This is a genomic window from Cellulomonas sp. PhB143 (genome assembly GCF_003752595.1).
Lineage (GTDB): Bacteria > Actinomycetota > Actinomycetes > Actinomycetales > Cellulomonadaceae > Paraoerskovia.
Genome location: NZ_RKIJ01000012.1, coordinates 227070 through 282011, shown reverse-complemented (window position 1 = coordinate 282011; position 54942 = coordinate 227070). Strand labels below are relative to the sequence as shown.

Annotated in this window: 54 protein-coding genes (2 of these 54 running past the window's edge); 24 read left to right on the top strand and 30 right to left on the bottom strand. The window is 74.1% G+C overall.

The features are described from left to right. The 4 genes in view from EDF32_RS09545 to EDF32_RS09530 are tightly spaced (at most 17 nt apart) and all read right to left on the bottom strand, a layout consistent with a single transcriptional unit that may run on beyond the window. A protein-coding gene (locus EDF32_RS09545; RefSeq protein WP_123308293.1) for an ABC-F family ATP-binding cassette domain-containing protein crosses the window boundary here: on the bottom strand, window positions 1-1465 show its 5' portion. 134 nt of this gene lie to the left of the window's left edge; only the first 1465 of its 1599 coding nucleotides appear in the window; the start codon lies at window positions 1463-1465; its stop codon lies beyond the left edge, outside the window. Between the two features lie 17 nt (window positions 1466-1482). Further along, the gene (locus tag EDF32_RS09540; protein ID WP_123308292.1) at window positions 1483-1911 is read right to left on the bottom strand and encodes a hypothetical protein; all 429 of its coding nucleotides are present in this window, start codon (window positions 1909-1911) and stop codon (window positions 1483-1485) included. A 9-nt stretch (window positions 1912-1920) separates the two neighbouring features. After that, window positions 1921-3738 (bottom strand): Na+/H+ antiporter NhaA, encoded by a 1818-nt coding sequence (nhaA, locus tag EDF32_RS09535; protein WP_123308291.1) that lies wholly within the window; start codon window positions 3736-3738, stop codon window positions 1921-1923. Beyond that, window positions 3735-4697 carry a universal stress protein gene (locus EDF32_RS09530; protein ID WP_158614083.1) on the bottom strand — a complete coding sequence of 321 codons (963 nt, stop codon included), beginning with the start codon at window positions 4695-4697 and terminating at the stop codon, window positions 3735-3737. Before EDF32_RS09530 ends, nhaA begins: the two co-directional genes overlap by 4 nt. A 274-nt stretch (window positions 4698-4971) precedes the next feature. On the opposite strand from EDF32_RS09530, the gene EDF32_RS09525 reads away from it, so the two are divergent. From EDF32_RS09525 to EDF32_RS09515, 3 genes are all read left to right on the top strand, one after another. Next, window positions 4972-5475 (top strand): VOC family protein, encoded by a 504-nt coding sequence (locus tag EDF32_RS09525; RefSeq protein ID WP_123308289.1) that lies wholly within the window; start codon window positions 4972-4974, stop codon window positions 5473-5475. A gap of 67 nt (window positions 5476-5542) precedes the next feature. Continuing rightward, complete coding sequence (locus tag EDF32_RS09520; protein ID WP_123308288.1) at window positions 5543-7216, top strand: tannase/feruloyl esterase family alpha/beta hydrolase; 1674 nt, start codon at window positions 5543-5545, stop codon at window positions 7214-7216. A 49-nt stretch (window positions 7217-7265) separates the two neighbouring features. After that, window positions 7266-8003 (top strand): alpha/beta fold hydrolase, encoded by a 738-nt coding sequence (locus EDF32_RS09515; RefSeq protein WP_233565837.1) that lies wholly within the window; start codon window positions 7266-7268, stop codon window positions 8001-8003. 105 nt (window positions 8004-8108) lie between these two features. Here EDF32_RS09515 and EDF32_RS09510 read toward each other — a convergent pair whose 3' ends face one another. From EDF32_RS09510 to EDF32_RS09500, 3 genes are read right to left on the bottom strand one after another with little or no spacing between them, the layout of a single operon-like run. Continuing rightward, window positions 8109-8846, bottom strand: a complete 738-nt coding sequence (locus EDF32_RS09510; protein ID WP_123308418.1) for an SDR family NAD(P)-dependent oxidoreductase — start codon at window positions 8844-8846, stop codon at window positions 8109-8111. An 8-nt stretch (window positions 8847-8854) separates the two neighbouring features. Then, the gene (locus tag EDF32_RS09505) at window positions 8855-9721 is read right to left on the bottom strand and encodes an SDR family NAD(P)-dependent oxidoreductase (protein WP_123308286.1); all 867 of its coding nucleotides are present in this window, start codon (window positions 9719-9721) and stop codon (window positions 8855-8857) included. After that, window positions 9718-10590: an SDR family NAD(P)-dependent oxidoreductase gene (locus EDF32_RS09500; protein ID WP_123308285.1), complete on the bottom strand. Its 873-nt coding sequence runs from the start codon at window positions 10588-10590 to the stop codon at window positions 9718-9720. Before EDF32_RS09500 ends, EDF32_RS09505 begins: the two co-directional genes overlap by 4 nt. 256 nt (window positions 10591-10846) lie before the next feature. Here EDF32_RS09500 and EDF32_RS09495 point away from each other — a divergent pair, with 256 nt between their 5' ends. Then, window positions 10847-13651, top strand: a complete 2805-nt coding sequence (locus tag EDF32_RS09495) for an AAA family ATPase (protein WP_123308284.1) — start codon at window positions 10847-10849, stop codon at window positions 13649-13651. Here EDF32_RS09495 and EDF32_RS09490 read toward each other — a convergent pair whose 3' ends face one another. Next, window positions 13652-14233, bottom strand: coding sequence for a TetR/AcrR family transcriptional regulator (locus EDF32_RS09490; RefSeq protein WP_123308283.1), 582 nt, complete (start codon window positions 14231-14233; stop codon window positions 13652-13654). A gap of 120 nt (window positions 14234-14353) precedes the next feature. Here EDF32_RS09490 and EDF32_RS09485 point away from each other — a divergent pair, with 120 nt between their 5' ends. After that, complete coding sequence (locus EDF32_RS09485) at window positions 14354-15580, top strand: alpha/beta hydrolase (RefSeq protein ID WP_233565836.1); 1227 nt, start codon at window positions 14354-14356, stop codon at window positions 15578-15580. Here EDF32_RS09485 and EDF32_RS14585 read toward each other — a convergent pair. The 4 genes from EDF32_RS14585 to EDF32_RS09470 form a co-directional block, all read right to left on the bottom strand. Then, on the bottom strand, window positions 15543-15710 hold the full coding sequence (locus EDF32_RS14585) for a hypothetical protein (protein WP_158614082.1): 168 nt from the start codon (window positions 15708-15710) through the stop codon (window positions 15543-15545). The genes EDF32_RS09485 and EDF32_RS14585 overlap by 38 nt on opposite strands. A 291-nt stretch (window positions 15711-16001) precedes the next feature. Next, window positions 16002-16433 (bottom strand): GntR family transcriptional regulator, encoded by a 432-nt coding sequence (locus tag EDF32_RS09480; RefSeq protein WP_123308282.1) that lies wholly within the window; start codon window positions 16431-16433, stop codon window positions 16002-16004. After that, window positions 16430-17368 carry a hypothetical protein gene (locus EDF32_RS09475; RefSeq protein ID WP_148061588.1) on the bottom strand — a complete coding sequence of 313 codons (939 nt, stop codon included), beginning with the start codon at window positions 17366-17368 and terminating at the stop codon, window positions 16430-16432. Before EDF32_RS09475 ends, EDF32_RS09480 begins: the two co-directional genes overlap by 4 nt. A gap of 160 nt (window positions 17369-17528) precedes the next feature. Next, complete coding sequence (locus tag EDF32_RS09470; RefSeq protein ID WP_158614081.1) at window positions 17529-18080, bottom strand: cyclopropane-fatty-acyl-phospholipid synthase family protein; 552 nt, start codon at window positions 18078-18080, stop codon at window positions 17529-17531. A 104-nt stretch (window positions 18081-18184) separates the two neighbouring features. Between EDF32_RS09470 and EDF32_RS09465 the strand changes: the two genes are divergently transcribed. Continuing rightward, window positions 18185-19012, top strand: a complete 828-nt coding sequence (locus EDF32_RS09465; protein ID WP_123308279.1) for a class I SAM-dependent methyltransferase — start codon at window positions 18185-18187, stop codon at window positions 19010-19012. An 82-nt stretch (window positions 19013-19094) separates the two neighbouring features. Beyond that, entirely contained in the window at window positions 19095-20390 is a 1296-nt protein-coding gene (locus EDF32_RS09460) for a cytochrome P450 (protein WP_123308278.1), read from the top strand. A 30-nt stretch (window positions 20391-20420) separates the two neighbouring features. On the opposite strand, the gene EDF32_RS09455 is transcribed toward EDF32_RS09460, so the two are convergent. Both EDF32_RS09455 and EDF32_RS09450 read right to left on the bottom strand, forming a co-directional pair. Continuing rightward, window positions 20421-21278, bottom strand: coding sequence for an oxidoreductase (locus EDF32_RS09455; RefSeq protein WP_123308277.1), 858 nt, complete (start codon window positions 21276-21278; stop codon window positions 20421-20423). Beyond that, window positions 21275-21550, bottom strand: coding sequence for an Atu4866 domain-containing protein (locus EDF32_RS09450; RefSeq protein WP_233565835.1), 276 nt, complete (start codon window positions 21548-21550; stop codon window positions 21275-21277). Before EDF32_RS09450 ends, EDF32_RS09455 begins: the two co-directional genes overlap by 4 nt. A 129-nt stretch (window positions 21551-21679) precedes the next feature. Here EDF32_RS09450 and EDF32_RS09445 point away from each other — a divergent pair, with 129 nt between their 5' ends. Beyond that, on the top strand, window positions 21680-22522 hold the full coding sequence (locus EDF32_RS09445) for a helix-turn-helix transcriptional regulator (RefSeq protein WP_123308275.1): 843 nt from the start codon (window positions 21680-21682) through the stop codon (window positions 22520-22522). A 49-nt stretch (window positions 22523-22571) separates the two neighbouring features. Here EDF32_RS09445 and EDF32_RS09440 read toward each other — a convergent pair whose 3' ends face one another. The 5 genes from EDF32_RS09440 to EDF32_RS09420 all read right to left on the bottom strand — a co-directional run bounded on the left by EDF32_RS09440 (window position 22572) and on the right by EDF32_RS09420 (window position 27739). After that, window positions 22572-24020: an MATE family efflux transporter gene (locus EDF32_RS09440; RefSeq protein WP_123308274.1), complete on the bottom strand. Its 1449-nt coding sequence runs from the start codon at window positions 24018-24020 to the stop codon at window positions 22572-22574. A gap of 100 nt (window positions 24021-24120) precedes the next feature. Beyond that, on the bottom strand, window positions 24121-24567 hold the full coding sequence (locus tag EDF32_RS09435) for a MarR family winged helix-turn-helix transcriptional regulator (RefSeq protein ID WP_199734885.1): 447 nt from the start codon (window positions 24565-24567) through the stop codon (window positions 24121-24123). Between the two features lie 271 nt (window positions 24568-24838). Beyond that, window positions 24839-25681: a hypothetical protein gene (locus EDF32_RS09430; RefSeq protein WP_148061587.1), complete on the bottom strand. Its 843-nt coding sequence runs from the start codon at window positions 25679-25681 to the stop codon at window positions 24839-24841. A 257-nt stretch (window positions 25682-25938) separates the two neighbouring features. Next, window positions 25939-26451: a GNAT family N-acetyltransferase gene (locus EDF32_RS09425; RefSeq protein ID WP_199734905.1), complete on the bottom strand. Its 513-nt coding sequence runs from the start codon at window positions 26449-26451 to the stop codon at window positions 25939-25941. A 10-nt stretch (window positions 26452-26461) separates the two neighbouring features. Continuing rightward, complete coding sequence (locus EDF32_RS09420; protein ID WP_123308271.1) at window positions 26462-27739, bottom strand: MFS transporter; 1278 nt, start codon at window positions 27737-27739, stop codon at window positions 26462-26464. A gap of 35 nt (window positions 27740-27774) precedes the next feature. Here EDF32_RS09420 and EDF32_RS09415 point away from each other — a divergent pair, with 35 nt between their 5' ends. The 5 genes from EDF32_RS09415 to EDF32_RS09395 all read left to right on the top strand — a co-directional run bounded on the left by EDF32_RS09415 (window position 27775) and on the right by EDF32_RS09395 (window position 31439). Continuing rightward, window positions 27775-28362: a sugar O-acetyltransferase gene (locus EDF32_RS09415; RefSeq protein ID WP_123308270.1), complete on the top strand. Its 588-nt coding sequence runs from the start codon at window positions 27775-27777 to the stop codon at window positions 28360-28362. Between the two features lie 9 nt (window positions 28363-28371). After that, window positions 28372-28959 carry a TetR/AcrR family transcriptional regulator gene (locus EDF32_RS09410; RefSeq protein ID WP_233565834.1) on the top strand — a complete coding sequence of 196 codons (588 nt, stop codon included), beginning with the start codon at window positions 28372-28374 and terminating at the stop codon, window positions 28957-28959. A gap of 38 nt (window positions 28960-28997) precedes the next feature. Next, the gene (locus tag EDF32_RS09405) at window positions 28998-29891 is read left to right on the top strand and encodes a VOC family protein (protein ID WP_233565833.1); all 894 of its coding nucleotides are present in this window, start codon (window positions 28998-29000) and stop codon (window positions 29889-29891) included. A 54-nt stretch (window positions 29892-29945) separates the two neighbouring features. Then, window positions 29946-30737 (top strand): SDR family NAD(P)-dependent oxidoreductase, encoded by a 792-nt coding sequence (locus tag EDF32_RS09400; RefSeq protein ID WP_123308268.1) that lies wholly within the window; start codon window positions 29946-29948, stop codon window positions 30735-30737. Between the two features lie 144 nt (window positions 30738-30881). Beyond that, window positions 30882-31439 (top strand): dihydrofolate reductase family protein, encoded by a 558-nt coding sequence (locus EDF32_RS09395; protein ID WP_123308267.1) that lies wholly within the window; start codon window positions 30882-30884, stop codon window positions 31437-31439. 18 nt (window positions 31440-31457) lie between these two features. Here EDF32_RS09395 and EDF32_RS09390 read toward each other — a convergent pair whose 3' ends face one another. From EDF32_RS09390 to EDF32_RS09375, 4 genes are read right to left on the bottom strand one after another with little or no spacing between them, the layout of a single operon-like run. Then, complete coding sequence (locus EDF32_RS09390; RefSeq protein ID WP_123308266.1) at window positions 31458-33332, bottom strand: glycogen debranching N-terminal domain-containing protein; 1875 nt, start codon at window positions 33330-33332, stop codon at window positions 31458-31460. Continuing rightward, complete coding sequence (locus EDF32_RS09385) at window positions 33329-34660, bottom strand: hypothetical protein (protein ID WP_199734884.1); 1332 nt, start codon at window positions 34658-34660, stop codon at window positions 33329-33331. Before EDF32_RS09385 ends, EDF32_RS09390 begins: the two co-directional genes overlap by 4 nt. Then, window positions 34657-35481 carry a sugar phosphate isomerase/epimerase family protein gene (locus EDF32_RS09380; RefSeq protein ID WP_123308265.1) on the bottom strand — a complete coding sequence of 275 codons (825 nt, stop codon included), beginning with the start codon at window positions 35479-35481 and terminating at the stop codon, window positions 34657-34659. Before EDF32_RS09380 ends, EDF32_RS09385 begins: the two co-directional genes overlap by 4 nt. After that, window positions 35478-36533, bottom strand: coding sequence for a zinc-binding alcohol dehydrogenase (locus EDF32_RS09375; protein ID WP_123308264.1), 1056 nt, complete (start codon window positions 36531-36533; stop codon window positions 35478-35480). Before EDF32_RS09375 ends, EDF32_RS09380 begins: the two co-directional genes overlap by 4 nt. A gap of 135 nt (window positions 36534-36668) precedes the next feature. Here EDF32_RS09375 and EDF32_RS09370 point away from each other — a divergent pair, with 135 nt between their 5' ends. The 5 genes from EDF32_RS09370 to EDF32_RS09350 all read left to right on the top strand — a co-directional run bounded on the left by EDF32_RS09370 (window position 36669) and on the right by EDF32_RS09350 (window position 41972). Next, entirely contained in the window at window positions 36669-38078 is a 1410-nt protein-coding gene (locus EDF32_RS09370) for an ABC transporter substrate-binding protein (RefSeq protein WP_233565832.1), read from the top strand. A 71-nt stretch (window positions 38079-38149) separates the two neighbouring features. Beyond that, the gene (locus EDF32_RS09365; RefSeq protein ID WP_233565831.1) at window positions 38150-39001 is read left to right on the top strand and encodes a carbohydrate ABC transporter permease; all 852 of its coding nucleotides are present in this window, start codon (window positions 38150-38152) and stop codon (window positions 38999-39001) included. Next, the gene (locus EDF32_RS09360) at window positions 38998-39864 is read left to right on the top strand and encodes a carbohydrate ABC transporter permease (protein WP_123308262.1); all 867 of its coding nucleotides are present in this window, start codon (window positions 38998-39000) and stop codon (window positions 39862-39864) included. The genes EDF32_RS09365 and EDF32_RS09360 overlap by 4 nt, the downstream gene beginning before the upstream one ends. A gap of 15 nt (window positions 39865-39879) precedes the next feature. Next, window positions 39880-41031: an ROK family transcriptional regulator gene (locus EDF32_RS09355; RefSeq protein ID WP_123308261.1), complete on the top strand. Its 1152-nt coding sequence runs from the start codon at window positions 39880-39882 to the stop codon at window positions 41029-41031. Beyond that, window positions 41028-41972, top strand: coding sequence for a Gfo/Idh/MocA family protein (locus tag EDF32_RS09350; protein WP_123308260.1), 945 nt, complete (start codon window positions 41028-41030; stop codon window positions 41970-41972). The genes EDF32_RS09355 and EDF32_RS09350 overlap by 4 nt, the downstream gene beginning before the upstream one ends. Before the next feature lie 18 nt (window positions 41973-41990). Here EDF32_RS09350 and EDF32_RS09345 read toward each other — a convergent pair whose 3' ends face one another. Further along, entirely contained in the window at window positions 41991-42758 is a 768-nt protein-coding gene (locus tag EDF32_RS09345; protein WP_123308259.1) for an SDR family oxidoreductase, read from the bottom strand. An 86-nt stretch (window positions 42759-42844) separates the two neighbouring features. Between EDF32_RS09345 and EDF32_RS09340 the strand changes: the two genes are divergently transcribed. Next, a complete protein-coding gene (locus EDF32_RS09340; RefSeq protein ID WP_123308258.1) occupies window positions 42845-43393 on the top strand; it encodes a universal stress protein in 549 nt (182 codons plus the stop codon). Between the two features lie 47 nt (window positions 43394-43440). On the opposite strand, the gene EDF32_RS09335 is transcribed toward EDF32_RS09340, so the two are convergent. Further along, window positions 43441-44460: an FUSC family protein gene (locus tag EDF32_RS09335; RefSeq protein ID WP_123308257.1), complete on the bottom strand. Its 1020-nt coding sequence runs from the start codon at window positions 44458-44460 to the stop codon at window positions 43441-43443. A 118-nt stretch (window positions 44461-44578) separates the two neighbouring features. Here EDF32_RS09335 and EDF32_RS09330 point away from each other — a divergent pair, with 118 nt between their 5' ends. Further along, a complete protein-coding gene (locus EDF32_RS09330; protein WP_123308256.1) occupies window positions 44579-44908 on the top strand; it encodes an STAS domain-containing protein in 330 nt (109 codons plus the stop codon). Between the two features lie 15 nt (window positions 44909-44923). Further along, a complete protein-coding gene (locus EDF32_RS09325; RefSeq protein WP_199734883.1) occupies window positions 44924-45370 on the top strand; it encodes an ATP-binding protein in 447 nt (148 codons plus the stop codon). Between the two features lie 40 nt (window positions 45371-45410). Here the strand turns inward: EDF32_RS09325 and EDF32_RS09320 are convergent, their stop codons facing one another. Beyond that, entirely contained in the window at window positions 45411-47672 is a 2262-nt protein-coding gene (locus EDF32_RS09320; protein ID WP_123308255.1) for a SpoIIE family protein phosphatase, read from the bottom strand. Between the two features lie 64 nt (window positions 47673-47736). Beyond that, window positions 47737-48276, bottom strand: a complete 540-nt coding sequence (locus tag EDF32_RS09315) for a MarR family winged helix-turn-helix transcriptional regulator (protein WP_123308254.1) — start codon at window positions 48274-48276, stop codon at window positions 47737-47739. A 101-nt stretch (window positions 48277-48377) separates the two neighbouring features. On the opposite strand from EDF32_RS09315, the gene EDF32_RS09310 reads away from it, so the two are divergent. From EDF32_RS09310 to EDF32_RS09300, 3 genes are all read left to right on the top strand, one after another. Then, the gene (locus EDF32_RS09310; protein ID WP_123308253.1) at window positions 48378-49010 is read left to right on the top strand and encodes an FMN-dependent NADH-azoreductase; all 633 of its coding nucleotides are present in this window, start codon (window positions 48378-48380) and stop codon (window positions 49008-49010) included. A gap of 158 nt (window positions 49011-49168) precedes the next feature. Beyond that, complete coding sequence (locus EDF32_RS09305; protein ID WP_148061586.1) at window positions 49169-52003, top strand: hypothetical protein; 2835 nt, start codon at window positions 49169-49171, stop codon at window positions 52001-52003. Window positions 52004-52015: 12 nt separating this feature from the next. After that, a complete protein-coding gene (locus EDF32_RS09300; RefSeq protein WP_123308251.1) occupies window positions 52016-53101 on the top strand; it encodes a hypothetical protein in 1086 nt (361 codons plus the stop codon). Between the two features lie 28 nt (window positions 53102-53129). Here the strand turns inward: EDF32_RS09300 and EDF32_RS09295 are convergent, their stop codons facing one another. The 3 genes from EDF32_RS09295 to EDF32_RS09285 form a co-directional block, all read right to left on the bottom strand. Further along, the gene (locus EDF32_RS09295; RefSeq protein WP_123308250.1) at window positions 53130-54386 is read right to left on the bottom strand and encodes a PP2C family protein-serine/threonine phosphatase; all 1257 of its coding nucleotides are present in this window, start codon (window positions 54384-54386) and stop codon (window positions 53130-53132) included. A 22-nt stretch (window positions 54387-54408) separates the two neighbouring features. Further along, the gene (locus tag EDF32_RS09290; RefSeq protein ID WP_123308249.1) at window positions 54409-54774 is read right to left on the bottom strand and encodes a DUF2255 family protein; all 366 of its coding nucleotides are present in this window, start codon (window positions 54772-54774) and stop codon (window positions 54409-54411) included. Window positions 54775-54857: 83 nt separating this feature from the next. Then, a protein-coding gene (locus EDF32_RS09285; RefSeq protein WP_123308248.1) for an aldo/keto reductase crosses the window boundary here: on the bottom strand, window positions 54858-54942 show its 3' portion. Its footprint extends 809 nt past the window's final position; the window shows 85 of its 894 coding nt (coding positions 810-894); its start codon lies off the right edge, out of view — the gene reads right to left on this strand; the stop codon is at window positions 54858-54860.

Below are 54942 nucleotides of genomic sequence, written 5' to 3'. Positions count from 1 at the left end.
CGTCGAGGTTGTTCGTCGGTTCGTCGAGCACGAGCAGCTGCGCCGGCGGGTCGGCCAGCAGCAGCCGGGCCAGGCTCACGCGGAAGCGCTCGCCACCGGACAGCGTCGCGACCGGGCGGTCGACGCTCGCGCCCCGCAGCAGCAGGCGGGCGAGCTGGTTGCGGATCTCGCCGGGCGTGGCCGACGGCGCCACGTCGCGGACGTTGTCGAGCGCCGAGCGCGCGTCGTCCAGGCCGTCCAGGCGCTGGGGCAGGTAGCCGACGCGGTCGGTGAGCAGCGCCCCGTGGGCGCCCGACGACTCCCCGTCCGACGGTTCCTCCTGCCCGCCGCCGCGCACGAGCCGCTCGAGCAACGTCGTCTTGCCCGAGCCGTTGGGGCCCACGAGCGCGACGCGCTCGGGGCCCTGGATCACCACGTTCGTCCCGGCGCCGTCGGACAGCTCGGCCAGCCGCCGCCCGCGCGGCACGTCGGGATCCGGCAGCGTCAGGTGGATGTGCTCGTCGTCGCGTACCCGGGCGTCGGCCGCGTCGACCGCCGCCTGCGCGGCCCGCACCTTCTGGTCGAGCGTCGTGCGCATCGCGCCGGCCGAGCCCTGCGCCCGGTCCGCCCGGGCACCGGCGAGGATCTTCGGGATCCCGCCGTCCTTCTGGGTCGAGCGGGCGGTGCGGTCGCGGCGCGCGAGCTTCGTCCCGGCCTCGACGCGCTGCCGCTTCTCCACCTTGAGCGCCTGCTGCGCGGTGCGCGCCGCCTGGACGGCCGACGCCTGGGTCTGCTCCCGGTGCTCGGACCACGCGCTGTACGGTCCACCGAACACGTCGAGCGAGCCGGCGTGCAGCTCGGCCGTGGCGTCCATGCGCTCGAGCAGCTCGAGGTCGTGGCTGACGACGACGAGCGTGCCGGGCCAGGTGTCGACGAGCCCGGCGAGCCGCGCGCGCGTCGGCCGGTCGAGATTGTTCGTCGGCTCGTCGAGCAGGGTGACCGGCGTGCGCCGTACCCGCTGCCCGGTGACGGCGACGAGCATCGCCTCGCCACCGGACAGCTCGCCGACGCGGCGGTCGAGCCCGACGCCGGCCAGGCCGATCTCGTGCAGCGCCTCCTCGGCGCGGGACTCGATGTCCCAGTCGTCGCCGACGGCGTCGAAGTGCCGCACGTCGACGTCGCCCGACTCGATCGCGCGCAGCGCCGCGACGATGCCGCCGACGCCGAGCAGCTCGGCGACCGTCGTGGCGTGGCCGAGCGTGAGCGTCTGCGGCAGGTACCCGACGTCACCGATGGTGTCGATGCGGCCGGCCGTCGGCGTGAGCAGCCCGGCGACCAGCCGCAGGAGCGTCGACTTGCCGGCGCCGTTGCGGCCGACCAGGCCGGTCCGGCCGGTCGTGAAGGTGCCGCTGACGCCGTCGAGCGCCAGGGCGCCGTCGGGCCACTCGAAGACGAGGTCGTGCAGGGTGATGGCGGAGGTCGCCATAGGAAAGAGCTCCGATCTCAGGCGGCCTGCAGGGGCCGGGCGAAGGACTTGCGCAGCGACGCGGGCGCGACGAGCGGCAGCAGCGACGCCAGGAGCGTGCGCCGCAGGCCTTGGGGCGAGCGGGTGAGCTCGACGTCGACGCGGGTGCCGCCGTCGACCGGGGTCAGCTGGAACACCCAGCCGCCGCCGGGCCCGAAGACCTTGGAGTCGTGCGTCGTGATGCTCACACGGCCCCGGGCGGCGTCCCACTCGTAGCGGGCGCGCTCCCAGGCGGAGGCGGTGCCCTCGGTGACCTCGGCCCAGTCCTCCCCGCGCTCGTGCACGACGAGGTGCTCGGCGTCGATGGACGGCCAGGCCTCCGCACGGGCGGGGCTGAAGTCGGTCAGGACCCGCATGAGCTCGGGGACGGAGAGCGTGGACGTGAGGGCGAAGCGGACGACGGGCATGGTGGCTCCTCAGGGGCGGGACGGGGCGGGCGACCGGTCGGACGACCGGTCGAGAGGGTGGGACGCCGTCGCCTCGAGGGCGAGGACGAGGGTGCGCGCGTCGTACGGCCCGGTGTGCCGGTGGCCGTTGACGAAGAACGTGGGGACGTCGTCGATGTCCATCTCCGCCGCGTCGCGGGCGTCGTCGCGCACGCGTGCGGCGACCTCCGGCGAGCCCAGGTCGGACTCGAATCGCTCGGGGTCGAGGCCCAGCTCGGCGGCGCGGCGCAGCAGGTCGGTCTGCTCGTGGTGCGCCTGCTCCGCGAACATGACGCGCAGGAACGGGAAGAACGCGCCCTGCCTCGCCGCGGCCTCCGCCGCCTCCGCGGAGGCGACCGCGCGCGGGTGGATCGGGTGCGGAGCGTGCCGCCACACGTACCGGAGCCGGTCGCCGAGAGCCCTGGTGACCTCGTCGATCGCGCCGGACGCCTTGCCGCAGAACTCGCACTCGAAGTCGCCGTACTCGACGAGGGTCAGCGGCGCGTCGTCGCGCCCGGCGACGTGGTCGCGCACCGGGTCGACGGGCCGGTCGAGAGTGCGCCCCCGCTCCGCGCTCGGGCGCACCCGCTCCGCGACGCGGAAGACGACGAACCCGAGGAGCGTGGCGACCAGCGACGCGGCGAGCACCCCGACGCGGGCCTCGTTCTGCAGCATCGGGTCGTCGATCGCCAGCTCGGTGATGAACAGCGCGATGGTGAAGCCGATCCCGCACAGCGCCGCGCCGCCCGCGAGCCGGTCGAGGGTGACCCCCCGCCCGAGGTCCCCGAGCCGCAGCGCCCGCACGAGCGCGCCGGAGCCGAGGACGCCGACGAGCTTGCCGAGGACGAGGGCGACGACGACGCCCCAGGTCACCCGCGAGTGCAGGGCGTCGGTCAGGATCGGCCCGCTGAGCCGCACCCCGGCGTTGGAGAGCGCGAACAACGGCAGGATGACGAACGCGACGTAGGGCGCCCAGGTGTGCTGCAGGCGCTCGTTGATCGAGATCGACTCGCGCAGCCCGTTGGCCGCCGCCTGCGCGTACGCCGTGCTGGGCGACTGGCGGAAGGTGCGCACCAGGCCGAGGGCCTGCTCGACGGCGCGGCGGCTCGGCCGGTAGACGGGCACGAGCATCGCGATGGCGACGCCCGCGAGCGTCGGGTGCACGCCGGACTGGAGGAACCCGAGCCAGACCACCACCGCGAGGACGGCGTACAACGGGCCCTTGGCTACTGGTACGTAGCGCACGAGCCAGACGCCGAGCAGCGCCACGGCTGCGACCAGCAGCGGCCCCGGGTCGAACCCCTGGGTGTACAGCAGCGCGATCACCGCCAGTGCCCCGATGTCGTCGACGACGGCGAGCGCGAGCACGAATGTGCGCAGCCGTCCGGGGCGGCGCGGGCCGACGAGGGCGAGGACGCCGACGAGGAACGCGGTGTCGGTCGAGATGACGACACCCCAGGCGCGCTCCACGCCGGTTCCGCGCGCCACGAGCATGAACAGGAGCGCCGGGACGACGAGGCCGGCGACCGCGACCACCACCGGTGCGAGCGCGCGCCGAAAGCTCGTCAGCTCGCCGATGGTCAGCTCGCGGCGCACCTCGAGCCCGACGGTAAAGAAGAACACCGCCATGAGCGCCTCGTTGACCACGTCGTGCAGCGTGAGGTCGAGCCGCAGGTCGCCGGCACCGAGGCTCAGCGTGGTCGCCCAGAACGCCTCGTACGTGCCGGGGGAGAGGTTCACCCAGGCGATCGCCAGCGCGGTGCTCAGCACGAGCAGGAGGGCGCCGGAGCGCTGCGCGTCGAGCCTCACGGGCGCACCGCCCTCGCGGCGGCGCGGGGGCCCGGGCGCGCAGGGGAGACCGGGACCAGGGTGACGGGCCCGCGCGCCGCGCGGACGAGCCGGCGGGCGCGGGAGCGGCCCCCGAGGTCCCCGCCGCCGGTCGGCGCGGCGACGACGGTCATGGCCACCCCGCGGGTCTCCGCGGCGACGGCCTCCGCCAGCAGCGCGACCTGGCGGTGGCGGACGCCGACTCCGGCGAACGCGTCGCGGTAGGCGCCGAGCAGCGCGTCCACGTGCTCGTCGCTGCCGGCCCCGGGGCTCGCTCCCGTACCGGTCCCGCCGCCGGCGCGCGAGGGCCAGGCGTGCAGCAGCGTCAGGCCTGCGCCGCGGCGCGCGGCGGCACGGAACGCGACGTCGAGCACCGGGGAGGGATCGTGCGTGCCGTCGAGCGCGACCAGCACCCGGCCGGTGGACGGGCCGCGCTCGCGCGCGTCGGCGAGGTCGACGACGACGGCGGGGCGCCCGGCCCGGCGCAGCGCCCCCCACGCGACGGCCGGGGCGAGCGCCCGCGGGCGCGCCGCCCCGCGCCGCCGTCGGCCGACGACCACGAGCGCGTCGTCGCCGCGGACGCAGGCGAGCAGGCCCGGCCCGGGCGGACCGTGCAGCAGCTCGGTGGAGACTTCGAGCCCGGGATCGATCGCGTGCGCGTGCCCGACGGCGTCCGCCAGCTCGGCGCGGGCGACGTCGTACGCCACCAGGCCGAGGCCCGGCGCGAACGCCCACTGCCAGGGGTCGGCGGGGAACAGCGGCAGGGCGATCGTGTGCACGATCCGCAGCGCGCTGCCACGGACGGCGGCCTCGCCGGCGGCCCACTCCAGGGCGCGCCGTCCGGCGCGGGAACCGCCGAGGGACACGACCACGGGGCCGCGCGGCTCGTCCCGCACCGGGCGGCGCGCGGCCCGGGTCGGGCGCGGGTCGGACGTGGGCACGGTGTCCCTCCTTCTCGGGTGTCGTGGACGGCCGGTCGGCCGACGGCCGTCGGCCGGTGGGCGGCCGGCCCTCCTGGCTCGACGCTCCCGCGGGTCGCCGAGTCCTCGCGCCCGTGGCGGGCACTGGTCGTGGCCAGGGTGTCCCTGGGGGCCCGGTACCCACCGGCGGGTGCCGGTGGGTACCCGCGTCGGGACCCGGGGAACCCACGGGCGCGACGGTGCGGGGCCGGGGCGAGCGTGGACCGCGTATCGATCCCCACCGAGGAGGCACATCATGACCACCACCCAGCCGGCCCCCGGCACCACCGTCGCGACCCCGCCCCCGGCGGCCGCCGAGCTGCGGCTCGAGGTCGTCGTCGTCCCCGTGTCCGACGTCGCGGAGGCGACGAGCTTCTACGCCGACACCCTCGGCTGGCGCCTGGACGCCGACTTCACGGCCGCCGACGGCCTGACCGTCGTCCAGGTCACGCCGCCCGGGTCGCCCGCCGCCGTCATCTTCGGCACCGGGATCACCGCGACCGCGCCCGGCAGCATCGACGGGCTGCTGCTCGCGGTGCACGACGTCGCCCGGGCGCGCGAGGAGCTCCTCGCCCGGGGCGTCCGCGTGAGCGAGGTCTTCCACGACGCCGGCGGCGTGTTCCACCACTCCGGTGGTGAGCGGCGCATCTCCGGAGCGGACCCGCAGGGCCGCAGCTACTCGTCCTGGGCCTCGTTCGAGGACCCGGACGGCAACCGCTGGTACCTGCAGGAGGTCCGCGAGCGCCAGCCCGGACGGTGATCGCCCGGCCCGCCCCCGAACAGCACGAACCACGTCCCGAACAACCCGTCCCACCACCGGAGAGACCATGAGACGCACGCCAGCCCTGCTGTCCCTCGCCGTGTCCGTGCTCGTGTCGCTGACGCTCGGGTACGCGCCCGCCGGCAGCGCCGCCCCGCGCACGACCACGGCGTCGGCCACCACCGCAGTACCCACCGCATCAGCCGCCACCACCCCACGTCCCTCGTCGGCGGGCTGCGCGGGCCTGACGGTCCGGCCGCCCGCCGGGGCGAGCCTCGTCAGCGTCCGCACCGAGCGCGACCCCGGCGGCACGGTCACCTTCCCGGTGCAGCCGGGCTACGAGGCGGCGCCGCCCCCCGTGACGGGGGTCCCCGCGTTCTGCAAGGTCGACGTCACGCTGACGCACGGCTCGGCGGGCGACCGTGAGCTCGTCGAGGTCTGGCTGCCCGAGTCCGGGTGGTCCGGCCGGTTCCAGGCCCTCGGGGGCTCCGGCTACGCGGCCGGGAACTTCGGGCCCGACCTCGCCGCGGCGGTCAAGGCGGGCTACGCCGTCGGCTCGACCGACGCCGGCGCCACGCCCGTCACGGGCTGGACGAGCCCGTGGGCGCTGACCGGCTCCGGGCACGTGAACGTGACCGTGCTGGAGAACTTCGCCGAGCGCGCCCCGCACGAGCTCGCCCTGGTCGGCAAGGCCGTCACCCGGGCGTACTACGGCTCGTCCGCGACGTACGCGTACTGGAACGGCTGCTCGACGGGCGGCCGCCAGGGCTACATGGAGGCCCAGCGCCACCCGGACGACTTCGACGGCATCCTCGCCGGCTCGCCCGCGGTCTCCTGGGACCGGTTCGCGGTGGCCGCGCTGTGGCCGAACGTCGTGATGAACCAGGAGCACGACGTCCTGGCCCCGTGCGAGCTCACGGCGTTCACGAACGCCGCGATCAAGGCCTGCGACCCGCTCGACGGCGTCACCGACGGCGTCATCGACGACCCGCTGCACTGCGCGTTCGACCCGCGCACCCTCGTGGGGCGCACGATCGACTGCGACGGGACGCCCGTGACGATCACGGCGAAGGACGCCACGGTGCTCCGCAAGATCTGGCAGGGCCCGACGACGACCGGCGGCTTCCCGCTCTGGTACGGGCTGCCGAAGGGCGCCGAGCTGCGCAACCTCGCCGGCGAGTCGCCGTTCCCGGTCGCGGCGTCGTGGGTGCAGGACTTCGTGGCGCGGGACCGGAGCCTCGACCTGTCGACGGTGACGTACGCGCAGTACACCCGCCTGTTCGCGCAGTCGGTGCTCTTCTACCACGGCATCATCGGCAGCGACCAGAGCGACCTGTCGGACTTCCGCCGCTCCGGCGGTAAGCTGCTCAGCTGGCACGGCCTGGCCGACCAGCTCGTCCCGGTCGGCGGCACGATCCGCTACTACGACCAGGTCGCGGACCGCTCCCGCGGCCCGGTGGACGACTACTACCGGCTCTTCCTCGCCCCCGGCGCGGCGCACTGCGCGAGCGGTGCCGGCCCGGCCCCGACCGACCCGCTCGGCGCCCTCGTGCGCTGGGTCGAGCGCGGCGACGCGCCGGCGACCCTGGCCGCCGACACCACCCGCGAGGACGGGACGCCGGTGCACCGCGACCTGTGCCCGTACCCCGCCGTCCCGCAGCGCACCGTCACCTCGGCGGGTCACTCCGCCGGGACCGTCACGCGCGACCGCTGCGTCTCCCCGGCACCGCACCGTGCCTGACCGCACCGTGCCTGACCGCCCCGCCTCGCCCGCACGAAGGAGCAGCACCATGCCCGCACCCATGTCCGCACCCACCGTCGTCCTCGTCCACGGCGCGTTCGCCGGCTCGTCCAGCTGGGACGGCGTCGTCGAGCGCCTGCACCGGCACGACGTCCCGGTCGTCGCCGTCGCCAATCCGCTGCGCTCCCTGAGCGGCGACGCGCAGTACGTGCGCGACGTCGTCGCCTCGATCGAGGGCCCCGTCGTCCTGGTCGGCCACTCCTACGGTGGCGGCGTCGTGACCGAGGCCGCCTCCGGGAACGACGACGTGGTCGGGCTCGTGTTCGTCGCCGCGTTCGCTCCCGACCACACCGAGAGCGCCCTGGAGCTCTCGGGCCGGTTCCCCGGCAGCACCCTGGGGGACACGCTGACCTCCTACCCGGTCGGCGACGGCACCGAGCTGGCGATCCGGCAGGACCGGTTCCCGGAGCAGTTCGCCGCCGACGTCGACCCCGGCACCGCCGCGCTGATGGCCGCCACCCAGCGGCCCGTCCTCGAGGCGGCGCTGACCGAGGGGCTGGCGACGCAGGAGCCGGCGTGGCAGCACGTGCCGTCGTGGTTCGTCCTCGCCGAGGAGGACCGCAACATCCCCGCCGAGGCGGTGCGGTGGATGGCGGGGCGCGCGCAGGCCCGCGGGCTCGTCGAGATCCCCGGCGCCTCGCACGCGGTGGCCGTCTCGCACCCGGGCGAGGTGGCCGACGTCGTCCTGGCCGCCGTCGCCGCGCACCTGGCGGTCCCGGCGAGCTGAGCGGTCCGCAAGAACGAGCGCAGGCCGTGCGGGCACCCCTCGGGGTGTCCGCACGGCCTGCGCTCACCGGGAGCCCGTCACCGGGAGCCCGTCACCGGGAGCCCGTCACCAGGGAACGGGGCCGGCGTCGTCGTAGAAGCCGCCGGAGGGCGCGCCCGGCCCCACGGTGGCCCAGCGCACGATCGCCCGGGCGCCCTCCTCCGTGCTCTTCGCCCCGCGGAAGCCGTTGAGGTCCGTGGCGGTGTAGCCGGGCGTCACCGCGTTGACGAGCACGTGGCGCAGCTCCGGGTCGGCCCGGAACGCCTGGGCGTACTTCACGGTGAGCATGTTCACCGCGGCCTTCGCGGCGGAGTACACGAACGACTCGTGCGACGCGGCGAACATCGATCCTTCCTGCGTCGTGGCCGCGAAGCTCGCCGAGTCGCTCGAGACGTTGACGACGCGCGGCGCCTCCGCCCGGCGCAGCAGCGGGAGCATCGCGTGCACCACCCGCACGAGCCCGACGACGTTCGTCTCGAGCTCGGCGCGCGCGTCGTCGGCCGCGACGTCGAGCGCGTGCCGGCGCACCAGGACGCCGGCGTTGTTCACCAGCACGTCGAGGTGGCCGTGCTCGGCGTCGAGGCGTGCCGCCGCGGCGGCGACCGACGCGTCGTCGGTGATGTCGAGGACGAGCAGGCGGGCGTCGAGCCCGTCGGCCTGGAGCCGCAGGACGGCGTCGGCGCCCCGCCAGGGGTCCCGGCTGCCGACCAGCACGGTCATGCCGCGCTCGGCGAGCCGGCGGGCCGTGGCCAGGCCGATGCCCTTGTTCGCGCCCGTGACCAGCGCGACCGGCCTCGTGGTCATGGTCCCGCTCACAGGACGGCGGGCCCGGCGCCCGGGTAGTCGGTCGACTCCGCCAGCTCCGCGCCGTCGTCGAGCGCGGCCTGCAGCTCGGCGAGCCGGGCGCCGATGCGGCGCCGGGCGTCGCTGCCGAGGATCAGGCGGTGGCGCGGCTCGGCCGCCCGCACGTTGCGGGCGATCGCCTCGGCGGCCCGGGCGGGGTCGCCGGGGAACATCTCGGGCCGTACCGCGGCGACGGCACGGACGAAGGCGCCCGACGTCGCGTCGTAGTCGGGGATCGGTGTGCCGGAGACGTGGGTGCGCCGCTCGATGCCCGTGCGGAACGAGCCTGGCTCGACGAGGAACGCGCGCAGCCCGATCGGCTCGATCTCCTGCCACAGCGCCTCGGTCAGCCCTTCGAGGGCGAACTTGCTCGCGGAGTAGAAGCCGTTGGCCGCGAGGCTCGCGATGCCGTCCATCGACGAGATGTTGACGATGGTGCCGCTCCGCCGGGCGCGCATGCCCGGGAGCACGAGCCGGACGAGCTCGACGGCAGCGAAGAAGTTCACCTCGAGCTGCGCCCGGTAGTCCTCCTCCCGCTGCTCCTCGATCGCGCCGAGGAAGTCGATGCCGGCGTTGTTGACGAGCACGTCGACCCCGCCGGCCCAGGTGGTCGCCCGGTCGACGGCGGCGCGACGGCGGGCGGCGTCGGTCACGTCGAGATCGACGACCAGCGCGGTCTCGGGGTAGCGGCTCGCCAGGTCGGACGGACCGTCGTGGTCCGGGCGGACGCCCAGGACGACCAGGTCGCCCAGGGCGAGGGCGTGCGCGGCGACCGCCTCGCCGAGCCCGCTGCCGGCGCCGGTGACGAGCCAGGCGAGCGGCTCCGTACCCGTCACGCGGAGGCTCCGGGGAAGTCGGCCGACCGGCTCAGCGCCGCCCAGGCGGTGGTCTCCTCGCTGCGGCGCTGCTCCTCGGCGAGGACCATGTCGACGGCTCCGGCGCCGAGCGGCAGCCGCAGCGGAAGCTCCTCGCGGTCGAGCAGGTCGACGAGCAGCCGGGCGGCGCGCACGGGATCGCCCGGCTGGGTGCCCTGGCTGCCGCGCCGGAAGTCGTGGACGGCACCGACGGTCGCCTCGTAGTCCGGCCCGGCCGGGTACATGACCATGGAGCTGCCCTGCCAGTCGGTGCGGAACGCGCCCGGTTCGACGATCACGACGCGGACCCCGAACGGGCGCACCTCGGCGGCGAGGACCGTCGAGAAGCCCTCGACGGCGAACTTGGCGGCCTGGTACGCGCCCATCCCGGGCGTCCCGCCCACGCGGCCGCCGACGGAGGAGAACTGCAGGAACGTCCCGGATCGTTGCGCGCGCAGCACGGGCAGCGCCGCGCGGGTCACGGTGACGACGCCGAACAGGTTGGTCTCGATCTGCGCGCGGAAGTCGTCCTCCGGCATCTCCTCGACGGACGCGCTGTGGGCGTAGCCGGCGTTGTTCACCACCACGTCGAGGCGGCCGAAGCGCCCGGTCGTCTCGGCCACGACGCGGCGCGCATCGTCCGCGCGCGTGACGTCGAGGGCGGTGGTGAGCAGATGGTCGGTGCCGAACCGGTCCGCCAGCGGTTCCAGCGCGGCGGTGCTGCGGGCGGTGGCGACGACGAGGTCGCCGTGCTCGAGGGCGGCGGTCGCGATCTCCCGACCGAAGCCTCGCGAGCTGCCGGTGATCAGCCAGACGCGTGTCGTGCGGTCCGGCGCTGTGGTCTCAGACATGGAACTCCTCTTCTCCGTCGGCACGTGATGGCCGACCCGCTCTCCACGGTGCTGCGGCACCCCGGCGCGTCGCGCCCGGGTGCGACCCCGGGGGGCCACGGGTGAGAGGGCCCGCGAGCCCCGCGAGCCCCGCGAGCCGCCGTCGTCCGCGCGTGCCGAGGCGGCATGAGAGCGCTACCATTCCCCCGCGGAGCGCGCGGGCCCGGCAGGTGGCGGCGGCGGATCACGGGCGGTGCTGGTTCGAAGGAGACGCACGATGAGCACGTCGACGACGGGGGCGCTGGTCGGTCGCGTCGCCGAGTGCGGCCAGCTGGACGAGCTTCTCGCGGACGTCCGGGCGGGCCGCAGCCGCACGCTCGCGCTGCGCGGCGACCCCGGGGCGGGCAAGACCGCCCTCCTGCGCCACGTCGGCCGGGCCGCTCTCGGGTGCACGGTGCTCCGGGCCACGGGGGTCGAGTCGGAGATGGAGCTCGCTTATGCGGGTCTGCACCAGCTGTGCCTGCCTTTGCTGGACCGGCTCGAGCGGCTGCCGGAACCGCAGCGCGAGGCGCTGGCCACGGCGTTCGGGCTGAGCGGCGGCACCGCGCCCGACCGGTTCATGGTGGGTCTCGCCGTCACGGGGCTGCTCTCCGCCGCGGCGCGGGAGGGCCCCGTGGTCTGCCTGGTCGACGACGCGCAGTGGCTCGACCGTGCGTCCGCCGAGACGGTCGCGTTCGTGGCCCGGCGGCTCGGCGCCCAGCCCGTCGCGCTCGTCGCCACGTTCCGGGGCGTCGTCGAGGGCGAGCCCGACTGGGGCCTGCCGGAGATGACCGTCGGCCGCCTGCCGGACCGCGCGGCCCGGATCCTGCTGCAGTCCGTCCTTCCGGGGCCGATCGACGCCGAGGTGCTGCGCCGGCTCCTCGACGAGGCCGACGGCAACCCCTTGGCGCTGACGGAGCTGCCGCACGGGCTCTCCGTCGTGGCGCTCGCGGGCGGGTTCGGGATGCCCGACGCCGGCACGCTGCGCAGCCGCATCGAGCTCAGCTACGCCCGCCGCGTCGAGGCGCTGCCCGAGCCCACCCGGCGGCTCCTGCTCGTCGCTGCGGCCGAGCCGCGCCAGGACCCGGTCCTGATCTGGCGGGCCGCCGCGACGCTGCGGATCCCGGTCGCCGCCGCCGCGCCGGCCGTGACCGACGAGCTCGTCGACTTCGGCGGCGAGGTGCGGTTCCGGCACCCGCTCGTCCGCTCGGCCGTCTACCGGACCGCGTCCGCCGTCGACCGCCGCCTCGTGCACCGCGCGCTCGCCGAGGCGACCGACCGCGACGCCGATCCGGACCGCCGCGCCTGGCACCGGGCGCACGCGACGGCCGGGCTCGACGAGTCCGTGGCGTCCGAGCTCGAACGCTCCGCCGACCGGGCGAAGGCACGCGGGGGATTCGCTGCGGCCGCCGCGTTCCACGAACGAGCCACGGCGCTGACCCCGGACCCGGCCCGACGCGTGGGGCGCGCGCTCGCGGCCGCGCTGTGCACGTTCCACGCCGGCGCGCCGCAGCGGGCCCTGCGGATCCTCGCGGCGGCGGACGCCGGCGCGGCCGACGAGCTCACCGCCGCCCGGATGCAGCTCCTGCGGGCCCAGATCTGCGCCGCGACCGGCCACGGCGACGAGCACCGGCTGCTCGACGCCGCCGAGCTGCTCGAGCCGCTGGACAAGGACCTGGCCCGCGAGACGTACCGCGACGCGTCCTACGCGGCGCTGAACGCCGGTCGCCTCGCGCACGGCGACGGGATGCGCGAGGTGGCCGAGGCGGTCCAGGCGGCGGTGGCGCGGGCGACGACGCCGGTCGACCAGCGCCCGGCGATGGCCCGGCTCGTGGAGGGGCTCGCGTCGATCGTGGTGGACGGGTACGCCGTCGGCGCCCCTGTGGTGCAGAGCTCCCTCGCCGTGGTGCGGCGCGAGACGCTGCCCACGGAGGTGGCGATGCGCTGGCTGCCGCTCGCGGTGCGCATGTGCCACGACGTCTGGGACGACGACGCGTGGGCCGAGCTCGCGGACCGCGCCACCACCCAGGCGCGCGACAGCGGCCAGCTCCGGGTGCTGCCGGTGGCCCTCATCTCCGGGGTCGCGCTGCGGTTGTTCGAGGGCGACCTCGCCGCGGCGACGGCCCTGGCGGAGGAGGTCGAGGTGGTGGCGGCCGTCACCGACCGCCCGGCGCCGCCGTACGCGCCGCTCGTCCTGGCGGCGTGGCGCGGGTCGGACCACGAGACCGAGGCGCTGCTCGCCGACGAGGCCGTCGAGGCGGCGACGCACCGCGAGGGGCAGTGGATCACGACGTGCGCGTGGGCGGGCGCCGTGCTGCACAGCGGGCGCGGCCGGTACGACGAGGCGCTCACCGCGGCGCAGCGGGGCGCGGCCCACCCGGAGGAGCTCGGGATCGCGAGCTGGAGCATGGTCGAGCTGGTCGAGGCTGCCGCCCGGGCCGGGGTGCCCGAGCGCGGGCGTGCCGCGGCCGCGCGGCTGACGGAGATCGGCGAGGCGTGCGGCACGGACTGGGCGCTCGGCACCGCCGCCCGCAGCCGCGCGCTCCTGACCGAGGGGCCGGAGGCCGAGGCCGGCTATCGGGAGGCCGTCGAGCGGCTCGCCCGCACCCGGATCCGCTGGATGCTGGCCCGGACGCAGCTCGTCTACGGCGAGTGGCTGCGCCGCGAGGGGCGGCGCACCGACGCGCGCGAGCAGCTCACGGCGGCGCACGACCTGCTCGCCGACATGGGCGCCGCGGGCTTCGCCGAGCGGGCGCGCCGCGAGATCGCCGCCACCGGTGCGACGGCCCGGCGCCGCTCGGTCGAGACCGCCGTCGACCTCACGGAGCAGGAGGCGCAGATCGCACGCCTGGCGGCCGAGGGCCGGACGAACCCCGAGGTCGCCGGCGTCCTGTACATCAGCCCGCGGACCGTCGAGTGGCACCTGCGCAAGGTCTACTCGAAGCTCGGCATCACCTCGCGCAAGGAGCTGGCCGGCGCGCTGGCCGCGACCCCCGCCCGCGCCGCGGGCGCCCGACCCGCGGCCCCCGAGGAACTCCACTGATCAGGACGAGGCGAGCGCCCGCAGGACGTGAGCAACGAGCGACGCGAGGTAGCCGGCGTCCGGCATGTCGAGGTGGAAGGCCAGGCGGTGGTAGAGCGGGCCGTAGAGCAGGTCCAGCGCGACGTCGAGGTCGGCGTCGGCCGGGAGGTCGCCGGCGTCCTGCGCTCGACGGAGCCGGTCCTTGAACGCCGCGATGCGCGGTTCGATGAGGCGGTCGCGCAGCTCGCGGCCGAGGGCCGGGTCCTGCAGCGCCTCCGCGATCAGCCCGACGGCGGGTGACGTCAGCGGCGGGGTGAGCAGCCGGACGACCTCGGTGAGCAGGGCGTGCAGGTCGGCGGCCAGATCGCCCGTGTCCGGGGGGGCGACGGCGGTCGTCGCGGTCGCGTCGAGCAGCTCGAGGACGACGGCGCCCTTGGACGTCCACCACCGGTAGATGGTCGTCTTGCCGACCCCGGCGCGGGCGGCGATGGCCTCGATCGTCAGGCGGCGGTAGCCGCTCTCGCGGCAAAGCGCTTCCGTGGCGGCGAGGATCGCCTGCCGGCTGGCCTCGCTGCGGCGCGTCGCGCCCGGTCCCGTGGACATGCCCCCATCGTAGCGATACGGAACGTCTCGTCTTGACACTCGGGCGGACGCTCCGCATGCTGGAGCGCAACGCTACGTATCGTCCCAAAGCCGGGGCGTCGTCCGACGGAGGGATCGATCATGACGTTGCCCTGGGGTTACCTGGTGACGGTCGGGCTCGTCGGCTGGTGCACCTTCTTCGCCGTCGTCGCGCCGCGCAGGCCCCACCCGGTGGCGATGATGAGCTGGTGGTTCGGCCTGGTGGTCAACGAGGTGCCGTTCCTGGCCATCGTGCTCCTGGTGGCGTCCACCGTTCTGGCCGCCGCCGAGGGCGACCTCGACCCGGTGGGCGCCAGGGTGGCGGCGGCGGTCGCCGCCGTGGTCGTCCTCGGGCTCGCCGTCGCCGCCTGGCGGGGCGTGCGGAGCGACCGCGCCGTCGGACGGGCGCTCGCACAGGGGCTGGGACCCGGGTGGCGCGACCAGGTGCGCGTGCCCCTGCGTCGCCACCGGCCCTGGGTCCGTATCCTGCTGCTCCCCTTCGTGCAGTGGCAGCACGACGTAGAGCGCATCCGCAACCTTCGCTACGGGGACGGCGGCCGTCAGAACCTCCTCGACGTGTACCGCCGTCGCGACGCGCCGCAGGGCGCACCGGTCCTGGTCCACCTCCACGGCGGCGGCTTCACCACGGGGAAGAAGAGCCGTGAGGCGCGACCTCTCCTGAACCACCTCGCGAGCCGGGGGTGGGTGTGCGTCAGCGCCAACTACCGGCTGAGGCCCCAGACGACCTTCCCCGGTCACCAGATCGACGCCAAGAAGGTCATCGCCTGGGTGCGCGAGCGCGGCGCGGCGTATGGCGCCGACCCGTCGAGACTGTTCGTGGCGGGCAGCTCGGCCGGCGCGAACATCGCCGGCGTGTGCGCCCTGACGCCGAACGACCCGATGTTCCAGCCCGGGTTCGAGTCGGCTGACACCACGGTGACGGGTGCGGTCCTCCTCTACGGCTACTACGGCCACTACTTCGGCGAGGAACCCGACGGGGCGCCACCCCTGCTCGAGCCGCAGGGGTACGTCCACGCCGGCGCCCCACCGTTCTTCGTCGCCCACGGGACCGCGGACGGCTGGGGAACCGTCGAGGGCGCCCGGCACTTCGCGACCCGCCTGCGCGCCGCGGGCGGCACCGTCGTCTACGCCGAGCTGCCCGGGGGCCAGCATTCGTTCGACGTCTACCACTCCCCGCGCTTCGAGGCCGTCGTGGACGGCGTCGAGGCGTTCGCCGCCCACGTCATGGCCCGGCCGGCGCCCGCGGCCCCAGGGGTCGCGGGGCCGCGCGTCAGGACCCCTCCGGCCAGCTCGGGGCGGGCCGGTTGAACACCATCGGCCCGTAGAACGCCACGTCGGCGGCCTCGATGCCGTCCCCGACGCTGCGGGGGCCCCGGTAGGCGGTCGAGCCGCCCCGTGGCGTGCGGTCGGCCCGGAGGATCTCTTCGAGGAAGCTCATGAGGTGTCCCTTCTCGTGGGTGGCCGGTTCGGCCCGTTCACGAGGACGACGAACGCCGTCGGGCGAGATCGACACGTCCCGCGGGACGTCTTTCGGCGCTCATGCCGGCGACGCGCGACCGGCCGCGTGGTCGGCCAGCACGGCGTCGACGACGCGCCGGTCCCACGCCGGGTTGCCCCAGGCACAGGTGCCGAAGTCGTATCGGCGTAGGGCTCGACGGCACGTGCCCGGAGCATCGACCGCGTCGGGCGGTGCCGCGCTGGGCCTCGTTGCCCGATTGGCTGGGCGGGTTCATCCCACGTGTTCCGGCGCGCTCGGGAGTGCGGAGGTGCCGCGAGGCTGGGTGGGAGAACGTGCCGAATTGAGGATCGCCGCGGAAACCAGGTCACGGATCTCGACGTCGGTGAGGTTGTGGTCACGCGCGATCGTGACGAATCTCTGCGCGGCTTCCGTGACGGCGGCACGGTCGAGCATGGCTGGAGGTGCGGTGACAAGGGTGCCGATGCGTCGCCGGGTCGTGACCAGGCCCGCGGCCTCGAGGTCGCGGTACGTGCGGGCTATGGTGCCCGGCGCGATGCCGAGGTCGTTCGCCAAGGCTCGTACCGTGGGCAGTCTTTGCCCGTCCGTGAGCTCACCAGCGGTGATCAGCGCCGCGATCTGCGAACGGACCTGCTCATAGTGCGGTGTCGTGGACGTGAGGTCGATCGTGATGGCGAGGCTCATGCCCGTGCTTCCGCGGGCTCGGATCCGGCCGACGCTGGGGCAGGATCGCGGGCGGGCCACAGCGCGAGCACGAGCGCGGCGACGGCTGTCGCCAGCGCGAGGACGAGCACCATGTTCCCGACGGTGATGTATCCCTGGCTCACCGGCGCAGGCGCTCCTCCTCCGCTCCCCAGGCCGAGCCACCGGAGGGCGAGACCCGCGAGGGCGACGAGACCGGTGAGAGTTAGCCCTAGCATCAGCTGCACCGTGCGCAGGATGCTCCGAGCGGCCCGACGCCGGAGCCACATGTCCCATTCTTCCCCGACATCTTCGACCGCCGGTCGCGACGCGATCAGGCGAAGCACCAGCTCGGTGACTACTAGCACTGCTGCGGCGGCGACGAGAATCGGAACGGTCCACAGCCAGCCGGGGAAGGGCCCGACGGTGTGGGCCCGGTAGCCGTCGATCACGCGGGAGAGTGAGCGTGGTCCGGAGGCCATGACGCCGAAGAGCAGCGACACCGCGGCGAGGGCAGCGAACCAGACGATGGGCGCGTGGTACAGCCGACCTGTGGTGATGTCGCTCGTGGTGCGCGCGACCAGCCGGGCGTGGCGTTCGGCGCCACGGGGCTTCGGCCATGTCAGCTCGCCGATGGCGTGAAGCGCGAGGAAGCCGAGCAGCGACGCGGTGGGGAGCAGTGCAGCCACGCGTCCCACGAGTCCCGGCAGGACGCCGCCGTAGCGGTTCAGCACCGGGATCGCGACGGTGCCGAAGACCAGCAGGAGCGTCGCGACCACGCGCGTCAGTGCTGCATGCCGCAGAGCCCTTCGTCCGACGGTCGTAGGCGCGACCGCGCGCTGCCCGTCCCACCACAGTGCCGCCCCGGCGGCGAGGCCGACGACGCCAAGAATGATGACCAACGCGACGGCGCGGGGGAGGCCGAACATCGGATCCATGATCACTCTCCTAGAGTATTGATCATGAACTATGAACTATCGGCCAAGAGGCGTCAACCCATCATGAAGATCCGTCGGAGGTTTGACGGCGACGTGCCCTGGCAACTCCATTGAGCAGACCTTGTCGACGAGCGCCGCGCGGACTGCCCGCCGGAGCCGGTCAGGGCAGTGCCGCGAAGAGCCCCGCGTTGAGGAAGTCGGCACCGAAGGTTCCCTCGACGTCGTCGCGCACGCCGCGCAGCTCCATGGGCTGCAGGCCGGAGAAGATCCGCCGCAGGTCCTCGAGCAGGAACGCCGACCCGCCCGCGGTGTCGCCGCTGGTGAGGATCTCGGTGTCCGACGGCGCCGGCTGCCGCTCCTGGGAGAACGCGACGATGCCGTAGCGGCCGCCCGCGGCGAGCAGCGGCAGGACCCGCTCGAGGTAGGTGGGGCGGCGGTGCGGTGCGACGTGGTGGAAGCAGCCCGAGTCGTAGACCAGGTGGAACGGGCCCGGCGGCAGCGGGTCGCGCAGCACGTCCAGGGCGCGCACGCTCATGGACGGCGGCAGGGTGGGGCGGACGTCGTCGAGCACGGCCGCGGCCAGGTCGACGCCGACGACGTCCGCCCCGCGCTCGGCGAGCCACCGGCCGTTGCGCCCGTTGCCGCAGCCGACGTCGAGCACGCGCGCCCCGGCGACCTCGCCCAGCAGCCCGTCGATGGTTCCGATGCGCACGGGTGGGGATCCTCTCCGTCGGGCGCGGCCAGACGCGGCCACGGCCCCAGTCTGACTCGGTGCCACCTCTTGTCGCCCCCGCGCTCGCGTGCCACCGTGGACGGATGACACACCCCGAGGGCCCGGCAGGAGTGTTCGACCGGGTGGCCGACACCTACGACGCCGTCGGAGTCCCGTGGTTCGGGCCCATCGCCGCCGGACTGGTCGCCGAGCTCGACGTCCGCCCGGGCGAGCGCGTGCTCGACATCGGCTGCGGGCGCGGCGCCGCCCTGCGCCCCCTCGCGCTCGCGACCGGGCCGGCCGGGCGGGCCGTGGGCATCGACCTCGCCCCCCGGATGGTCGAGCTGACCGCCCGCGACCTCTCCGATCTCCCGCAGGTCACGGTCGCGGTGGACGACGCGCGGGCACCCCGGCTCCCGGCGTCGTCGTTCGACGTGGTCTCGGCGTCGCTCGTCCTGTTCTTCCTGCCCGACCCGGCGGCCGCGCTCCGTGCATGGGCCGGGCTGCTGGTCCCGGGCGGGCGGCTGGGGATCAGCACGTTCGGCGCGCAGGACGAACGCTGGCGGCGGCTCGACGAGCTGTTCGTCCCCTACCTCCCGCAGGCGCTGCTCGACGCGCGGACCAGCGGCCGCAGCGGCCCCTTCGCGTCCGACGCCGGCGTGGCGGCACTGCTCGAGGGTGCGGGCCTCGAGGGCGTGCGGACCGTCGGCCGGACGGTCGAGGCGGTCTTCCGCGACCCCGACCAGCTCGTCGAGTTCTTCTGGTCGCACGGCCAGCGGGCCATGTGGGAGGCGGTCCCGCCGGAGGAGCGCGACAACCTCCGCGACCGGATCGTCGACCTCGCCCGCTCGATCGCCGACGCCTCCGGGCGCCTCGCCCTCGGGCAGGAGGTCCGCTGGACGCTGGGCGCCCGGCCCGCCGCCCGCTCCTGAGGGCGGCCGCGCCCGGGGCGCCCCGCCGGGCGAGTCCCGCAAGGGTGTGCGGACACTGGCGTACCCGCTCGAGGAGGTCCCCGTGCCCGACACCCGCATCGACTCCGCCACCCGCGCCGACGCTCGCTCCGACGACCCTGCCGCGCACGAGCCGATCCCGCGCCTGCCGGTGGTCGACAGCTCGCTGGCGCTCGCGGCCGACGGATACCGCTTCGTGTCCCGCCGGGCGGACCGCCTCGGGGTCGACGCCTTCCGCACGCGGCTGCTGCTGCGGGACGTCGTCTGCATGCGTGGTCCGGACGCCGCGCGCCTCGTCTACGAGGGCGGCCGGTTCGACCGGTCCGGGTCGATGCCGACGTCGGTCAAGCACCTGCTCCAGGACGACGGGAGCGTGCAAGCGCTCGAGGACGTGGCGCACCGGCACCGCAAGGAGGGGTTCGTCCGGCTCCTGCAGGGCGGCCCCGAGCAGGACCTCGCGCTGCTGCTGCGCGAGGAGCTGGGGACTGCCGTCCGCCGCTGGCGCGGCACGGGGGACGTCCGGCTGCACGACGTGCTGCCCGACGTGCTCGGCCGGGTCGCGCTGCGCTGGGCGGGCATCCCGGTCGAGGGGACCGGCGGGCGCAGGGCCGAGCTGTGGTCCATGGTCGAGGGCGCCGGGGCGTTCGGTCCCGCGAACTGGGTCGCCCGGGCGCGGCGGCGACGCACCGAGGCGTGGGCCCGCGAGCTCCTCACGGGCGCCCGCACCTCGGGCGGCACGGGCACCCCGCTGGCCGACGTCGCGGCATGGACCGACGACGCGGGCCGCCCCCTGCCGCTCGAGGTCGCCGCCGTCGAGCTGCTGAACCTGCTGCGGCCCATCGTGGCGGTGGCGCTGTTCGTCGAGCTCGCCGTGCTGGCCCTCCTGCGCGAACCGGGTGCGCGCGCGGAGCTGACGTCGTCGTCCCCGCCGGACGACGACGCCGTCCGCGACTTCGCCGCGGAGGTGCGCCGGCACGCGCCGTTCTTCCCGGTCATCGGCGCGCGGGCGCGCAAGGACGTCGAGTGGCGGGGAGAGGTGCTGGCGGCCGGGACGTGGGTCGTGCTCGACCTGTACGGGACGAACCACGACGCCCGGCTGTGGCCGCACCCGACCCGCTTCGACCCGGGCCGGTACGCCCGCGGCCAGGGCGACCGCCGGGCGATCGTCGCCCAGGGCTTCGGCTCGTACGACGACGACCACCGCTGCCCGGGGGAGCCGGCGACGGCCCGGATGGTCGAGGAGGCCGTGCGGGTCTTCCTCGAGCTGGACTGGGAGCCGGTCGTCGGCCAGGACCTGAGCGTGCCGCCCGGGCGGATGCCCGCGCGGGTCGCGGACGGGGTGCTGATCCGCCTCGCCTGACGCGCGCGCCGTCGGGCGAGGCGGTCACCCTCAGCGGGTCCCTTCGCGCTCCGGGAAGTCGGTCGAGAGAGTGAGTGCCTCCCAGGCGTCGAGGTCCAGGCCGACGGCGTCGCGCCCGGCGCGCACCACGCGCAGGGCGTCGGAGCCGAGGACGAGGTGGGCTGGCGGGCTCGGCTCGTCGATGATGCGCAGGACGGCTGCGGCGGCTCGCGCCGGGTCGCCGGGCTGGCGGCCGTCCGCCTGCTGGCGTGCGGCGCGGAGCGGTGCGAAGAGGTCGTCGTAGTCGGGGATCGACCGTGGGGCGCGGACCATCGAGCGCCCGGCCCAGTCGGTGCGGAAGGAGCCGGGCTCCACGGCGGTGACGTGGATGCCGAAGGCGGCGACCTCCTTGCCGACGGCCTCGAGGATCCCTTCGAGAGCGTACTTGCTGCCGCAGTACGCGGAGACCCCGGGAAAGCTCGCCAGCCCGCCCATGGAGGTGACGGCCAGGACGTGCCCGCGGCGGCGCCCGCGCATGAAGGGCAGGACCCCCCGCACGGTGGCCGCCGCGCCGAAGACGTTGACGTCGAACTGGGCGCGCAGGTCCGCCAGGGACGTCTCCTCGAAGGTGCCCTCCAGGCCGTAGCCGGCATTGGCGATCAGCACGTCGATCGGGCCGACGCCCTGCTCCACCTCCTCCGTCACGGCGGTCACGGCGTCGTCGTCCGTGACGTCGAGGAGTCGCGCGTGGGCGCGCTCCGGGTGCAGGGCCGTGAACGCCTCCGCGTCGGCGTCCTTGCGGACGGTACCGACGACGGTGTGTCCGGCCTCCAGAGCGGCGGTGGCGAAGGCGCGGCCCAGGCCGCTGCTGGCCCCGGTGATGAGCAAGGTCTTGGTCGTGCGGGTCATGCCTGATCCTCCCTGTAGAGGACGAGGTGCTCGTGGAAGAGCACGCCGTCGCGGATGTCGCCGGTGGCGGTGAAGCCGGTGTCGTCGACGTAGTCGATGTGCGGGCCGCTCGTCGTGTAGCGGCCGGTGTAGGCGCTGCGGCGCGTGCCGCGAGCCTCGTCGTAGCGGCCGTCGGCGCGGAGCTCTTGCCGGATGTGACCGTCGGCCGTCACCCACATCCCGACGACGTCTGCCGCCTCGTCCGTCCTTGCTCCTGGCTGTCGATGTCGCACGGGGCCTTCTCTCGTCTCGCGGGGGGTCTCCGACAGCCTGCGCGGCCTCGGCCGCGCGAACCAGGACAGGCGCTGCCTGGGTGCGGTGCACCCAGGCATGCGCAGGGCGGGCGGCCCTACCCTGGGCCGGTGACCACCAACGCACTCGGAGACTTCCTGCGCGCGCACCACGCTCGTCTGCAGCCCGCCGACGTCGGCCTCGCCTCCTACGGCGTGCGCCGGGTCGCCGGGCTGCGCCGCGAGGAGGTCGCCGTGCTGGCGGGGATGAACGGCGACTATCTGGCTCGCCTCGAGCAGGGTCGCGAGCGTCGTCCGTCCCCGCAGATCCTGGACGCTGTCAGCCGGGCGCTGATGATGGACGACGACGCGCGGGCGCACCTGTTCCGGCTGGCGGGCACGACGCCGCAGGCCGAGCGGCCGCAGCCCCGGGATGCGGTCAGCCCCGAGCTGCGCCAGCTCTTGGACGGGTACCCGAGCGCCGCAGCGTTCGTCCTGAACCCGGCGACGGACTTCCTGGCGACGAACGCTCTGGCGGACGCGCTCTTCTCGCCGTTCCGGACCGTGGACAACCTCGCCCGCATGACCTTCCTCGATCCCGCCGCTCGAAGCTTCTTCTCGCCCTGGGGGCGAGCGGCCGGGGCTGTCGTGGCGGAGCTGCGGCATGCCCTGGGCATCGACCCCCACTACGCCCGGCTGCACGACCTCGCGAGGTCGCTGGCCGGGGCGAGCGAGGAGTTCGCGACGCTGTGGAGCTCGCACGACGTCCACGGCAAGACCCGCGACGGCAAAGAGCTCCTTCACCCCGACGTCGGCCACCTGGCCGTCACGTTCCAGACCTTCGACGTCCGGGGCGCCACCGGCCAGCAGCTGGTGGTCTACCAGGCCGAGCCGGGGAGCCCGAGCGCCCACGCCCTCGCCCTGCTGGGCAGCCTCCACGCCACGCGCCACGCCGAACCCGCGGCGGAGCGTTGACCCGCGGCTCCTCGCAGCGAGCGGCGCCGCCGACCCGTGACGCGCGGGATCAGGCGGCCTCGAGGACCTCTTCGGCGCGCTGCGCGCTGCCCTCGTCGAGACCGCGGTCGATCGCGCGCCGCGAGGCGAGCCACAGCACGAGGCCGACGAGGAGCACGGCGGCCTCGGTCACGGTCAGCGCCCAGATGATGCCGGGCAGGCCGAACCAGAGGTTGCCGAGGATCACGACCGGGATGAACAGGATGCCCTGCGTCGCGGACATCACGGTCGCCGCGCCCGCGCGCCCGGTGGCCTGGAACAGCGAGGTGATCAGGCCGGTGAAGCCGTTCGCGATCATCGCGACGAGCTGCGCCGTGAGGATCGTGGCGCCGATCGTCAGGACCGACGGGTCGGCGACGAACGCGGAGAACACCTGGTCGCGCAGGACGAACAGCACCGTGGCGGAGACCAGCGTGATCGCGCCGACGGCGATCGCGGACCCGCGCAGGGCCGCCGTCAGACGCGCCCGGTCGCCCTTGCCGAACGAGTAGGCGAGCAGCGGCAGCACGCCGAGCGTGATGCCCATGACGAGGAACTCGGGGACCTGGGCGAGGCGGACGGCGACGCCCATGGCGGCGAGCGGGCCGTCGCCGTACGCCGCGGCGAGGTTGTTGAGCACGAGCGAGGTGACGATGAGGAACCCGGCCTGCAGCAGCTCGCCGACGCCGACGCCGAAGACCGGCTTCAGCACGGCGGGGGACAGGGTGAACCACCGCGGCGCGAGGCTCATGTGCTCGCTGTGGCGGTGCAGCCAGGTGGCGAAGTAGACGATGGTGACGAAGTTCGACAGCCCGATCGCCAGCGCAGCGCCCGCGACGCCCCAGGGCAGGACGAGGATGAACAGGACGTCGAAGAGGAGGTTCGCGACGGTCGAGGCGACGAGTCCGATCATCACCTGACGGGCGGCGCCCTCGGCGCGGACGAGCTGCTCGAGGCAGAACGCCGCGGCGAGCACGGGCACGAAGGCGAGCATGACGCCGACGAAAGCCGTCGTCGCCGGCACCGCGGCGGGGGTCGCGCCGAGGAGCGCGACGAGCGGGTCGAGGAAGACCAGCCCGAGGCCGCCCAGGACTGCGCCGACGATCACCGAGCCCCACACGGCGAACGACGAGACGTGCTTGATCTGGCCGGCCTTGCCCGGATCGTTCTCGGCGGCGCCGAGCAGGCGGGAGACCAGCGCGCCGCCGCCGACGCCGAACACGCCGCCGACCGCCATGACGAGCGCGAGGATCGGGGCCCCGAACGTGACGGCTGCGAGCAGCGCGGTGTCGTGCAGCGAGCCGATGAAGCCGCTGTTGATGACGTTGTAGACGGCGCTGACGATCATCGCGGCGGCCATGGGGACGCAGAGGTGGATCAGCGCACGGGTGATCGGTGCGGCGGACAGGTACCAGCGGTTGGTGCCGACGCCGTCGGACGGTGCGACGGGTGCGGAGGCTTCGGGGGTCGTGGTGCTCATGGCTGCTCCTTTTCGGGCAGGCTCCCGCCCACGCCGGAGGGTGCCGGCGCGGCGGGGAGAGGTGCTGGGGGGGTGCGCGGTCGGGCCGCGCGGTGGCGGGTCAGTCCCGGCTGGGCTGGGGGATCTCCGCGGTGATCGTGGTCAGGAGGGCGTGCAGGGTGGCGCGCTCGGCCTCGTCCAGCGGGGCGAGGATCGTCTCGTCGGCGGAGGTCATGGCGGTCTCGAAGCCGGCGATGAGCTCGGTGCCGGCCGGCGTCGCGTGGACGAGCTTGGTCCGCGCGTTGCTGGTCGGCGTGCGGCGCTCGATCAGACCGCGGCGCTCGAGCCCCTGCAGGAGGCTCGAGACGCTCGCCGGGCTCGTCCGGCTGACCTGCGCGATGTCGCGCTGGATCGCTCCCGGATTCTGGACCAGGTAGCCGAGCACGAACGCCTGCTCGTGGCTGAGGTCGCGCTCGCGGATCCAGTCCTCGCCGACCTTGCGCTGGGCCCATCCGATCCAGCGCATCAGCTCGAGGCTGCTGACGGTCCTGTCCTCGTTCACGTCCATACTGAGAACTCTAACCATTTGATCTCGAACAGTCAACCATCGAACATCTGCCTGAGGGACCAGGCTCCGCAGCCGTTCAGAGATCGACGCGCGTTGAGAGGGTCGTCGATCACGGACGCAGCTACGGGAGCGTGTGAGCGGCAAGCACCAGTCGGCTCAGCCAGTCCGCGAAGCGTCGTTCCGATGACGCCGCGCGTTCCACGTGGCCGCTCTGCATGCCCGACAGGACGGCCGGCATCGCCAGCCGTCCTGTCGGGTTCGTCGAGCTGGGTCAGCTCACCTTCTTGATCTCCTTGAACCCGTCGAACGAGACGACCGAGCCCTCGACATCCTTGACCGTGAGGTTCACGTTGCCGGCGTCCCCGTTGTTGATACCGATGACGTCGTCATTGCCCTTGGTCTGGGTGATCGTGCCGAGCACCATGATGGCGTCCGTGTCGACGGTGCCGACGTACTTGCCGGGGTCGATCTGCGGGCCGACGAGATAGTCACCGTTCTTGATCGTGTCGACCTTCTCGCCCGGAACATCGGCGGTGTTCACGATGTCCTCGCACCCGGAGAATGACACGTCAGTACCTGGCTTGTCGGTGACCGTGAAGATCACGTCGCCCTCGCTGCCGTTGTTGATGCCGATGACGTCGTCGTTGTCGGCCGTCTGCGAGATGGTGCACAGTGCGATCACGCCTTCGGTGGTGTGCGCGCGGTACTGGCCCGGTTCGATATCGGTGCCCACGATGTAGTCGCCGTCCGACAGTTCCGGTTCTGCGTCCTCGGCGGGAGCGTCCTTCTTCGAGGCGTCCTCGTCCTTCGCATCCTCGTCCTTCGCGTCGTCGGCCGCGACGTCGTCGGCTGCCGGCTCCGACGCCGTGGTCCCCGCCGGCGTGTCGGCCGCAGGAGTCTTGTCGTCCCCTCCGCCCGAAGTGGCAACGGAAATCACAATGATCAGAACGACGACTGCGCCGACGAACGTGAGGAACTTGTGGCGTGCGAACCAGTTGCGGTTCGCCTTCTTCACGGCCTTGGCCTCTCGGGCGGCTCGCTTCGCCTCGGCTTTCGACTGCGGAGCGGGCTGACCAGTCGGCCTCTGAATGTCGCCAGGGGTGTTGTCGCTCATGCGTGTGACGCTCCAGAAAGTCGTGTAGCTCGGCAGGGCGCTGCCGGGACGAGTGCGATCCTCTCGTTGTCTGTGCCAGAGCCTGAGACTTCGACGGTGGCCCGAGAGAACTAAAAAGTACCAATTAATGAAACCGGGCACCAAGGTGAGGAGTGAATTTCACCCGCTGCATGAATCCAAAGATCTCACCCGGGCGAATTATCGAACCGGCACGCTCGGGTCCCGTTCGTCCGGCTTGACGAGCCGGGCGGTCGCGGTCACAGCTGGCGGTGCATGACGTGCAGCCCGACGAGCCCCAGCACCGGGTGGTCGAACGCCCTCGGCACGGTCGCGATCACCTCGAACCCCAGCGACCGCCACAGGCGCACCGCGCGCTCGTTGGTCTCGACGACGGCGTTGAACTGCATGGCGAGGTAGCCGTCGGCCCGCGCGCCGTCGAGCACCGCGGCGGCGAGCGCCCGCCCGACGCCGCGCCCGGCGGCGTCCTGCCCGACGACGAAGCTCGCGTTGGCGACGTGGGACCCCGCCCCGGGGTGGTTGGGCAGGTACTTGGCGGTGCCGAGCACGGTGCCCCGGTCCTCGGCCCGGGAGCTCACCGCGACGAGGACGCGGGCGCGCTCGGCGGACATCCACGCCGCGAGGGCCTCGGGCTCGCTGATGTCGCGGGGGTAGGTGTAGGTCTCGCCGGCCTGGAAGACGGGCTCGAGCACGCGCCAGATCTGGGTCCAGTCCTCGACGGCGGCTGCACGGACCTCCACGTCGGCGCTCACGGACCCGACCCTAGGCGCCGCGGCTCGTAAGATCGTCGCGGACGTCCTCGAGGACCGTCGCGTCCGCGTCCGCGTCCGCGTCCGCGTCCGCGTCGGCACCCGGTGCTCCGCCTCCGCCGGGACGGGGCCGCGCGGCGCCCGCCGCGAACGTCGCGACCACGAGCAGCGCCACGACGACGAGCATCGCCTCGCGCAGCCCGGCATGCTGGCCGACGAAGCCCAGCAGGGGCGGCCCGACGAGGAACGCGAGGTAGCCGCTGGTCGCGACGGCGCTCACCCGCTCGGACGCGCGGTCCGGGTCGTCGCCCGCGGCGGAGATCGCGACGGGGAAGCCGAGCGAGGCGCCGAGGCCCCACAGGGCGACGGCGATGCCGGTGACGACGGCGTCCGACGCGAGCACGACGGTGAGGATGCCGACGACGGCGAGCACGGCGCTCGTGCGCAGCACGGGCGCGCGGCCGAACCGGACGACCACGGGGCCGCCGAGGAAGCGCCCGACGGTCATCGCCGCGGCGAACCCGGCGTAGACGAGTGAGCCGGTCGTCGCGGACACGTCGTGGCCGTCGACCATGAGCAGCGGGAGCCAGTCGTTCGCGGCGCCCTCGGCGAACGCCATCGCGAGGACGACGGCACCGATGAGCACCAGACGGCGGTCGCGCCACACGCTCGGGCGTCGCCCGCCCCGCCCGTGCGACGTCGTCGCCGCGGGGGCCGCCGCGCGCCCCGTCCCGGCGGGGATGCCGGGCAGCGCGACGAGGGCGAGAGCCGTCATCGTCCCCGCGGCCACGAGGAGGTGGGCCGCCGGCGGGACCGCCGCGGCCGTGAGCGCGATCCCCGCCAGCGCGCCGACGACGGTGCCCAGGCTGAAGCTGCCGTGCAGCATCGGCAGGACGGGCCGCCCGGTGACCCGTTCGACGTCGGCGCCCTCGATGTTCAGGCCGATCTCCCCGAGGCCGCCGCCGATGCCGAAGCAGAGCAGGCCGGCGAAGACGCCGGTACCCGAGGACCCGGCCGCACCGAGGCCGACGAGCGCGGTGCCGCTCAGCACGGCGACGGTGCCGACGACGAGGACGGGACGCGCTCCCCACCGGCGCACCAGCGGCCCGGAGGCGAGCACGCCCGCCATCGAGCCGACGGAGAGGCCGAAGAGGATCAGGCCCATCTCGGCGGTGGACGCGCCGAGCGCGTCGCGCACTGCCGGGGTGCGGGTCACCCACGAGGACATGCCGAGCCCGACGACGAGGGAGAGGGCGAACAGCGAGAGGCGGCGTCGGCGTTGGGCAGGCATGTGTACGATCGTACGCTAGGTGTACGATCGTCCACATGACGAGCACCGACTACTTCGCCGACGACCCGCGTACCAACCGTGAGCGCATGCTCGCCGGCGACCTGTACATCGCCGACGACCCGGACAACGAGCGGATCACCCAGCGCGCCGTGACCCGGCTCGAGGACTACCGCGTCGCCGTCGCGGCAGCCGAGCCCGACGCCGTGCGGATCCTCGCCGACGTCCTGGGGGAGCTCGGCGAGGACGCGTTCATCCGCCCGCCGCTGTACGTCGACTACGGCGAGAACATCCGGGTGGGGGCGCGCACGTTCGCCAACTACAACCTCATGGCGCTCGACGTCGCCCCGATCACCATCGGCGAGGACTGCCAGATCGGACCGAACGTCCAGCTGCTGACCCCGACCCACCCCGTCGACCCGCAGCCGCGCCGCGACAAGCTCGAGGCGGCGAAGCCGATCACCATCGGCGACAACGTGTGGCTGGGCGGCGGCGTGATCGTGTGCCCCGGCGTGACGATCGGCGAGAACACCGTCGTCGGCGCGGGCGCCGTCGTGACGAAGGACCTGCCCGCGAACGTCGTCGCCGTCGGCAACCCCGCCCGCGTGATCCGCGAGAACATCTGACCTATGAACGTGCCTGACGCCGCTGGTCCCGCGGCCGGGGCGGCGCACCGGCCGCGTCGGTTCGACCCGGCGCGCCGTGACCGCATCGTCGACGCCTGCCTCGACGTCCTCGCCGAGGCGGGCGTCGCGGGAACCTCGCACCGAAAGGTCGCTGCGGCCGCGGACGTCCCGCTGGGCTCCATGACCTACCACTTCGACGGCATGGAAGAGCTGCTGCACGAGGCGTTCGGGCAGTTCACCCAGGAGTTCGCCGCCACTTTCGAGCGGCGCATGACCGGTGCCCAGGACCGGGACTCCGCCGTCGAGGCCGTCGTGCAGATCGTCACGCAGGACGTGTTCGCCAGCCGGCGCGACCTCGTCCTCACCCACGAGCTCTACGTGCTCGCCGCCCGCGAACCCGCCTACCGCGTGCTGACCGACGAGTGGATGCGCCGCAGCCGGGCCGCGCTGGAGCGGCACTTCGACCCGGCGACCGCCCGGCTCCTGGACGCCCTCATCGAGGGACTGACGCTCCACCGGGCCCTCGCCACGGGTCCGCACGAGGACATCGACGTCGCCGAGGCGGTGCGCCGCATCACGACGCCCGCCGCGCGCTGAGCGCTTGGGGACCCGCTCTGTCGGTGGCGGCGTGCAGCATGGGGGACACGGAGGACCAGAGCCCGCGCCCGGAGGTCGTCATGAAGCCCGAACCGCGCACCTATCCCCACGGCGTGCCGTCGTGGATCGATCTCGAGCCGCCCGACGTGGACGTCGCGCTCGCGTTCTACGGCGAGCTGTTCGGCTGGTCGTTCACCGAGAAGCTCCCGCCGGGCGCGCCGGGGCGGTACGTCGTCGCCTCCGTGGACGGCACCGACGCGACCGCGGTCGCCGCGATCGCGTCCGATGACGCACGCGCCGGCTCCGGCGCGTGGAGCACGTACACGGCGGTCGACGACGTCGACGCGGTCGCCGCCCGGGCCGCCGGCCTGGGCGGGGAGGTGCTCTCCGGCCCGGAGACGGTCGGCCCGCCGGGCGAGCCGGCCGGGCGGACGGCGGAGCTCCGCGACCCGCAGGGCGCCGTCAGCCGGCTGTGGCAGGCGGGCACGAGGACGGGCGCGCAGCGCGTCGACGAGGCCGGGGCGTGGGTGTTCAGCTTTCTGCGTACGCCGGACCGGGAGCGGGCGCTCGCGTTCTACGGCCCGCTGCTCGGCTGGGAGCGCAGCGACGAGCTCGGCGCCGGCATGATCCGCGTGCCCGGGTACGGCGACCACCTCGCGCGCACCAGCGACCCGGGCATCCACGAGCGCCAGTCGTTCGCGCCGCCAGGGTTCGCGGACGTCGTCGCGGGGGTGGAGGTCGACGACGGCCCCGCGCGCTGGGACGTGTTCTTCGCGGTGGCGGACCGCGACGACGCGGCCGCGGCGGTCGAGCGCGCGGGCGGGACGGTGCTGTCGGTGTCCGCGAGCGAGTGGACGCGGGACGCCGAGGTCCGCGACCCGCAGGGCGCCGTGCTCGTGCTCTCGCAGTTCGTGCCCCCGGACGGCTCGTGAGCGGCAGGGCCGACGTGGCGGACGTCTTCCGCACCGACCGAACGGCGGGGAGCCATGGATCTGCAGCTTGACGGCCGGCGAGCGTTCGTCAGCGGTTCGACGCGAGGCATCGGGTACGCGATCGCGCGGGCCCTGCTCGCGGAGCGCGCGACCGTCGTGATCAACGGACGCACCGGGCCCGCGGTCCAGGACGCGGTGGACCGCCTCCGGCGCGAGGTGCCCGGGGCGACCGTCTGCGGGGCCGCCGCCGACCTCGCCGACCCGGCCCGGGCGAAGGAGCTCGTCGAGGGGCTGGGTGAGGTCGACATCCTGGTCAACAACGTCGGGCGCTTCGACCTCTCGTCCTTCCAGGAGACGCCCGACGAGGAGTGGCAGCGCTACTTCGACCTGAACGTCATGAGCGGGGTCCGGCTCTCGCGGCACGTGCTCGGCGGCATGCTGGAGAGGAACCGCGGCCGGATCCTCTTCATCAGCAGCGAGTCCGGGGTCGACGTCCCCGCCGACATGGTTCCCTACGGGGTGACCAAGGCGGCGATGCTCGCCCTCGCCAACGGGCTCGCCAAGCTCACCCGGGGGACCGAGATCACGGTGAACACCATCCTCGGAGGTCCCACCTACTCCGACGGCGTCGCGCAGACCGTCGAGCAGCTCGCGCGATCCCGAGGGATGGCGGCCGAAGACCTGAAGGCAGCCCTCGCCGGCGGCAACCGGACCTCGCTCCTGCAGCGGTTCATCGAGCCCGACGAGATCGCGAGCCTCGCGCTCTACCTCGCCAGCCCGCTGTCCTCCGCCACGAACGGGGCGGCGGTCCGCGCGGACGGCGGGGTCCTCACCACGACGACGTAGAGCGCTCTGCTCGGACGCCGACAGGTGGGAGCGGCTCAGCCGGAGCACCGACGTCGACTCCTGACCCGCGTGGTCGCCCGCGAGGGGCGCCGCGTCCGGGAGCGCCTAGGGTTTCGTCTACGCGCTCGTACCCCGAGGAGACCCATGGGACGGCTCATCTACTCGATGATCACCTCGCTCGACGGCTACGCGAAGGCGGCCGAGGGCGACCTCGGCACCGGGGCAGAGGACCCGGAGGTGCACACCTTCATCGGCGACCGCTTCCGGTCCGTCGGCACGTTCCTCTACGGCCGGCGGATGTACGAGACGATGGTCTTCTGGGAGACCGCCGACCAGGACCCGGACGCGCCGCCGCACATCGCGCAGTACGCGCGCGACTGGCAGGCCGCGGAGAAGGTCGTGTACTCCACGACGCTGGGATCGGCATCCAGCGCGAGGACCAGGATCGAGCGGACGTTCGACCCGGAGGCGGTGCGCCGGCTCAAGGCCGAGTCCGACCACGACCTCAGCGTCGACGGCCCGAACCTCGCGGCCCAGGCGATCGCGGCCGGCCTGGTCGATGACTACCACCTGTTCGTCACCACGAGCGTGATCGGCGGCGGGACGAGGTTCTTCCCCGACGGTGTGCGGCTCGACCTCGAGCTGGTCGAGGAGCGAGCCTTCCCGACCGGGCTGATCTACGCGCACTACCGGACCCGCTGAGCCGCGCCGGGCGGCCCGTCATCCCTCGTCGGCGGGATGCGCGACCAGCCTCGCCGCGGCGACCGCCGCGGCGGCGGCCCACGCCTGGGGCACCCCGGCGTGGGCGTAGCGCACAGGCACCGGGAACTCCTCGCGGCCGAACCCCGCGAAGAGCTCGGGGAGCCGGCCGTCGAAGGCCGACGCCGCGTCGTGGAGCTCTCCGGCGACGATGCGCGCCTCGCGGGTCATCCCCGACTCGTGCATGCCGACCGCGGCGAGCATCGTGTCGTGCGGCCACACGGAACCGTTGTGGTACGACGTCGGCGCGTACGGCGCCTGCCCGGCGGCCAGGGTCCGGATCCCGAACCCCGTACGGAACTCGGGCGCCATCAGCCGGTCGGTCACCGCCCGGGCCCGCCGCGGGTCGAGGATCCCGCTCCACAGGAGGTGGCCCGCGTTCGAGGCCAGGGCGTCGACCTGGCGGCCGTCACCGTCGAGAGCGAGCGCCGGGAACTGCACGTCGTCCATCCAGAAGCGCTCGACGAACCTGGTGCGGAGCTCCTGGGCGAGCCGGTCCAGCTCGTCCGCCCACGCGGCGTCGCCCCAGACCGTCCGGGCGAGGCGCGCGGTGTCGGTCAGGCCCCGCCACGCGTAGCCCTGCACCTCGCAGAGGGCGATCGGGCCGTCCGCGAGCGTGCCGTCGCGGAAGACGACGGCGTCGTGGGAGTCCTTCCAGCCCTGGTTGATCAGACCCTCGGGATCCGGCCGGTACGTGACGAAGCCGCCGCCGTCGAGGCCGCCCGGGCCGCGGAGCCAGGCCACGGCTGACCGGGCAGCATTCTGGAGCCCGTCCGTGCGGGCGCTCTCCGGGTCCAGGGCGCCCAGGGCGACGAGGAACAGCGCCGTCGCGTCGACCGTGCCGTAGTAGCGCGCGTAGGGCACGAGGCCGAGGCGCGCGAGGTCTCCGACCCGCACCTCGTGCACGATCTTCCCGGGCTGCGCGAGCCGCTCGGGCTCGTCCGACGACGCCTGGGTCGCGGCCAGCGCGCGCACCACGTCCCGCAGCAGCTGAGGCCGCTCGTCGTGGGCGAGCAGCGAGGCGATGATCGAGTCGCGTCCGAAGAGCGTCATGAACCAGGGCGCTCCCGCGGCGGGGACGGCGAGCCCGTCCACGCCGGGGCAGGGCATCACCAGGGCGTCGAGGTCGTCGAGCGCGCGGGACGCCGCACCGGGCGCCGCAGCCGCGCCTGAGGGGGCGCCGGCGGCGGCCGGGGGCTCGCCCGCCCGTCCTGGCACCGACGCGGTGACGTCGATGGTGACCGAGTCGCCCGTCTCGAGGCTCAGGTCCCACTCGAGGACCGACTCGTCCCCGGCCCGGACGTGCGAGGGGGCGGGCCGGGCAGAGACGACGGTCGTGTGCTCGAGCGACGTCGCGCCGTACGAGACGGTCGCGGCGAGCACGACCCCGTCGCGTCGAGGGACCGCCGTGCGCGCACAGGTCACCGGGTAGGTCCGTCCGTCCGAGCGCACGGCGAACTGGTCGACGAAGTCCGCGCCGACGGTCAGGAGGAGGCGCACGCGGGCGGGTCCGGGTGCGGTCCGCGTGACGCGCCACCGCTCGACCAGCCCCTCGTGGCTGACCTCCTGGTTGCGCACGACCAGCACGTCGGTCGGCTGGTTGCGGGTCGTGGGCGGCACCAGCGCGGTCGAGCGCCGCGACGACCCGGCCGTCGCCCCCGCCACGACGAGCGAGGACGCACCGTCGGGCACGCCGCCCGCCAGGTGCCACGTGCTGACATGGCGGACGTCGTCCAGATAGAGGCCGTGCGTGGCACCGGCAGAGGGCCGGACGTCGCCGGACCCGTCGGTGAGCAGCATGGTCCCGGCGCGGACGAGGATCGAGTCGGAGGTCACGGCCGGCCCTCCCTCCCTGCCACCAGGTCCAGGACGAGCGCCGCGGTCCAGCTGAACGCCCGGGTGCCGTGTCCCGCGCCGGTCCACGGGTCCACGTACTCGGGGAAGCCCTCCCGCGAGGCGACCCGGGCCATCGGCTCGACGTACCGGTCGGCGAGGTCGTCCAGGCCGTGCGCGCGCAGCCCCTCCAGGAGGAGCCACATCATGTTGAACCACGCCGGCCCGCGCCAGTAGAGCTCAGGGTCCATGTCGGGCGCGGTGGCATCGTAGCTCGGCGCCATGAGCGGTCGTGAGGTCGAGGCCACGTCGAGGAAGCGCGGTCCCAGCGCCGTCCGGAGCAGCGCGTCGCTGCGCCCGGGAGGAAGGATGCCCGGGGCGAGGAGGGGGAGGAGCCCGCCGACCGTGGCCTTGCGCACCTGATCGCCGGAGCGACGGTCCAGGGCGACGTAGATCTCGAGGTCGGGGTCCCACAGCCCCTCGAGCGCCTCGGCGATCCGCGCGGCCCGCGACCGGTGAGGCGCCCCGTCGAGGCCCAGGACTTCGGCGATGTCCCCGAGGGCGAGCTCGGACCGCGCCCAGAGCGCGTTGGTCGTCGGGTCGTCGACGACGAAGGGGTGCCCGGGATCGGCGTCGTCGCACGCGTGGTCGCGATAGCGCTCGGCGAGCCAGAAGTACTTGCCGTACTCCTTGCCGCTGGGCCGCTCGCCCTCTGACGCGTGCTTCAGGTCGGGACGGTGCATCGCCGCCCGCGGCTCGTCGGGGACGCCCGCGAGGACCTCGTCCCACAGCGGCGAGTTGTCGGTGCCGGACTCCCAGGGGTGGACGACGGCGACCAGGCCGTCGTCGGACGCCCTCCTGTCCTCCAGGTACCGGTGCCACGCGACGAGCCGCGGGTAGGCGCGCTCGAGGAAGCGGCGGCGCGCCGACTCGTCGGGGTCCTGGCTGTGCACGAGCCAGGCCGCCCAGGCGTGCACCGGGGGCTGGACGAGCCCCGTCGTCGGCACGGCAGGGCTGCCGGGCAGGTCCGCCGACCGCCAGAACGTCGCGCTGGGCGCGTAGTCGTCGTCCCGGCGCGTGTCGTAGACGATCTGCGGGAGCCGTCCGTCGGACCACTGGCCGGAGAGCAGGCTGTCCAGCTCGACCTGGGCCCGACGGGCGGAGAGGTGGCGGAGGCCGACGGCGATGAACGCCGAGTCCCAGCTCCACTGGTGCGGGTACAGCCCCGTCGCGGGCACCGTGTACGCGCCGCCCCAGTTGTCCTGCAGGATCCCGGCAGCCGCCCGGGCAGCCTCGCTGGTGGCGCTCGCGGGCGCGAGGGCGGTGCTCACGCGAGATGCCGGCGCAGGAGCGACGGGACGCGGGGCAGGACGACCTCGGCCGGTCCCGACAGCCGCGACTCGACCGCGACGGGACCGACGTAGCCGGAGGACCGCAGCGTCGACATCTCCAGCGCCCAGTCGACGTGCCCGGCGCCCGGCTCGAGCCGGTTGGAGTCCGACGCCTGGACGTGCGCGACGTACTCGACGGCGTCCGCGAGGGAGCGCGCGGGATCGGCCTCCTCGATGTTCATGTGGTACGTGTCCGGCGCCAGCCGGAAGGCGTCGTTCCCCACCTCCCGGCAGAGCGCCACGCCCTGCGCGATGGTGTTGACCATGTGGTCCTCGTACCGGTTCAGCGGCTCCAGCAGGATGCGGGTCCCGACGGACGCCGCATGCTCGGCCAGGCGGCCGAAGGCGTCGACGAGCTGGGCGGTGTCGTCCTCCGGGGAGCGCGGCGGCTCGAACGGGGGGAGCCGTCGCGAGAACATCCCGTACGAGGCCGGCGTCATCGCGCCGACGCCGCCGAGCTCGGCCATCACGGTGAGCTGGGACGTCATCTGGCGCACGGCGTCCTCGGCGAGGTCGCGGTCGAACGCGCCGACGAAGTGCGACATCTCGACGCACACGGTCGGCATGAGGACGCCGTTCGCGTACGCGCGGCGCAGCTCGGGCAGGCGAGCCTCGAGGGCGTAGTCGCCCTGGCCGCGCAGCTCGAGGCCGTCGAACCCCCACGAGCGTGCGACGCCGAACTTCTCCTCGACGTCGCGGCCGGGGACGTGCTGCTCCTGGACGAGGATCGGGTGGGTCGTGGTCCGCTGCTCGGCGCTCATGCGTCCAGCACCACCTGGAGCGCCGCGGCGCCGTCGGTGTCGAGCAGCTCGTAGGCCGCCGCCGCGTCCGTGATCGGGAACCGGTGCGAGATCAGCTCCCGGACGTCGGGCGTGCCCCGGTGGAGCAGGTCGACGACGGTCCGCTGGAGGCGCGGCACGTCCCAGCGTGCCGTCAGGCGGGGCGGCACCCCGCCGATCTGGGACGCGACGATCCTGACCCGGTTGTGGTGGAACTCGTCACCGAGCCGCAGGCCGTTCGCCTCGCCTTGGTAGAAGCCCGAGGCGACGACGGTGCCGTCGGGGCCGACGACGCGGGTCGCGGACTGGAGAGCCGCGTAGCTCCCCGAGAGCTCGATCGCCACGTCGACGCCCGTGCTCGAGGTGATCTCGCGGACCTGGTACGGGAGCTCGGGCCCCGGGGAGAGGACGTCGTCCGCGCCGAAGGAGCGGGCCACCTCGCGACGGTTCGCGATGCCGTCGACGGCGATCACCCGTGCCCCGGCGAGCGTCGCGAAGCGGGTCGCGAGCAGGCCGATGACGCCCTGGCCGAGGACGACGACGGTGCTGCCCGGGTTCAGGTCCGCGGCCAGCACCGCGTTGAGCGCGATCGCACCGACGCGGACGAAGCAGCCGGCGACCGGGTCGAGCCCGTCGGGCAGCCGGTGCCCCCGCAGGGCGTCCTGGCTGAGGACGCCCTCGGAGCGGTGGCCCCAGATGCCCCACACGACGTCCCCGACGGCGACGTCGTCGTCCTGGGGCGTCCGGGCCGGGTCGGCGGCGACCTCGACGACCTCGCCCACCTCGGAGTAGCCCCAGCCGTCGAGCGGGTAGCCCGGCGGCGTGGCGGTGGCGGCGTCCTGGAACACCCGCTGGTCCGGGTCCCAGGTCGAGGTCAGGTAGGGGTTCGTCCCGCGGTAGGCGGTGAGCTCGGTACCGGCGGAGATCCCGGTCGCGACGGTGCGTACCCGCACCTGGCCGGGGGTCAGCGGCTGCGGGCTCGTCTCGATGATCTCGACGCGGTGGGGTGCCGCGAAGCGCACGACCTGTGTCACGTAGCAGTCCGTTCCTGCCCCGTCCGGGGCCACATATCGAAGGCGTCCTTGCTAGTTCAGCATAGCGGATGATCAGAAGTGCTAGCCTGCTACCTCGGTGCTCAGCGGTGAGCGCCGCACCGGAGAGGAGAAGCGATGAGCGCACCGAAGAGTCGGCGCGGGCTCAGGGCGGTCACGTGCGCCGTGATGGCGACCGCCGTCGCGGTCGGGACCGTGGGCTGCACGCCCGCCGCGCAGGACCACGACGACGACACCCTGACGGTCTGGTCCCTGGAGAACCTGCCGGACCGCGTGGCGGCGACCCGGGCAAACCTGGACCGGTTCACGAAGGAGACCGGGATCCACGTCAAGCTCGTGGCGGTCGACGAGACGCAGATCCCTCAGCTGCTCCAGTCCGCGGTCCTGTCCGGCGACCTCCCGGATGTCATCGGCGCGCTCCCGTTGGCGTACGTGCGTGAGATCGACGATCTCGACCTGATCGACACGGCGACCACCGACGGGATCGTCAAGGACCTCGGCGCCAAGACCTTCGATGCTTCGGCGATGACGTTGACCTCGGACGGTGACCGGCACCTCTCGGTGCCCTCCGACGCGTGGAGCCAGATCGTGGTCTATCGCAAGGATCTCTTCGCCCAGGCGGGGCTCGAGCCCCCGACGACCTACGAGGCCATCGCGAAGGCCGCTCACAAGCTCACGGCCGACGGCCGCTTCGGCATCACGCTGGCGACCGATCCCACCGATCAGTTCACGACGCAGACGTTCGAGGCACTTGCACTGAGCAACGGCTGCCAGCTCGTCGACAGCTCCGGGAACGTCACCCTGGACAGCCCGCAGTGCCAGAAGACCTGGGACCTCTACGGCGACCTCGCCACCAAGGGGTCACCGCGGGGGACGCAGTCCGTCGACTCGACCCGCGCGACGTACTTCGACGGCGGGGCGGCGATGGTGGTGTGGTCGACGTTCCTGCTCGACGAGCTCGCCGGTCTGCGTAACGACGCGGCGCCGGCGTGTCGCGAGTGTGCCGACGACCCCCAGTGGCTCGCCGAGCACTCGGGGATCGTCACCGGTATGTCGGGCCCTGACAATCCTCAGGGCTCCACCTACGGGGAGATCACCTCGTGGACGGTTCTGCAGGGCGCCGATCCTGGGCGAGCTTCCAGGCTCGTGAAGTACATGATGTCCGACGGCTACCCGGACTGGCTCGGGATGGCTCCGGAGGGCAAGGTGCCGGTCCGCACGGGGGACGCAGAAGATCCGCACCGGTTCATCAACGCGTGGGAGAAGCTCGAGGCGGGCGTCGACACGAAGAAGCCGCTGTCGGACATCTACGACAGCAAGACCATGCAACAGCTCACGGTGGCGCCCGGGAAGATCGACAGCTGGGCGATCCCGCAGGGGCAGGGGCAGCTCCTCGGCCCCGTGGCCGCCCAGCTTCCGATCGCCAAGACCGCGAGCGAGCTCGCCTCGGGGCAGCTGACGTCCCGCGAAGCCGCGCAGCAAGCACAGCGTGAGGTAGAGGACATCCAGAAGGAGAGCGACCGATGACCACGACGGCATCGCCCGTGAAGCCCCGGCGGTCTCTCAGCGCGCGTCGCGAGGGCCGTGATGGCCTGGTGATGATCGCGCCCACCGCGCTCATCGTCGTCGTCATCATCGTCGTCCCGATCATCTGGAACGTGGTGCTGGCGTTCCAGGACACGTCCCTGAAGACCATCGCGGAGCACGGGGTGACCGGCTCGCCAACCCTCGACAACGTCCTCGCCGTGGTCACCGCTCCCAGCTTCTGGTCGTCGCTGTGGACCACGATCATCTATTCGGTCGGCGCGACGGCCGGCTCGGTGGCCCTCGGCCTCGCGGCAGCGCTGGCCTTCCGTCGGCCGTTCCGTGGCCGTGGGCTCGTACGCACGTTCATGCTGCTGCCCTATGTGGCGCCGGTGGTCGCTGTCGCGTTCGTCTGGAAGGTGCTGCTCAATCCTCAGTACGGCCTGCTCAATGCCTGGGGGACGTCGTTCCTCGGATGGAATGCACCGATCGACTTCCTCGGTCAGCGCCCGCTCGCACTGATGACGGTGATCTTCTTCGACATCTGGCGCTACTTCCCGTTCGCCTTCATGTTCTTCACGGCCCGGATCCTCGCGATGCCCAACGAGATCGAAGAGGCCGCTCGTGTCGACGGCGCGACGCCGTCGCAGGCGTTCCGGCACATCGTCTTTCCGCAGCTCGTGACAACGATCGCCCTGCTGTGCCTGCTGCGCCTGATCATGACCTTCAACAAGTTCGACGACGTCTATCTCCTCACCGGCGGCACCGCCGGGACGGAGATCGCACCGGTGAGGGTCTATGACCAGCTCACGGGCAACCTGGACATCGGCGGCGCGGCGGCCAACGCCCTCGTGCTCGCCGTCATCCTCGCGGTGTTCCTCACCGTCTACATGCGCTTTTTCGGTCGGAAGGGGCAGGACGCATGAATCGGCTCGCCTTCGAGCTCAGGCTCTGGCCCGTCCTGCGATGGGCGTTGATCGTCTTCCTGATCGTCATCACGGTCTTCCCCTTCTACTACATGGTGATGCTCAGCTTCGTCCCGATCGAGCAGCTGCTCACCCACCCCGGCCGGCTGTGGGTCCCGGTCCAGAGCTTCACCGCCGACACGTACGCGGAGGTCCTGCGGAGCGAGGACGACGGCGGTCAGGGATTCGCCCACTTCATGCGCAACTCGGCGATCGTCTCGTTGTCGTGCACCGTCCTGACGCTCGTCGCCGTGATCCCGGCGGCGTACGCGGTGTCCCGGCTGCGGTTCCGCGGCCGCGACACGATCGGGGCGATGTTCCTGGCCGTGTACATGTTTCCGGCGATCGTGATCGCGATCCCGCTGTTCGTCGGTTTCACCAAGGTGGGTCTCGGCGCCTCGCTGGTCGGGCTCGTCCTGGTGTACATCGCGCTCACCCTGCCGGTGTCCGTCCACATGCTGCGCTCGTACTTCGAGACGATCCCCGAGTCGATCGACGAGGCGGCCAAGATCGACGGCGCGAGCCGGTGGATGATCCTGCGCCGGATCACGGTCCCCCTCGCCATGCCGACGATCATGTCGACGGCGCTGTACATCTTCATGATCGCGTGGAACGAGCTGCTGTTCGCCCTGCTGTTCCTGGTCACGGACCGCGACAGCTGGACGGTCTCCCTGGGGCTGACGCAGCTCGCCAACGGCATCGAGGTGTCGAAGACCGTGCTCATGGCGGGGTCGGTCCTGCTCACCGTCCCGGTCGTGCTGCTCTATGGTCTGGCGGAGCGTGCACTGACGGAGGGCCTCACGGCCGGCGCGGACAAGGGCTGAGGGGCGGGAAGGGTCGTGATCTTCGGACCGGGAGACGTGCTGGACCTCGTGCGCGACGGGCGGGCGACGACGCGTGGCGAGATAGCCCAGATCACCGGGCTCTCCCGGGTGACCGTCGCACAGCGGGTCGACGCCCTGCTCGAGGCACGCCTCGTGGAGGGGATCGGCACCGGGGACGCCACGGGCGGCCGGCGGCCGGTGCGCCTGGCCTTCAACGCGGACGCCGGGCGCACGGGGGTCGCGGTCGTGGAGACGGCGCACGCCGAGGTCGCGGTGACCGACCTGGCTGGCACGATCCGGGGACGCGAGCTCCTCGACGTCGACGTCGCGGACGGGCCCGAGGTGACGTTGCGGAGGGTGTCCGTCGCGCTCGCGGCGCTGCTCGGCCGGGACGCGGACCGGCCCCTCCTGGGCGTCGGTGTGAGCCTGCCGAGCCCGATCGACCCGTGCAGCTCCCGCCCGAGCGAACCTCCGATCCTCCCCGGCTGGGACGCCTTCCCCGTCGCGGGGCACGTCGCGGAACAGCTGGGGCGCCCCGAGGTCCCCGTCGTGGTCCGCAACGACGCCGACGTGATGGCGTACGGGGAGTTCTCGCGGCTCGCCGAACGACCCCGGTCGCTCTTCCTCCTCAAGGTCTCGACGGGCATCGGCGCCGGCATGGTGTTCGACGGGAGGATCTTCCAGGGCGACGACGGCGCGGCCGGCGACATCGGCCACGTCAGGGTTCCGCAGGCCGAGGGCGTGCGGTGCCAGTGCGGCGCGACCGGCTGTCTCGCGGCCGTCGCCTCCGGACGAGCGGTGGCGCGCCAGCTGCGCGACCGTGGCCACGCGGTGCACTCGGGCCGTGACGTCCAGGCGCTCCTCGCCCAGGGCGACCCCGATGCCGTGCGCCTGACCCGTGAGGCCGGTCGCACGATCGGGGGGGTGGTCGCGACCGCGATCACCCTGGTCAACCCCGGCCTCCTGCTGCTCAGCGGCGACCTCGCGTCGCCTGCCCTGCTGAGCGGCGTGCGGGAGTCGCTCTACCCGGCGACGCTGCCCCGGGCCACCCGGCACCTGGGAGTCCACCTCGGTCACCTCGGGGGCGACGGGAGCCTGGTGGGCATCGCCGGGCAGGTGGTCCAGCAGGAGCTCTCCCCGCAGTCCGTCAACGAGAGGCTCGCATGAAGGACGTCGACCGGCCGGTCTCCGTGGGCCTCGTCGGGACCGGGCACTGGGCCCGCACGATGCACGCGCCGATGCACGCCGGGGACGGGCCCACGCGGCTCGCCGGGGTGTGGGGTCGCGACCCGCGCAGGACGGCCGCGATCGCGGCCGAGCACCAGGTGCCGGCCTTCGGGACCTTCGACGAGCTCCTCGAGTCCTGCGAGGCCGTCGACTTCGCCGTCCCGCCGGCCGTGCAGGCCGAGCTCGCACCGGTCGCGGCCGGTCGAGGCCGCGCCGTCCTGCTCGAGAAGCCTCTCGGTCTCAGCCTCACCGAGGCCCGGGACGTCGCCGGCGCCGTGGAGGCCGCGGGTGTCGCGAACCTCGTCGTCCTGACCAAGCGGTACCACCACCGCACGAGGGCGTTCCTCGAGGAGGCCGCGGCGCTCCGCGGCCACGGGCCCGTCCTCGGTGCGTCCTCGCGCTACCTGCACGGCGGGTTCCTGCAGGGGTCGTTCGCCGCGGGCGACGGGACGACGTGGCGCTCAGGGCCGTTGGGCGCGCTGCGCGACCTCGGGCCGCACGTGCTCGACCTGCTCGACCTCGCCGTCGGCCGGATCGCCTCCGTCCGGGTCGACCAGAGCGGCGACGCCTTCACGACGCTCACGACGTGGCACGACGAGGGGCCCGTCGCCCAGACGTCCCTCTCGGGCCACGTGGGCACGGACGCGGTCCTGACCGACGTCGACGTGTACTCCTCGGCGGGGGTCGCCCGCTACTCGACCGCCGGCATGGACCACGGCGAGTGCTGGGCGACGGTACGCGCCGAGTTCGCCGCGGCGGTGCGCCACGGCGCACCGGTCACGGTCGACGTGCACCGGGCCGTCCAGGTCGCGGCGCTGGTCGACGCTGCGGAACGCTCGTGGACCTCGGGCGGCCGGGTCGACCTTCCGCCGGCGGTCTGACGAGGCCGAGACCCGCGCCTACCAGGGCAGCACGCCGTACCCGCCGTCGCCGTCGCCCTCGGTCGTCCACAGGTGACCCCACAGGATCCCGGACGGCCCGTCGTCGGGCAGGGTGGCGAGGTGGACGCTGGCCTCCGCGCCCTGCTCGACGGTGCGTATGCCGCGGTGGTCGTTGAAGTCCGTCGAGGTGAAGCCGGGGTTGGCGGCGTTGACCTTGATCGGGGTGTCCTTGAGCTCCTTGGCGTACATCGCGGTGAGCATGTTGACCGCGGCCTTGGACGACGGGTACTGCGCGGAGGCCGGCATCGCGAACAGGGGGCTGGTCTCGGACGTCTGCGAGCCGATCGAGCCGACCTCGCTGGAGACGTTGACGATCCGCGCGGCCGGCGCGCGGCGCAGGAGCGGGAGCATCGCGTTGGTCACCCGGACGAGGCCGAGCACGTTGACCTCGTACACCGCCCGCATGTCCTCGAGCGACGTCTCGCTGGGCTGCGCGCGCCGGCGCGAGATCGTGGCGGTGCCCGCGTTGTTGACGAGCACGTCCAGGTGCCCGTGCTCCGCCTCGATCGCCGCTGCGGCCCGGGCCACCGACCGCTCGTCCGTCACGTCGAGCTGGACGGCGCGGGCGTCGGCCCCGCCCTCGCGCAGCACGCGGGCGGCATCCTCTCCGCGGGCCTCGTCGCGTGCGCCGATCAGCACGGTGAGGCCCTGCGCGGCGAGCTGACGGGCCGTCTCGAGCCCGATCCCCTTGTTGGCGCCCGTGATCAGGGCGATCGTCGTGGTCATGCCTCCCACGGTACGTCCGCTGCCTGGACGAGGGATGGGGCGTTTACTGGGGGTCGAGGCAGCGCAGCACAGACGAGGGGGTGGCTATGGGTCCCAGGTCCGTCCCGCAGCCCGCGCTCGAGCGGATGGTGGCGTTCGGCGCCCACCCGGTCGTCGTCGGCGTCGTCCCCGACCAGGACCCGCTCGTGGTGCGCACCGCGGTGTCCCTCGCCCGCGCGACCGGGGCCCCGCTGCACCTGGCCTACGTGGACACCAGCCGGTACACGGTCGAGGAGCGCCCGGACGGTTCCGTCCTGCACGCCGCGGTCGACCCGGACGCGCCCGACGACGCCTGGCAGGACACCGAGCGCGGGCTGCGGTCCGCGCTGGGCAAGCTCCTGCGCGACGACGCCGTCGGCTGGGACCTGCACTACCTCGCGGGCCGCCCGGACCGGGCGCTGACCCACCTCGCGCGGGCGGTCGACGCCGCGGTGATCGTCGTCGGGACCCGGGCCCCGGGTGCGGGGAACCGGTTCCGGGAGGCGATGGAGGGCTCGGTCGCCGCGCACCTCGCGCACCACCAGCACCGTCCCGTGCTCACCGTGCCGCTCACGGTCGTGGACTGGAAGGAGATCCGCGCGCCCTGGGCGGGGTGACGCGGAGGCTCAGGCGCCGTCTGCGGACGCGACGCGGTGAGCGCTCCTCAGCGCCCGACGGCGCCGCGCGCCCCGGGCGCGGACGGAGCGTCCGCGCGCCCCACCCGGCCCGCGACCCATGCGGCCGCGAGGGCGAGCGCGACGCCCACGAGCGTCTCCCCGACGCGCTCGACGAACCAGTGCTGGACCCCGGCCTCGTCCCGGGCGACGAGCATGGACAGGACGACGGCCGTGGTGAAGGCGGGCAGGACGTACCACCGGCTGCCCGACGTCGCCGTCGCGCACACGATCGCCGCCGTCGCGACGAGCGCGACCACGAGCGGACCGGGGTCGAGGGCGCCGACCGTGCAGGCGACCAGGGCGCCCACGAGGACCGACGCCGCGCGGCCGACGCCCCGCGAGCGCAGCAGGTCGACCCGGGGGCGGCTGACCAGGAGCGCCGCCGTGCAGGCCCAGCCGGGGTGGTCGATCCCCGCGGCGAGGCCGAGGGCGGCGGCCGCCGCGCCGGCGGCCCCGATCTGGATCCCGTAGCGGAGCATCAGCGCGCGCGACGGCACGGGCCGCGGCGCGCGCGGCGGCGCGGCGCTCTCGGGCCACAGCAGCGAGACCAGCCACGCGTAGACGGATCCTGCGAGCAGCAGGAGGGCGGCGCCGACGGCGGCCGACGGCGTCTCGCTCAGCCCCGCGCCCACCAGGGGCAGGCCCAGGGCGAGCACGAGCGGGGCGAGCCGCCGGGCCGGGCGGGCGGTGGCCAGCGCGGCCAGGACGCAGAGAACGAAGATCGTCGCCACCGCGAGGACGGGGGTCCCCGCGACGAGGGACCCCAGGATCATCGACAGGCCCGCCAGCGCGCCCACGAGCACCACGAGCGCGCGGCGTCGCCGCGGGCCGCGCAGCCCGAGCGCGGCGGCGGGCAGGACGCCGACGGCGAGCGCGAGCCCGGTGGCGGGGTCCAGCGCCGTCGCGACGGCGCCGGGGACGGCGTAGGCGAGACCGAGGGCGGCGCCCCGCCACGACCAGGCGATCGCCGGCCGCACGGCCGCGCGCGGGCCCGGGGTCGACGTCATGGCCGAAGCGAAGCACGGGAGCGCCCGGCGCGCTCGCGGTCCCGGATTCGGCGCGACGATCAGGCGTCGGGCACTATATGTGCGGCCGTGTAGACGCACGCGGTCGCGAGAGCTCGCGATGAAGGTGACAGTGGACGACGAGAACGCGCCCGCCGGTGGGGTCCGGGTCGCCCCGGACGGTGTCCGGTGGGAGATGTGGGGCGAGGTCGACGCCGCCGTGCAGCGGCGCGTCACGGACCTGCTGGGGGACCATCTCCGGCGGACGGGCGACGAGACGCTTACCGTGGAGATGAGCCGGGTGACGTTCATCGACTCCGGCGGCCTGCGCCTGCTCTACACGGCGGCGGAGACGAAGCCGACGCCGCCCGTGCTGGTCGGCGCACCGGACCGGGTGGTCGACCTGCTGCGGATCAGCGGCGTGGACGGCCTGTTCGTCCTGACGGACTGAGGGAGGCGGACGATCGTGGACACGAGCTTCACCGCGGCGCGCGCGCCCGAGGGCTTCCGCGAGGTGCGCTCGTGGCCGCTCTTCACCGTCGACGAGCTCACGGCGCTGCGCGTCGAGCTGGGCAGCACGCTGCCGGGCGGCCCGCGGGTCAGCATCGAGGACGTGCCCGAGTCGGTGGTGCTGGTCGCGAGCGAGCTCGCGACGAACGCCCTCAGCCACGGGCGCGGCCCGGCGACCGTCCGGCTGTGCGAGTGCGACGGGGAGATCCTGCTCGACGTCGTCGACCGCGCACCCGACCGCGCGCCGGAGATCGCCTCGGGGCGGCCGACGGGCCAGGGCGGCTTCGGGCTGCGGCTCGCGGCGCGGCTCGCCGACGAGGTGGGCTGGTACCGCACCCCTCACGCCAAGCACGTGTGGGCGCGGTTCACCGTGCGCGTCGGCGCGCGCAGCGTCAGCGCCTGACCGGACAGCGCCTGACCGGAGGGCGCCAGGCCCGGAGCGCTCAGTCGCGCCGGACCACCACGACCGTCGCGTCGTCGTCCGAGGTCGGGTCCCGGACGAGCGTCAGGAGCGCTCGCGGTTCCGTCGTCCGCCCGGCCGCGGACCGCAGCCGCTCCAGCGACTCGAGGATCGACTCGTCGCGGCGCTCCACGAGGCCGTCGCTGTAGAGCAGCAGCGCGCCGCCGGGCGGCACCTGCGCCGTGCCGGTGCGGTTCTCGCGCTGACCCACCCCGAGCGGCGGCGTGCCCAGGACGTCGGAGACCGTCGCGGGGGCGTCCGTCCCGGGCGACGTGACGATCGGCGGCAGGTGGCCGGCGGTGACGTACTCGACCTCGCCGGACGCGGGGGACACGACCGCGACGACGAGGGTCGCCACCTGCCCGGGGAGCGTCAGGCGCACCAGCCGGTCGACCTGCTCGACCGCGACCACGGCGGGGCTGCCGGTGACGAGCAGCGCGCGCAGCGCGTTGCGGAGCTGGCCCATCGTGGCCGCCGCGGGAAGCCCGTGGCCGGAGACGTCGCCGACGACGACCACGAGCCGCCCGTCCTCCAGCCGCAGCGCGTCGTACCAGTCGCCGCCCGCGTGCCCGCCGCCCGACGGCGCGTACAGCGCGTCGAGCGTCCAGCCCTCGACCTCCGGCAGCTGTGTGGGCAGCAGCGACCGCTGGAGGGTCGCGGCCGCCCGGATGTCCCGGCGCCCGCGCAGCAGCAGGCCCTCGCCGAGGTAGCCGCGCAGCGACGTCGCGACGTCGACCTGGTCCTCCGCCCACGGCTCGCTGCGCCCGCGCACGACCTCGCGCCACAGCGCGAACGACTTGCGCGGGGACAGGCGCACCGTCTCGCCCTCGCGGCGGGCGATGGCCTTGTTGTGCGGGTCGCCGCCCCAGTCGACGCTCTGCTCGACCTCCCCGCGCAGCCACACGGCGACCGCGCCGCCGGGGACGACGAGCGCCAGCAGGCCCGCGGCCCCGGGCACGATCGCGGCGATCTCCGGGGCGGTGCGGCCGAGCTCGTTCGTGGCCAGCACCTCGTCGCCGCGGTCCGCCAGCGCTCGCGCGAGCCGCTCGCCGGTGGCGTCGTCGGGCACGTCGCCCAGGCGGCCCACGCGCCCCTCGGCGACGACGAACGCGCCGTCGGCCGGGACGAGGTCCAGCAGGCCGGGGGTGCCGGTGAGCGCGGCGGCGAGCGAGACGTCGTCGTCCCGCGTGACGGCGACCAGGCGCGCGAGGACGCCGGCGGAGAGGCGGGCGGCGGCCGCGCGGTCGTCCTCCGCCTGGGTCACGAGCCGGACGGACAGCACGGAGCCGAGGAACTCCGCGGCGGCGCGCGCGGCGTAGGAGGGGGCGTGCGCCCCGGAGTAGTGGTGGCAGGCGATCAGGCCCCACAGGCGCCCGTCGCGCAGCAGCGAGATCGACATCGAGGCGCCGACGCCCATGTTCTGCAGGTACTCGACGTGGATCGGGGAGACGCTGCGCAGCGTGCCGTAGGTGAGGTCGAGCGGCTGCCCGGTCACGGGGTCGTCCGTGGGCACGACGGGCGCCGGCGCGTAGCGCACGTCCGAGATGAGGCGGATCCAGTTCTTCTCGTACAGCGCCCGGGCCTGCGCCGGGATGTCCGACGCCGGGTAGTGCAGCCCGAGGAACGCGTTGAGGTCCGCGCGCCGCGCCTCCGCGGCGACCTCGCCGTTGTACTCCGCATCGAAGCGGTAGAGCATCACCCGGTCGAAGCCCGTGAGCTCGCGCACGCGGCGCACCGCGACGTCGTACAGCTCCTCGAGCGACGCCGCGCGGTCGAGCTCCGCCAGGGCGTCGCGCACCGGCTCGAACGTGCTCGTGTACGTCAGGGAGGCGTGGCTGGAGAACGGCTCGAGCTCGAGCACCAGCACGGGGGGCCGGGCCCCGGTGGCCGATCCGGGCGTGCGGTGCAGCATCGCCTCGAACCGCTCGGCGACGCCGTCCACCGTGATCTGGACCTCGAGCGGGTTGTGCAGGCGGGGGTCCTCGACGTTCGCCACGTGGTCCAGGAGCACCTGGGCGGCGTCCGGCCCGATCGCCGCGGCGAGGGGTGCGCCGAGCACCTGCTCGACGCCGACGCCGAGCAGGTCGGCGACGTTCGCGGAGCACTGGGTGACGACGGCGTCGTCGGTGCGCAGGGCGAGCAGGACCCCGCGCGGCTGGATCCGCCCGGGGACGTGGATGGGCTCGCGGGCGCAGTTGTCCAGGTCGACGGCCTCGCCGGGCGCGAGGAAGCCGCTCTCGGCCATCGGGTCCTCCGGTCTCTCGGTGCGGCCCAGGATACGAGGCGCGGCGGGGAGAGCCGCGACGCCCTCAGCGCGCGGACGCGCGCGGCTGGACGCCCAGGGCGGCGGCCATCTCCGGGGAGGTGCGCGAGACGATGACGCGGGCGGCCTCGCCGAGCGCCGCGAGCTGGCCGTCGCCGAGGGCGTCGACGACGAGGCGCCGCGCCTCGCGGACGTGGCCCGGCGCGGTCTCGCGCAGCTTCGCCAGGCCCGCGTCCGTGAGGTGCGCGCTCGTGCGGCGTCCCGCCTCGTGGCACTCGACGCGCTCGACCCAGCCGGCCCGCTCCAGCCGCGAGACCCCGTGCGAGAGGCGCGACGGGGAGCTCTGTGTCATCACCGCGAGGTCCGTCATCGGCAGCATCCCGCGCTCGGACGCCTCCAGGCTGACGAGCACCTGGTACTCGAAGGTGTTCATGCCGGCGTCGCGGCGCAGCTGCGCGTCGAGCGCGGCGGGGAGCGTCATCACGAGCGCGATGAGGGACTTCCAGTCCTCGACCTGCTCGCTGGTGAGCCACGGGGTCGCGGTGCCCGCCTCGGTGCCCGTGTGCGTGCCTGCTGCCGGGGTCATGCGGTCCATCCTAGCGCTATTTGAACATTCAACACGACTCGGCCTAGGGTGATGTTGAACATTCACACCGGCGCCCCGGCGCCTGTCCCGAGGAGCACCCCATGACCGTCCTTCGCGTCGACGCCAGCATCCAGGGCCCGCAGTCCGCGAGCAGCGCGCTCGCCGACCTCGTCACCGCCGAGATCACCGCCGCCCGGCCCGAGGAGACCCTGGTCACCCGCCACCTCGGCGCCGACCCGCTGCCCGCCACCGCCCTGGGCGCGGCGGTCGGCGGCGCCTGGACCCCCGAGGAGGCGCGCACCCCGGAGCAGGTCGAGGCGCTCGGCCTCGCCGCCACCGTGACCGGTGAGCTGCGTGAGGCCGACGCCGTCGTCCTCGCCTTCCCGCTGTACAACTGGGGCGTCTCGCAGCACGCGAAGGCCTGGATCGACCTCGCGATCGCGGGCGGGGAGCTCGGCGACCGCCTGCTCGACGGCACCCCCACCGTGCTGATCACCACCCGCGGCGGCGCCTACGGGCCGGGCATGCCCAAGGAGGAGTGGGAGCACAGCATCGGCTACCTGCGCCGCATCCTCGTGGACGTCTGGGGCGCCGACCTGACCGTCGTCGAGCGCGACCTCACCCTCGTGGGCGTCAACCCGGCGATGGACGGGCTCCGCGAGGAGGGCGCGATGGCGCTCAAGGCCGCCGAGAGCGCCGCCGCCGACGCGGGTCGCGTGCTCGCCGCGCGCTGACGGGGGCGCGGGCGCCTCCAGTGCCTCCCGCTGCGCTGCGGCACGGCCGGGCTTCACCCGGCGCGCGCGCATCAGCGGACGGGCAGACCCGCTCTCTCCAGGTGGGCACGGCCGACGACGGCGCGGCCGTCCCGGGCCCGCCGCCCCACGGTGGGCCCGTGACCACCAGGAGGCGCGTGATGGACGAGATCTTCCGGTTCATGCTGATGCGGCCGGCCGACCGCCCCGACGAGGCCGAGGTCGCGGTGCTCGCGCCGGTCGAGCTCGACCGGGCCCAGGGCGCCGGCGCGGCGCGCCGACAGGCGGGGACCTATCTGGCCTCCGGTCACGCGGTGCGCCGCAGCGACGAGCTCGAGCACGGCGCGCTCGCGCTCGCGGTGCGGGCCCTGCTCGCCACCGGTCCGCGGCCGCGCGCCGACGTCGAGGAGCTGGTCGACGAGCGCACCGGGGGCTCGCTGCACGATCTCCTGGGCACGGAGTCGTTCGGCACCGAGGAGGGGGCGCTCGCGGACACCCTGGTCGCCACCAAGCTCGTCTCGGCGTCGGCAGGGTCGGACGCGCGCGGGCTCGCCGCGGTCGCCCAGGGCTTCGACGCGCTCCGCCGTGCGGCGGAGGCCGCCGACGGGAGCCCGGTCGGGCTGCGCCCCCTCGCGATGCCGACGTTCGGTGAGAAGCCCGCCCCGGACCCGTCCTTCCCGACCCGGCACGTGCCGCCGACGGAGCGCGGCGGGGCGCCGTCGTCCCTCCCGGACCGCCAGGAGACGGAGGCCGAGCGCGAGCTCGCGCAGGTCGAGGCGACCATCGCCGACCTGCGGCGCCTGCGGGCGGCGGACTTCCGGGCGCCCGCGCCCGCCGGCGTGCAGGGGGACGAGAGCGGGCCGGCGGCATCGCGCGGCGAGCGCGCCGCGCCGACGACCGCGGGCACCGTGGCGACCTGGCGGCTCGAGGCCCGGGCGGTCGAGCGGCTCCGGGCCCCGGCCCGCTCGACGCTCTCCCGGCTGGACGTCTCCCTCGAGAGCGCCGGCCTCCCGGTCGCGCTGCAGACGCTCGCGGCGCGGCGCGAGGAGCTGCTCGGCGAGGTGGAGCGTGTCCGGCTGGCCGACTCCGCCGCACGGCGCGTGACGAAGATCGGCAGCTCGTTCCTCGCGAACGCACCGGTCTCCGGCTACGTGGGAACCCCGGGGACCGCGATCCCCACGGGCCACGGCGCCGTGCACCCGGTCGGGATCGGGGACCTGCTGCTCGTCAAGCAGCACGTGCTGCGGTACGAGGGCGGCGAGATCGCGCACGTGGAGAACGTGCTGCGCTCGGAGCACCTCTCGCGCGAGACGCGGCGCCTCGACCGGACGGAGACCACGGTCCTGGAGGAGTCGGAGACGACGACCGAGCAGGAGCGGGACACCCAGACCACCGACCGGTTCTCGCTCAAGCGCGAGACCGAGCAGACCCTCCACGAGGAGAGCGAGCTCAAGGCCGGCGTGGCGGTGACGGCGAAGTACGGGCCGTTCGTCGAGGTCAAGGCCAACGCGGACTTCGCGACCAAGAGCTCGAGCGACGAGGCGACGAAGCAGGCGTCCGAGCTGAGCAAGGACGTCGTGGCCCGGTCGGTCAGCAGGGTCACCGATCGCGTGCTGCAGAGGCGCAGCACCACCACGACGAGCGAGTTCGAGGAGCGGTACAGCCACGGGCTCGACAACACCGCGGGGGACGCGAACATCAGCGGCGTCTACCAGTGGGTCGACAAGGTGCTCCAGGCTCAGGTCTACGACTACGGCAAGCGGATGCTGTTCGACCTGACGCTGCCCGAGCCGGGCACGGCGTTCGTCGTCGCGCAGAGCACGGACGCGGCCGACGACGGTCAGCACCTGGTCGAGCCCGCGCCCTTCACGCTGCGCGCGGACCAGATCAACGAGGGCAACTACCGCCTGTATGCCCAGCGGTACGACGTCACGGGCCTCGAGGCGCCCCCCGAGCCGTTCCGCACCCTCTCCAAGCCGTACGACGGTGTGCTCCCCGAGGACCCGCACGAGCAGTCGACGTCGGAACAGCTGTCGATCGACGACGGCTACCGCGCCAGGTTCGCGTACGTGTCCTCCGCCTACTACTTCTACGGCGGCGCGGTGTGGGCGGCCGTCGTCGGCTCCACGGTCGTCGACGTGCTGACGGGCAGCTACGTCGACATGGACGGCGAGGTGGGCACCGTCTCGATCTCCTTCTACTCCCGCCAGGTGCGGCAGCTGGCGGCGACCGTGCAGATCTTCTGCGAGCGCACCGAGCGGGCGATGCAGACGTGGCAGCTCAAGGCGCACGCCGCCATCGTCCAGGGATACCTCGCCAAGCAGCAGGCGTACGAGTCGGCGCTCGCCGAGGCGGCCGCGCAGGCCGGCGTCGTCGTCACGGGACGCAACCCCGGATGGAACCGGCGGATCGCGACCACGGAGCTGCGCAAGCAGGCCCTGACCCTGCTGACCGCGCAGCACTTCGACGCGTTCGGCGCGCTCGAGCTCTCCCCGCAGGGCTACCCGCAGCCGAGCCTCGCCCGTGCCCAGGCGCAGATGCCGTACGTGCGGTTCTTCGAGCAGGCCTTCGAGTGGGAGCACCTGGCGTACTTCTACTACCCCTACTTCTGGGGCTGGAAGCCCGCCTGGGGACGGCGGATGCTGCTCGACGACGTCGATCCCGAGTTCGCGGACTTCCTGCGGGCCGGTGCCGCGCGCGTGGTGTTCCCCGTGCGCCCGGGGTTCGAGGCCGCCGTCGCGCACTACCTGGAGACGGGCGAGATCTGGGACGGCGGACAGGCGCCCGACGTCTCGGACCCGCTGTACGTGCCGATCCTCAAGGAGATCCAGGAGGCGCAGGGCGCGCCGGGCGCCGAGACCCCGCACGGCGAGCCGTGGCTCGTGCGCCTGCCGACGACCCTCGTCGCGCTTCGCCAGGACGACGCGCTGCCGTCCTGGACGAAGGTCGGCGAGGACTGGCAGCCGGTCGCCTGAGGAGCCGGGGCCATGCAGCAGGTCGTCCTCGTCGCGGGAGTCGACTACGAGTTCGCGGGGGTGGACTTCCGCGTCTTCACGACGAACCGCCGCCGGTTCCTCGAGCGGCGCAACACCGCCCGCGAGGACCTCCGGTTCGTCACGATGGACGTGCGCACGGGCGAGACCGAGATCCGCGACGTCACGTTCCCGGGCGGGCGACGCACCGAGGCGGTCTCCGTGACCAGGAGCCACGACCCCGTCACGCGGGCGAGCTACGCCGCGCCGGCCGGCGGGCACCCGCGGTTCCGGCCGGGCCAGTGGCGGGTCCTGGGGGTCGACGACGTCTACGCCACGGTCCGGCAGATCGGTGCGGCAGCGCCCGGCACCCTGGCCGAGCTGAGCTTCTTCAGCCACGGCTGGATGGGCGGACCGATCCTCGTGAACTCCTTCGACGACCGCTCGTGGTCGTTCACCTTCCCGGTGGTCGGGTCCGGCACCCCCGTCACCGTCGACCTCGTCGTCCCCTCCACGGCGCGCGACCCCGACGACCGGGACGCGCGACCGCGGCTGGACTTCGTCGCCCCGCAGATGGACGCGGCCGGGCTCGGCCTGTTCCGCGCGGCCTTCGCGCCCGACGCCGTCGCCTGGCTCTGGGGGTGCGCCTTCCCGCGCGTCCTGCACCGCGCGCTGACCGCGATCGAGCGGGCGCCGGGCTTTCGCGACAGCGGCACGGACCCGGAGACCGTGCTGACCCTCACGAGCCCCCTCGAGGCGGACGACCGAGCCTGGCTGGTGAGCAACCTCGGCGCGGCGCTCGACCCGTCGTCGACGGCCACGCGGATCGTGGTGCGGTTCAAGCACCTGACCCACCTGATGTGCCGGGCGAACGGTGCCGGGTACGCGCAGGCGCTCGCCGACGCGGGGAACGTCCACGTGCACGCGGCGCCGCTGGGCACCTACGCCGAGTACGACACCGGCGGGGACCGGCTGATGAACGTGCACGCGGGGTTCGCGGCGCACCTCCGCTTCTACCGGAACTACCTCGGGCTCGCGTCCGACGCCGAGAAGCGGCGGTACTCCGTGTACGCGCCGGGTCGCACGTGCCCGCCGCCGTGACCGGGGCCCGGCTCGTCCCGGGCCGGCCTCAGGCGTCCTCGACGTGGACCGCGAGGAGCGCGACGTCGTCGTCCTCCACCGAGTGGAGCTGGGCGGCGAGCACGACGTCGCACAGGCGTTCCGGGGAGACGTCGCGCATCGCGTCGACCGTCGCCCGCATCCGGTCCAGCGACCGCGGCAGCGGCTCGCCGTGGCGCTCCACGAGCCCGTCCGTGAAGAGCAGGAGCGTGGCGCCCGGTCGCAGCAGCGTGACGTCGTCGTGCCGGGGCCGCGGGAGGTCGAGCCCGAAGAGGTGGTCGCCGCGGACGTCGAGCAGCTCGGCGCGGCCGTCGTACCGGCGCACGAGGAGGGGCAGCGCCCCCGCTCTCGACCAGGTGAGCTCGCGGGTCCCGTCGGGTCGGGGCGTGCCCAGCGCGGCCACCGTCACGGCCGCGAGCGCGTCGACCCCGAGCCCCGCGGCCACGCGCTGCGCGCGCTCGAGGATCTGTGCCGGCGAACCGTCCGAGTCGTAGGCGACGGTCCGCACGATCCCTCGGAGGTGGGCCATCGTCGCCGCGGCGCCCACGTCGTGCCCCGTGACGTCGCCGATGACGACGACGGTGCGGCCGGACGGCTGCACCACCGTGTCGTACCAGTCCCCGCCGACCCGGATCTCGCGGGTGGCGGGGCGGTACCGCACGTCCACGGCGAGACCGGGCGTCGCGGGCGGCGGGGTCAGGACCGACTCCTGCAGCTCGAGCGCCGCGACCCGCTCCTGCGCGACGGTGTCGCGATAGCGCTGCACGGTGCTGCGCAGCGCGATCTCTCGGTTCTCCCGGTCGAAGCCCGCGACGGCGTCCGCATACGTGCGGTGGGGGCCGGGTGCGTCGTCGTCCGCGCGGACCTCCTCGACCCGGACCAGGAGGGCGTCGACGTCGCCGACGGGGCCGAGCACCGGCAGGACCATGGCGAACCAGTACCGCTCGCGCTCGTCGCCCGTCGCCGGGTCCGGCAGGTCCCAGCGGGTGGGCGCGCCGATCTCGGGGCGTCGGCTGCGCAGCGCGCGCCGGCACGCGTCCGCGACGACGGGCGCCCGGTGCCGACGGCCCGGCAGGCTCCCGAGCATCTCCAGATAAGGGCGACCGGCGATCGCCGCCAGCCGCAGGCCGGTCATCTCCAGGTACGCCTCGTTCGCGTCGAGGACCACGAGGTCCGTCGACAGCACGATCTTCGGCGCGGCGAGCGCGGTGAACACCGCGTGGTAGTCGAGGCCTCCGGCGGGCACGGGGGCGTCCGTCGTCTCCATACCCCTCACCCTTCCACCCGCCTCAGGCGGGCTCGACCCGCAGCGTGGTCGCCGTCGCCTCCGGATTGGTGATCGCGAGCACGTGCGGGCCGTCGCCGTACTTCGCGTGGTAGGCCGCGTCGATCGCCGGGTCGTGCTCGTCGTCGCGGCCGAAGGTCACGTCCGCCTGCACGTCGCCGGCGTCGAGGCGGCCGGTCCCGGTGCGCCGCACGTCCTGGTACCAGGCGCCCGAGACCCCGCGCACGGACCGGACGTACAGGACGCCGTCGACCACGACGGACCAGATGGTGCGGGACGCGGCCAGGGTGCCGTCGTCCTGGTGGGCGGCGACGTGGATCTCGTCGACGCCGTCGATCGCGGCGAGGTCGTCAGTGTTCCAGGTGGGCATGGTGCCGCTCCGATCGGTCGGGTGCGTCGTGGTTCCAGCGTCGCGCGGCCGGCGGGGACCCGCACCCGCGCCGGCCGGGGCCGTCAGGCCTCGGGGATGTCGCGGCCGAAGGACTCGAGGGTGACGTCCTCGGGCTCGGGGCCGCCGCGCACCCCGGTGTCCAGTGCG

What these genes read in the sequence shown, in the direction of transcription:
- EDF32_RS09540 (WP_123308292.1), bottom strand. Translation starts at nt 1,911, where the DNA reads ATGCCCGTCGTCCGCTTCGCCCTCACGTCCACGCTCTCCGTCCCCGAG.
- EDF32_RS09525 (WP_123308289.1), top strand. Translation starts at nt 4,972, where the DNA reads ATGACCACCACCCAGCCGGCCCCCGGCACCACCGTCGCGACCCCGCCC.
- EDF32_RS09520 (WP_123308288.1), top strand. Translation starts at nt 5,543, where the DNA reads ATGAGACGCACGCCAGCCCTGCTGTCCCTCGCCGTGTCCGTGCTCGTG.
- EDF32_RS09515 (WP_233565837.1), top strand. Translation starts at nt 7,266, where the DNA reads ATGCCCGCACCCATGTCCGCACCCACCGTCGTCCTCGTCCACGGCGCG.
- EDF32_RS09510 (WP_123308418.1), bottom strand. Translation starts at nt 8,846, where the DNA reads ATGACCACGAGGCCGGTCGCGCTGGTCACGGGCGCGAACAAGGGCATC.
- EDF32_RS09500 (WP_123308285.1), bottom strand. Translation starts at nt 10,590, where the DNA reads ATGTCTGAGACCACAGCGCCGGACCGCACGACACGCGTCTGGCTGATC.
- EDF32_RS09495 (WP_123308284.1), top strand. Translation starts at nt 10,847, where the DNA reads ATGAGCACGTCGACGACGGGGGCGCTGGTCGGTCGCGTCGCCGAGTGC.
- EDF32_RS09490 (WP_123308283.1), bottom strand. Translation starts at nt 14,233, where the DNA reads ATGTCCACGGGACCGGGCGCGACGCGCCGCAGCGAGGCCAGCCGGCAG.
- EDF32_RS09485 (WP_233565836.1), top strand. Translation starts at nt 14,354, where the DNA reads ATGACGTTGCCCTGGGGTTACCTGGTGACGGTCGGGCTCGTCGGCTGG.
- EDF32_RS14585 (WP_158614082.1), bottom strand. Translation starts at nt 15,710, where the DNA reads ATGAGCTTCCTCGAAGAGATCCTCCGGGCCGACCGCACGCCACGGGGC.
- EDF32_RS09480 (WP_123308282.1), bottom strand. Translation starts at nt 16,433, where the DNA reads ATGAGCCTCGCCATCACGATCGACCTCACGTCCACGACACCGCACTAT.
- EDF32_RS09475 (WP_148061588.1), bottom strand. Translation starts at nt 17,368, where the DNA reads ATGGATCCGATGTTCGGCCTCCCCCGCGCCGTCGCGTTGGTCATCATT.
- EDF32_RS09465 (WP_123308279.1), top strand. Translation starts at nt 18,185, where the DNA reads ATGACACACCCCGAGGGCCCGGCAGGAGTGTTCGACCGGGTGGCCGAC.
- EDF32_RS09455 (WP_123308277.1), bottom strand. Translation starts at nt 21,278, where the DNA reads ATGACCCGCACGACCAAGACCTTGCTCATCACCGGGGCCAGCAGCGGC.
- EDF32_RS09440 (WP_123308274.1), bottom strand. Translation starts at nt 24,020, where the DNA reads ATGAGCACCACGACCCCCGAAGCCTCCGCACCCGTCGCACCGTCCGAC.
- EDF32_RS09435 (WP_199734885.1), bottom strand. Translation starts at nt 24,567, where the DNA reads ATGGACGTGAACGAGGACAGGACCGTCAGCAGCCTCGAGCTGATGCGC.
- EDF32_RS09430 (WP_148061587.1), bottom strand. Translation starts at nt 25,681, where the DNA reads ATGAGCGACAACACCCCTGGCGACATTCAGAGGCCGACTGGTCAGCCC.
- EDF32_RS09420 (WP_123308271.1), bottom strand. Translation starts at nt 27,739, where the DNA reads ATGCCTGCCCAACGCCGACGCCGCCTCTCGCTGTTCGCCCTCTCCCTC.
- EDF32_RS09415 (WP_123308270.1), top strand. Translation starts at nt 27,775, where the DNA reads ATGACGAGCACCGACTACTTCGCCGACGACCCGCGTACCAACCGTGAG.
- EDF32_RS09405 (WP_233565833.1), top strand. Translation starts at nt 28,998, where the DNA reads ATGGGGGACACGGAGGACCAGAGCCCGCGCCCGGAGGTCGTCATGAAG.
- EDF32_RS09400 (WP_123308268.1), top strand. Translation starts at nt 29,946, where the DNA reads ATGGATCTGCAGCTTGACGGCCGGCGAGCGTTCGTCAGCGGTTCGACG.
- EDF32_RS09395 (WP_123308267.1), top strand. Translation starts at nt 30,882, where the DNA reads ATGGGACGGCTCATCTACTCGATGATCACCTCGCTCGACGGCTACGCG.
- EDF32_RS09380 (WP_123308265.1), bottom strand. Translation starts at nt 35,481, where the DNA reads ATGAGCGCCGAGCAGCGGACCACGACCCACCCGATCCTCGTCCAGGAG.
- EDF32_RS09370 (WP_233565832.1), top strand. Translation starts at nt 36,669, where the DNA reads ATGAGCGCACCGAAGAGTCGGCGCGGGCTCAGGGCGGTCACGTGCGCC.
- EDF32_RS09365 (WP_233565831.1), top strand. Translation starts at nt 38,150, where the DNA reads ATGATCGCGCCCACCGCGCTCATCGTCGTCGTCATCATCGTCGTCCCG.
- EDF32_RS09360 (WP_123308262.1), top strand. Translation starts at nt 38,998, where the DNA reads ATGAATCGGCTCGCCTTCGAGCTCAGGCTCTGGCCCGTCCTGCGATGG.
- EDF32_RS09350 (WP_123308260.1), top strand. Translation starts at nt 41,028, where the DNA reads ATGAAGGACGTCGACCGGCCGGTCTCCGTGGGCCTCGTCGGGACCGGG.
- EDF32_RS09345 (WP_123308259.1), bottom strand. Translation starts at nt 42,758, where the DNA reads ATGACCACGACGATCGCCCTGATCACGGGCGCCAACAAGGGGATCGGG.
- EDF32_RS09340 (WP_123308258.1), top strand. Translation starts at nt 42,845, where the DNA reads ATGGGTCCCAGGTCCGTCCCGCAGCCCGCGCTCGAGCGGATGGTGGCG.
- EDF32_RS09335 (WP_123308257.1), bottom strand. Translation starts at nt 44,460, where the DNA reads ATGACGTCGACCCCGGGCCCGCGCGCGGCCGTGCGGCCGGCGATCGCC.
- EDF32_RS09330 (WP_123308256.1), top strand. Translation starts at nt 44,579, where the DNA reads ATGAAGGTGACAGTGGACGACGAGAACGCGCCCGCCGGTGGGGTCCGG.
- EDF32_RS09320 (WP_123308255.1), bottom strand. Translation starts at nt 47,672, where the DNA reads ATGGCCGAGAGCGGCTTCCTCGCGCCCGGCGAGGCCGTCGACCTGGAC.
- EDF32_RS09315 (WP_123308254.1), bottom strand. Translation starts at nt 48,276, where the DNA reads ATGACCCCGGCAGCAGGCACGCACACGGGCACCGAGGCGGGCACCGCG.
- EDF32_RS09310 (WP_123308253.1), top strand. Translation starts at nt 48,378, where the DNA reads ATGACCGTCCTTCGCGTCGACGCCAGCATCCAGGGCCCGCAGTCCGCG.
- EDF32_RS09300 (WP_123308251.1), top strand. Translation starts at nt 52,016, where the DNA reads ATGCAGCAGGTCGTCCTCGTCGCGGGAGTCGACTACGAGTTCGCGGGG.
- EDF32_RS09295 (WP_123308250.1), bottom strand. Translation starts at nt 54,386, where the DNA reads ATGGAGACGACGGACGCCCCCGTGCCCGCCGGAGGCCTCGACTACCAC.
- EDF32_RS09290 (WP_123308249.1), bottom strand. Translation starts at nt 54,774, where the DNA reads ATGCCCACCTGGAACACTGACGACCTCGCCGCGATCGACGGCGTCGAC.